Source organism: Pseudomonas sp. RIT778, assembly GCF_019718735.1.
Lineage (GTDB): Bacteria > Pseudomonadota > Gammaproteobacteria > Pseudomonadales > Pseudomonadaceae > Aquipseudomonas > Aquipseudomonas aphyarum.
In genome coordinates this window covers 1-56,538 of the sequence record NZ_JAIHBA010000034.1, presented here as the reverse complement: position 1 = coordinate 56,538, position 56,538 = coordinate 1, and the positions used below count along the sequence as shown (strand labels likewise).

The 56,538-nt window shown below is 58.9% G+C and carries 55 protein-coding genes and 1 tRNA gene (1 of these 56 only partly in view); 36 read left to right on the top strand and 20 right to left on the bottom strand.

Translation table 11 applies throughout. The features are described from left to right. From K5E37_RS23050 to K5E37_RS23030, 5 genes are all read left to right on the top strand, one after another. A protein-coding gene (locus K5E37_RS23050; protein ID WP_221535256.1) for a hypothetical protein crosses the window boundary here: on the top strand, positions 1–62 show its 3' end. It extends 202 nt beyond the left edge of the window; the window shows 62 of its 264 coding nt (coding positions 203–264); the start codon falls outside the window, past its left edge; the stop codon is at positions 60–62. A gap of 178 nt (positions 63–240) precedes the next feature. After that, the gene (locus K5E37_RS23045; RefSeq protein ID WP_007957969.1) at positions 241–645 is read left to right on the top strand and encodes a hypothetical protein; all 405 of its coding nucleotides are present in this window, start codon (positions 241–243) and stop codon (positions 643–645) included. A 203-nt stretch (positions 646–848) separates the two neighbouring features. Then, positions 849–2,048, top strand: a complete 1,200-nt coding sequence (locus K5E37_RS23040; protein ID WP_221535255.1) for a glycosyltransferase family 4 protein — start codon at positions 849–851, stop codon at positions 2,046–2,048. A 46-nt stretch (positions 2,049–2,094) separates the two neighbouring features. Further along, positions 2,095–2,955 carry a hypothetical protein gene (locus tag K5E37_RS23035; RefSeq protein ID WP_085605520.1) on the top strand — a complete coding sequence of 287 codons (861 nt, stop codon included), beginning with the start codon at positions 2,095–2,097 and terminating at the stop codon, positions 2,953–2,955. A 2-nt stretch (positions 2,956–2,957) separates the two neighbouring features. After that, the gene (locus K5E37_RS23030) at positions 2,958–8,516 is read left to right on the top strand and encodes a calcium-binding protein (RefSeq protein ID WP_221535254.1); all 5,559 of its coding nucleotides are present in this window, start codon (positions 2,958–2,960) and stop codon (positions 8,514–8,516) included. A gap of 77 nt (positions 8,517–8,593) precedes the next feature. Here the strand turns inward: K5E37_RS23030 and K5E37_RS23025 are convergent, their stop codons facing one another. After that, a complete protein-coding gene (locus K5E37_RS23025) occupies positions 8,594–9,706 on the bottom strand; it encodes an enoyl-CoA hydratase/isomerase family protein (protein WP_221535253.1) in 1,113 nt (370 codons plus the stop codon). Positions 9,707–9,838: 132 nt separating this feature from the next. Here K5E37_RS23025 and ung point away from each other — a divergent pair, with 132 nt between their 5' ends. Next, on the top strand, positions 9,839–10,534 hold the full coding sequence (gene ung, locus K5E37_RS23020) for a uracil-DNA glycosylase (protein WP_085605867.1): 696 nt from the start codon (positions 9,839–9,841) through the stop codon (positions 10,532–10,534). A 136-nt stretch (positions 10,535–10,670) separates the two neighbouring features. On the opposite strand, the gene K5E37_RS23015 is transcribed toward ung, so the two are convergent. From K5E37_RS23015 to K5E37_RS23000, 4 genes are read right to left on the bottom strand one after another with little or no spacing between them, the layout of a single operon-like run. Next, entirely contained in the window at positions 10,671–11,708 is a 1,038-nt protein-coding gene (locus tag K5E37_RS23015) for an AbrB family transcriptional regulator (protein ID WP_221535252.1), read from the bottom strand. Beyond that, the gene (locus tag K5E37_RS23010) at positions 11,701–13,215 is read right to left on the bottom strand and encodes a tripartite tricarboxylate transporter permease (protein ID WP_007957974.1); all 1,515 of its coding nucleotides are present in this window, start codon (positions 13,213–13,215) and stop codon (positions 11,701–11,703) included. Before K5E37_RS23010 ends, K5E37_RS23015 begins: the two co-directional genes overlap by 8 nt. Before the next feature lies 1 nt (position 13,216). Then, positions 13,217–13,675 carry a tripartite tricarboxylate transporter TctB family protein gene (locus K5E37_RS23005; protein ID WP_007957976.1) on the bottom strand — a complete coding sequence of 153 codons (459 nt, stop codon included), beginning with the start codon at positions 13,673–13,675 and terminating at the stop codon, positions 13,217–13,219. 58 nt (positions 13,676–13,733) lie between these two features. Then, positions 13,734–14,711 (bottom strand): tripartite tricarboxylate transporter substrate binding protein, encoded by a 978-nt coding sequence (locus tag K5E37_RS23000; protein ID WP_221535251.1) that lies wholly within the window; start codon positions 14,709–14,711, stop codon positions 13,734–13,736. A 450-nt stretch (positions 14,712–15,161) separates the two neighbouring features. Between K5E37_RS23000 and K5E37_RS22995 the strand changes: the two genes are divergently transcribed. Both K5E37_RS22995 and K5E37_RS22990 read left to right on the top strand, forming a co-directional pair. Beyond that, entirely contained in the window at positions 15,162–15,833 is a 672-nt protein-coding gene (locus K5E37_RS22995) for a response regulator (protein ID WP_007957980.1), read from the top strand. After that, entirely contained in the window at positions 15,826–17,211 is a 1,386-nt protein-coding gene (locus K5E37_RS22990) for a sensor histidine kinase (RefSeq protein WP_011332897.1), read from the top strand. The genes K5E37_RS22995 and K5E37_RS22990 overlap by 8 nt, the downstream gene beginning before the upstream one ends. Here the strand turns inward: K5E37_RS22990 and K5E37_RS22985 are convergent, their stop codons facing one another. Both K5E37_RS22985 and K5E37_RS22980 read right to left on the bottom strand, forming a co-directional pair. Beyond that, positions 17,212–18,033 carry an HDOD domain-containing protein gene (locus K5E37_RS22985; protein ID WP_085605533.1) on the bottom strand — a complete coding sequence of 274 codons (822 nt, stop codon included), beginning with the start codon at positions 18,031–18,033 and terminating at the stop codon, positions 17,212–17,214. It lies immediately after the preceding gene. 35 nt (positions 18,034–18,068) lie between these two features. Next, positions 18,069–19,010 (bottom strand): folate-binding protein YgfZ, encoded by a 942-nt coding sequence (locus K5E37_RS22980; RefSeq protein WP_085605535.1) that lies wholly within the window; start codon positions 19,008–19,010, stop codon positions 18,069–18,071. A gap of 149 nt (positions 19,011–19,159) precedes the next feature. Between K5E37_RS22980 and K5E37_RS22975 the strand changes: the two genes are divergently transcribed. Continuing rightward, positions 19,160–19,414, top strand: coding sequence for a succinate dehydrogenase assembly factor 2 (locus K5E37_RS22975; RefSeq protein WP_007957989.1), 255 nt, complete (start codon positions 19,160–19,162; stop codon positions 19,412–19,414). After that, entirely contained in the window at positions 19,398–19,850 is a 453-nt protein-coding gene (locus K5E37_RS22970) for a protein YgfX (protein WP_085605537.1), read from the top strand. The genes K5E37_RS22975 and K5E37_RS22970 overlap by 17 nt, the downstream gene beginning before the upstream one ends. On the opposite strand, the gene nadB is transcribed toward K5E37_RS22970, so the two are convergent. Beyond that, positions 19,819–21,435 carry an L-aspartate oxidase gene (gene nadB, locus K5E37_RS22965; RefSeq protein ID WP_221535250.1) on the bottom strand — a complete coding sequence of 539 codons (1,617 nt, stop codon included), beginning with the start codon at positions 21,433–21,435 and terminating at the stop codon, positions 19,819–19,821. The genes K5E37_RS22970 and nadB overlap by 32 nt on opposite strands. Before the next feature lie 558 nt (positions 21,436–21,993). Here nadB and rpoE point away from each other — a divergent pair. The 4 genes from rpoE to K5E37_RS22945 all read left to right on the top strand — a co-directional run bounded on the left by rpoE (position 21,994) and on the right by K5E37_RS22945 (position 25,820). Next, positions 21,994–22,575: an RNA polymerase sigma factor RpoE gene (gene rpoE / locus K5E37_RS22960; RefSeq protein ID WP_003172477.1), complete on the top strand. Its 582-nt coding sequence runs from the start codon at positions 21,994–21,996 to the stop codon at positions 22,573–22,575. Positions 22,576–22,606: 31 nt separating this feature from the next. Beyond that, positions 22,607–23,194, top strand: a complete 588-nt coding sequence (locus tag K5E37_RS22955; RefSeq protein ID WP_011332903.1) for a sigma-E factor negative regulatory protein — start codon at positions 22,607–22,609, stop codon at positions 23,192–23,194. An 8-nt stretch (positions 23,195–23,202) separates the two neighbouring features. Further along, positions 23,203–24,165, top strand: coding sequence for a MucB/RseB C-terminal domain-containing protein (locus K5E37_RS22950; RefSeq protein ID WP_007958001.1), 963 nt, complete (start codon positions 23,203–23,205; stop codon positions 24,163–24,165). A gap of 206 nt (positions 24,166–24,371) precedes the next feature. Beyond that, a complete protein-coding gene (locus K5E37_RS22945; RefSeq protein ID WP_221535249.1) occupies positions 24,372–25,820 on the top strand; it encodes a DegQ family serine endoprotease in 1,449 nt (482 codons plus the stop codon). Positions 25,821–25,896: 76 nt separating this feature from the next. Here K5E37_RS22945 and K5E37_RS22940 read toward each other — a convergent pair whose 3' ends face one another. Continuing rightward, positions 25,897–27,330: a M48 family metalloprotease gene (locus K5E37_RS22940; protein WP_007958006.1), complete on the bottom strand. Its 1,434-nt coding sequence runs from the start codon at positions 27,328–27,330 to the stop codon at positions 25,897–25,899. Between the two features lie 97 nt (positions 27,331–27,427). Here K5E37_RS22940 and K5E37_RS22935 point away from each other — a divergent pair, with 97 nt between their 5' ends. Further along, the gene (locus tag K5E37_RS22935) at positions 27,428–27,667 is read left to right on the top strand and encodes a sulfurtransferase TusA family protein (protein ID WP_007958011.1); all 240 of its coding nucleotides are present in this window, start codon (positions 27,428–27,430) and stop codon (positions 27,665–27,667) included. A 32-nt stretch (positions 27,668–27,699) separates the two neighbouring features. Further along, a complete protein-coding gene (locus K5E37_RS22930; RefSeq protein WP_007958012.1) occupies positions 27,700–28,770 on the top strand; it encodes an AI-2E family transporter in 1,071 nt (356 codons plus the stop codon). Between the two features lie 123 nt (positions 28,771–28,893). Here the strand turns inward: K5E37_RS22930 and K5E37_RS22925 are convergent, their stop codons facing one another. Both K5E37_RS22925 and K5E37_RS22920 read right to left on the bottom strand, forming a co-directional pair. After that, positions 28,894–29,367: a peroxiredoxin gene (locus K5E37_RS22925; protein WP_064594118.1), complete on the bottom strand. Its 474-nt coding sequence runs from the start codon at positions 29,365–29,367 to the stop codon at positions 28,894–28,896. 10 nt (positions 29,368–29,377) lie between these two features. Then, positions 29,378–29,938, bottom strand: coding sequence for a glycine cleavage system protein R (locus K5E37_RS22920; RefSeq protein WP_007958014.1), 561 nt, complete (start codon positions 29,936–29,938; stop codon positions 29,378–29,380). A gap of 313 nt (positions 29,939–30,251) precedes the next feature. Between K5E37_RS22920 and dapA the strand changes: the two genes are divergently transcribed. The 7 genes from dapA to K5E37_RS22885 all read left to right on the top strand — a co-directional run bounded on the left by dapA (position 30,252) and on the right by K5E37_RS22885 (position 35,295). Beyond that, positions 30,252–31,130 (top strand): 4-hydroxy-tetrahydrodipicolinate synthase, encoded by an 879-nt coding sequence (gene dapA / locus K5E37_RS22915; protein ID WP_007958015.1) that lies wholly within the window; start codon positions 30,252–30,254, stop codon positions 31,128–31,130. A 17-nt stretch (positions 31,131–31,147) separates the two neighbouring features. Continuing rightward, on the top strand, positions 31,148–32,263 hold the full coding sequence (gene bamC, locus K5E37_RS22910; RefSeq protein WP_011332910.1) for an outer membrane protein assembly factor BamC: 1,116 nt from the start codon (positions 31,148–31,150) through the stop codon (positions 32,261–32,263). A gap of 4 nt (positions 32,264–32,267) precedes the next feature. Further along, the gene (locus tag K5E37_RS22905) at positions 32,268–33,026 is read left to right on the top strand and encodes an MBL fold metallo-hydrolase (protein ID WP_007958017.1); all 759 of its coding nucleotides are present in this window, start codon (positions 32,268–32,270) and stop codon (positions 33,024–33,026) included. A 28-nt stretch (positions 33,027–33,054) separates the two neighbouring features. Next, positions 33,055–33,768, top strand: a complete 714-nt coding sequence (purC, locus tag K5E37_RS22900) for a phosphoribosylaminoimidazolesuccinocarboxamide synthase (RefSeq protein WP_007958019.1) — start codon at positions 33,055–33,057, stop codon at positions 33,766–33,768. An 83-nt stretch (positions 33,769–33,851) separates the two neighbouring features. Continuing rightward, a tRNA-Ser gene (locus tag K5E37_RS22895) sits at positions 33,852–33,941 on the top strand. Positions 33,942–34,090: 149 nt separating this feature from the next. Continuing rightward, the gene (locus tag K5E37_RS22890) at positions 34,091–34,699 is read left to right on the top strand and encodes a hypothetical protein (RefSeq protein ID WP_221535248.1); all 609 of its coding nucleotides are present in this window, start codon (positions 34,091–34,093) and stop codon (positions 34,697–34,699) included. A gap of 20 nt (positions 34,700–34,719) precedes the next feature. After that, complete coding sequence (locus K5E37_RS22885; RefSeq protein ID WP_221535247.1) at positions 34,720–35,295, top strand: hypothetical protein; 576 nt, start codon at positions 34,720–34,722, stop codon at positions 35,293–35,295. A 94-nt stretch (positions 35,296–35,389) separates the two neighbouring features. On the opposite strand, the gene K5E37_RS22880 is transcribed toward K5E37_RS22885, so the two are convergent. Both K5E37_RS22880 and K5E37_RS22875 read right to left on the bottom strand, forming a co-directional pair. Continuing rightward, positions 35,390–36,286, bottom strand: coding sequence for a DUF2950 domain-containing protein (locus K5E37_RS22880; protein WP_221535246.1), 897 nt, complete (start codon positions 36,284–36,286; stop codon positions 35,390–35,392). Further along, positions 36,283–37,683, bottom strand: coding sequence for a DUF3300 domain-containing protein (locus K5E37_RS22875; protein WP_221535245.1), 1,401 nt, complete (start codon positions 37,681–37,683; stop codon positions 36,283–36,285). The genes K5E37_RS22880 and K5E37_RS22875 overlap by 4 nt, the downstream gene beginning before the upstream one ends. A 257-nt stretch (positions 37,684–37,940) precedes the next feature. On the opposite strand from K5E37_RS22875, the gene ppk2 reads away from it, so the two are divergent. Further along, positions 37,941–38,765, top strand: a complete 825-nt coding sequence (ppk2, locus tag K5E37_RS22870; protein WP_039772662.1) for a polyphosphate kinase 2 — start codon at positions 37,941–37,943, stop codon at positions 38,763–38,765. A 170-nt stretch (positions 38,766–38,935) separates the two neighbouring features. On the opposite strand, the gene K5E37_RS22865 is transcribed toward ppk2, so the two are convergent. Together K5E37_RS22865 and K5E37_RS22860 are read right to left on the bottom strand one after the other, a co-directional pair. After that, positions 38,936–39,697 carry a hypothetical protein gene (locus K5E37_RS22865; RefSeq protein WP_085605572.1) on the bottom strand — a complete coding sequence of 254 codons (762 nt, stop codon included), beginning with the start codon at positions 39,695–39,697 and terminating at the stop codon, positions 38,936–38,938. 241 nt (positions 39,698–39,938) lie between these two features. Continuing rightward, entirely contained in the window at positions 39,939–40,130 is a 192-nt protein-coding gene (locus tag K5E37_RS22860) for a DUF1508 domain-containing protein (RefSeq protein ID WP_007958030.1), read from the bottom strand. A gap of 277 nt (positions 40,131–40,407) precedes the next feature. Here K5E37_RS22860 and K5E37_RS22855 point away from each other — a divergent pair, with 277 nt between their 5' ends. From K5E37_RS22855 to K5E37_RS22830, 6 genes are all read left to right on the top strand, one after another. Then, entirely contained in the window at positions 40,408–41,376 is a 969-nt protein-coding gene (locus tag K5E37_RS22855; protein WP_221535244.1) for a glycosyltransferase family 2 protein, read from the top strand. A gap of 3 nt (positions 41,377–41,379) precedes the next feature. Next, a complete protein-coding gene (locus K5E37_RS22850; RefSeq protein WP_221535243.1) occupies positions 41,380–42,090 on the top strand; it encodes a bifunctional 2-polyprenyl-6-hydroxyphenol methylase/3-demethylubiquinol 3-O-methyltransferase UbiG in 711 nt (236 codons plus the stop codon). Next, the gene (locus K5E37_RS22845; protein ID WP_221535242.1) at positions 42,087–42,473 is read left to right on the top strand and encodes a GtrA family protein; all 387 of its coding nucleotides are present in this window, start codon (positions 42,087–42,089) and stop codon (positions 42,471–42,473) included. The genes K5E37_RS22850 and K5E37_RS22845 overlap by 4 nt, the downstream gene beginning before the upstream one ends. After that, a complete protein-coding gene (locus K5E37_RS22840; RefSeq protein WP_221535241.1) occupies positions 42,470–44,566 on the top strand; it encodes a DUF6311 domain-containing protein in 2,097 nt (698 codons plus the stop codon). The genes K5E37_RS22845 and K5E37_RS22840 overlap by 4 nt, the downstream gene beginning before the upstream one ends. 72 nt (positions 44,567–44,638) lie before the next feature. After that, on the top strand, positions 44,639–45,565 hold the full coding sequence (locus tag K5E37_RS22835) for a LysR substrate-binding domain-containing protein (RefSeq protein ID WP_045121852.1): 927 nt from the start codon (positions 44,639–44,641) through the stop codon (positions 45,563–45,565). 57 nt (positions 45,566–45,622) lie between these two features. Next, positions 45,623–45,988: a 5-carboxymethyl-2-hydroxymuconate Delta-isomerase gene (locus tag K5E37_RS22830; RefSeq protein ID WP_221535240.1), complete on the top strand. Its 366-nt coding sequence runs from the start codon at positions 45,623–45,625 to the stop codon at positions 45,986–45,988. Between the two features lie 3 nt (positions 45,989–45,991). On the opposite strand, the gene K5E37_RS22825 is transcribed toward K5E37_RS22830, so the two are convergent. Together K5E37_RS22825 and K5E37_RS22820 are read right to left on the bottom strand one after the other, a co-directional pair. Next, on the bottom strand, positions 45,992–46,927 hold the full coding sequence (locus K5E37_RS22825) for a LysR family transcriptional regulator (protein ID WP_221535239.1): 936 nt from the start codon (positions 46,925–46,927) through the stop codon (positions 45,992–45,994). Positions 46,928–47,136: 209 nt separating this feature from the next. Beyond that, positions 47,137–48,321, bottom strand: coding sequence for a cyanate transporter (locus K5E37_RS22820; protein WP_221535238.1), 1,185 nt, complete (start codon positions 48,319–48,321; stop codon positions 47,137–47,139). 298 nt (positions 48,322–48,619) lie between these two features. On the opposite strand from K5E37_RS22820, the gene K5E37_RS22815 reads away from it, so the two are divergent. The 4 genes from K5E37_RS22815 (at position 48,620) to K5E37_RS22800 (ending at position 52,862) form a co-directional block, all read left to right on the top strand. Further along, the gene (locus tag K5E37_RS22815; protein WP_221535237.1) at positions 48,620–50,269 is read left to right on the top strand and encodes a phosphoethanolamine transferase; all 1,650 of its coding nucleotides are present in this window, start codon (positions 48,620–48,622) and stop codon (positions 50,267–50,269) included. A gap of 130 nt (positions 50,270–50,399) precedes the next feature. Next, positions 50,400–51,533, top strand: a complete 1,134-nt coding sequence (gene rnd, locus K5E37_RS22810; RefSeq protein ID WP_007958043.1) for a ribonuclease D — start codon at positions 50,400–50,402, stop codon at positions 51,531–51,533. Then, entirely contained in the window at positions 51,530–51,823 is a 294-nt protein-coding gene (locus K5E37_RS22805; RefSeq protein ID WP_007958052.1) for a YcgL domain-containing protein, read from the top strand. Before rnd ends, K5E37_RS22805 begins: the two co-directional genes overlap by 4 nt. Positions 51,824–51,929: 106 nt before the next feature. After that, complete coding sequence (locus K5E37_RS22800; RefSeq protein ID WP_085605590.1) at positions 51,930–52,862, top strand: D-2-hydroxyacid dehydrogenase; 933 nt, start codon at positions 51,930–51,932, stop codon at positions 52,860–52,862. Between the two features lie 120 nt (positions 52,863–52,982). Here the strand turns inward: K5E37_RS22800 and K5E37_RS22795 are convergent, their stop codons facing one another. After that, complete coding sequence (locus tag K5E37_RS22795) at positions 52,983–53,576, bottom strand: nitroreductase family protein (RefSeq protein ID WP_085605592.1); 594 nt, start codon at positions 53,574–53,576, stop codon at positions 52,983–52,985. A 280-nt stretch (positions 53,577–53,856) separates the two neighbouring features. Here K5E37_RS22795 and K5E37_RS22790 point away from each other — a divergent pair, with 280 nt between their 5' ends. After that, positions 53,857–54,306 carry a YcgN family cysteine cluster protein gene (locus K5E37_RS22790; protein WP_007958058.1) on the top strand — a complete coding sequence of 150 codons (450 nt, stop codon included), beginning with the start codon at positions 53,857–53,859 and terminating at the stop codon, positions 54,304–54,306. Between the two features lie 20 nt (positions 54,307–54,326). Next, positions 54,327–55,556: a hypothetical protein gene (locus K5E37_RS22785; RefSeq protein WP_221535236.1), complete on the top strand. Its 1,230-nt coding sequence runs from the start codon at positions 54,327–54,329 to the stop codon at positions 55,554–55,556. Positions 55,557–55,559: 3 nt separating this feature from the next. Here the strand turns inward: K5E37_RS22785 and K5E37_RS22780 are convergent, their stop codons facing one another. After that, on the bottom strand, positions 55,560–55,937 hold the full coding sequence (locus K5E37_RS22780; RefSeq protein ID WP_007958064.1) for a DUF2892 domain-containing protein: 378 nt from the start codon (positions 55,935–55,937) through the stop codon (positions 55,560–55,562). A gap of 81 nt (positions 55,938–56,018) precedes the next feature. Beyond that, positions 56,019–56,489 carry an RNA methyltransferase gene (locus K5E37_RS22775; protein WP_007958066.1) on the bottom strand — a complete coding sequence of 157 codons (471 nt, stop codon included), beginning with the start codon at positions 56,487–56,489 and terminating at the stop codon, positions 56,019–56,021. Positions 56,490–56,538 lie beyond the last annotated feature (49 nt).

The following is a 56,538-nucleotide window of genomic DNA, read 5'->3' as shown; positions in this document are numbered from 1 at the left end:
GCTATCGCGGTGGCTACGGACGGGGTTATCACGGCGGCGGATACCACGGTGGGCACCACTAATCAGCGGCTGAATGACGGCATTTCTGCATGAACAAGGTTTCATGAATCACTTGTTTCAAGTTGTTGCAGAAACGCACCGGATGCCGAAATCGCTGTCAGATATTTCGTCAGTCGCCGAATGAAAGACTGACGCCTGCCAGCGTCGCTGGTGTGGCTACCCGCGGTCCAGGAGGCCGCCATGTATCGCCGAATTCTTCTGTTTACCGTGATGCTTTTTTCCCTTGGCGGATGCGTCCCTTATTCCTACGGAGATGGCTACTACAGCTCAGAGGTCTACACATCGCAGGCACCTTCGTACTACAACAGCGGTGGCACTTATTACAGCGGCGGCAGCACGTATTATTCGGCGCCGCGTTACTACCAGCCAGCGCCACGTTATTACCAACCGGCTCCACGCTATTACTCGGCGCCTCGTTACTACCAACCGGCTCCGCGCTACTACGAGAACCGTCGCTGGCACGGTCATGATCGCGGACGCTGGGACGACCACCGTCGCGGTGGCTGGGATGACCGCCGGGGTCGTGGCAACTACGACCGTCACAGTGGACGCGGCGACTACAACCGACACGGCAACCGCTGGTAACCCCCCGCAAAAAAGCGGCGCATTGAGCGCCGCTTTTTTTGTGCCTGTTTTTTGTGTTGGTGTGGATTGCACCATCTCCTAGGAGGTTCTCGGAACCCTCCTACAGTTTTATTTCTGACCATTTGTTAGCGTTTGTATGCACATGTTGACGTTGAAAAACTTCAATTTCATGGAGGTGTATAAGCGCGGGTTATTGCTCAGATATGAATCTTCTTATCATTCATCAGAATTTTCCCGGTCAGTTTCGTCATGTGGCGTTGGAAGCATTGCACAGGCGTCTGGGCGTCATTGCAATTGGACGCGATACAGCGCCAGGTATTGCAGGGGTAAAATTATTTCGTTATCGACCCTCAAGGAAGATGATTAATGGCGTTCATAACTATTTGTACAGATATGAAGAGGCTGTTGCGGACGGGCAACAAGTTCAACGAATATTGAAGAGACTCAGCCAGGCAGGCTTTCGGCCTGATGTAGTTCTCGCTCATCCTGGGTGGGGTGAATCGCTATTCGTCAAAGATGTGTATCCCGACGTGCCTCTGGTTCATTTCTGTGAGTACTATTACCGAGCGCGTGAGGCGGACTCTGGTTTCGATCCTGAGTTTCCCTGTGCGATGGATACGTCCTCAAGGCTTAGAATCTTGAATTCGATGCATCTCCTGAATATTGAGCAGTGCGATGCCGGGATTGCACCTACACAATGGCAGCGCGGTCTTTTTCCGAAAATATATCAGTCTAAAATTCGCGTCATTCATGAAGGCATTGTTCAATTTGCCGAATCAGAAAAGGTCGAGTCTGTAACGCTGCCGAGTGGGCGCGTGTTAAGAGCAGGTCAGCCTATCGTGACTTATGTCGCCAGAAACCTCGAGCCGTACCGAGGCTTTCATAGTTTTATGAGATCCATTCCCTATATTCAGGAAAAGTGCCCGAGTGCGCAGGTCATTGTAGTGGGTGGGGATGATGTCAGTTATGGGCGGATGCCCATTGGATACCCGAACTGGCGAAGCAAGATGGTCGCGGAGGTGGATGTTGATATTTCCAATGTTCACTTTATTGGGAGGTTGCCTTATCAAACATACAGGTCTGTTCTGAGTCTTTCAAAGGCTCACGTGTATTTGACATATCCGTTTGTACTGTCATGGTCTTTATTGGAAGCAATGGCATCTGGCTGTGTTGTCGTAGGTTCAAATACCGCTCCCGTGCAGGAAGTTATCGAAGATGGGATCAGCGGGATACTTGTTGATTTTTTTGACGCTGAAGAAATCGCCACGGCAGTGTGCAGGGTTTTAACGTCTTTCGGTGGTTTTGAGTCTATGAAAGATGCGGCGAGGTTGAAGGCAAGCGAATTCGATGTGGTTAAAGGAGTAAGCGGTTACTTTGAAGTGTTTAAGGGGTTGATGAGGTGAGTTGTTTCGAGTGATGTGATTGGTCATTTTAAAATGGAGATTTGAAATGCTTAAGATGTCTCGCAAGGAGGTTTTTCGCCAGTGCAGAAGGGGAGTTAAATATGGCGTGTTATTAGCGATCTGTTATTGGGTCGTTGATTTCTGTATTCGATGGGAGGAGGCCGCAGTAGCGCGCGAGATTTATCAGAAGAAACAAGGGGCGTGCAGCAGGAAGCTGGCGGGTATGGAGCAGGTCCCGATACTTGGCGGCAGCCTGCTGGACCGGACAAAGATTCCCGGGTTCCATTTTGGATCGACATTAAGGAGCGACGGGTCCTGTATTGCCGATCTTCTTTCAGGATCATTCTGGTGGACGGGAGAAGAACTGTTTCCTGTGTATGAAACTCTTGGGGTAGAACCACCCACCAGCTGGACGCATTTCCGGGTTTCCGCCAGGCTTTACACCAGAAGGGATACCACGGAACCGCACAATATGGGCGGGCGGCATGTGGATTGGCCGGATGAGCTGGTTGTAAAGCTGAAGAACTATCCAGGCCTGGAACTTTGGCTTACCGCGCCTCCACCCAGTATCAAAAATGAATTCTCTGTTCGAACTTTTGTTATGCACGACTGGCGCCGGCGTGATGGAACACCACGGAGGATAAATTGTGATGGTTTGAATTCGCCAGAATCTAAAGCTTCTGCAAGAGGTTTGAGTAAAGCATATCTTTTGAAAATGAATAAGGAGCAGCTGGAGAATTTGGAGTTTGGTAGTTTGCGTACGTATTGCACGGTCGGGTTGCACCATTTCGACTTTGCAGGTGGGGATGCTCGTATACATTTGGGTACCGAGGGTTTGCGGGGTGCTCCAGAAGCGCTTAAGGCTGTCAGTGACTATCTTTCACATTCAATTATTACAGGGAAGTAGATATGAGCTACATATTCAGTGATTTGGAAAAGTCGGAAATTTTGCAGGCTGCAAATGTTTGTGAGGGAATGGAATTCAATGTCGAGGAGGAAGAGTATTTTGCGATGGCAGTGGAGGGGCGAAGCTGTGCTGTACTTTACCGCACATTGTCAAATATCCTGGATGAGAAAATTTTAGACGGTTCTGCGTTCGACGAGAACGTAAAGGGCATTTTAAAAGATGCCAAACTCTGGCTCGATGTAGCAATTGATGCAAATGGCGGGGTGGGCGCTTACTCTGCGTTGATCCGAGCCTACACTATGCGGCAGGGGGAGTTGAGGCTAAATAAAAAATTTAGCGATTTCAAGATGCAAAAGTCATCTAATCAGGTGGCTGTCAATTTCATGAATACGCTGATAAAAGGCTCCGTTGAACATGATTTGGCGCCATGGACTGTGCCCTCCATAAGCCAAATTGCAGAAATCGATGCGAGCGCGATTGGTGAAGTACTATTTCGTGATGATATGGGCAACGTTGATACAGCGACCAGTCATAATGCCGGATGGTCTGGAACAATCGGCTTCAGCCTGTTGGGTGGAGAAAAACCATATGAAACTTGGAGGTTGATCTCCGCCGGTGATCCGGACTCCCACATCAAAGGTAATCATGATCTTGCTAAGGTCAATAGGCTGGACGATCTAAAGAATATTCTGTTTGCCGTGGACTCATACAGTGTTGCATTGCAGGCAGTGATTAAAAACTTCGGGTCGAATATGGTTGAAAGCCTGTTTTCAGTCCTGCCCGAACAAATAAATATCGCTCTCGCCAGTGGCAGCATCAATCCGCTGATTCAGCATGTGGTGAAAGGTACGCCTATCTCACCTATTGTCAGCCTGATATTGCGATATAACCTGAATGATTTCTTTGACATGTTCAGGCGAAGCTACGACGGGAACTCGGCTGCCACACCGACCACCGATGAAACCTTCGCCTCCAACGCCTACACATTTTTCTCCGCACTTTCTCCGTCTCAATCGCAAAGCATCGTTACCAGAACCATTGGCGAGTATGGCAGTGCCAAGGACTGGGCAACGTTGGCCAGTCAGGCAACGCCAATCGGCGCCGCGTTACGCAATTCCCTCAAGCAGCTAAGTGAAATCGTGATTGAGCGGGCCGACGGTTTTTCCGGACGCGGCCTGGAGCTTTACGACCCCGAAACGGGCGAGGGCTTCATCACTGAACAGTGGCTTGCCGATCGCTCTGAAATGCTGGCCCGGCTGATTTCCCGAACCAATGGATCGTTCGGTCGAAATACTGTCCAGACCTTTTCCTATTCGGATCTGGCTTCTGGCAAACAGGCCCCGATGAATACAGGTGTCTTGAACCCTCTGGTCATGTTTGGTGATGACGGCGGTCGATCATTTGGTGGCGGAACGAATACCGATCATCTTTACGGCGGTGGCGGCAACGATTCCATCAGCGGACTGTCCGGTAATGACTTTATCCAAGGGGCTCGCGGCAATGACTCTTTAACAGGAGGCGATGGCAATGATGCGTTGTACGGTATGGCCGGTGATGATGTGTTGGTGGGTGGCAAGGGCAACGACTCTCTGACTGGCGGGCCGGGTAACGATCGGTATGAGTTCTCCAGCGGAGATGGAATAGACGAAATTTTTGATGCGGACGTTGAGGGCGCGTTGCTGATAAATGGACTTCCGATCCCACCTCTCGAACGCAGTGCTCCGCTCAGCAATATCTGGCTTACGGAGGATCGAGCCATCAGCTTGACGCTCATTGAAGATCAGGCTGAAAACACGCTGAACATTCAATACGGACTGAGTGATCTCATCGTCGTAAAGAACTTCAAGCCGGGGATGCTCGGCATTGATCTTCCTGATTACCAGGACCAGGTGTTCCCCGCTCCCGATCTGGTCCTTCAAGGCGACTGGAAAATTAAAGATAACGACCCCAATGTTCGCGGAGATCAGCCTTCTTACGATGAGTTGGGCAACGCCTTGCTTTTGCCCAATGTTAAACAGAGGAACAAAGCCGACCTGCTTTACGGATCACCGAAAGATGACCTCATCGTTGGTCTTGGCGGGTCTGATCGACTGTTCGGCAAGGACGGCAATGACCGTTTATTCGGTGACAAGCAGTCGACGCTGGAAAATGCCTTTTCCGATGCAACAAAGGGAAAGGCCAGCCGTGGCGACTGGCTGGATGGTGGGCAGGGTGATGACCTGCTTGTCGGCACTGCCTCGCGAGACGTGCTGCTCGGCGGCAACGGTCGAGACACGCTGATTGGGGGAGCAGGTGATGACAATTTGTCCGGTGATCAAACAACCGGTGCACATGAGCAAAATTGGACAGTCAAGCGCATCGACGTTCCACTCAGTGATGGCGTTATCAGCATGCGTAGCGTCTTTGACAAATTTTCATTGAATAGTCCCACCGAGGGCGGTGACGACATCCTCTATGGGCAGGGTGGCCGGGATTTTATCAATGGCGGCAGGGGAGGTGACCTGCTCGATGGCGGAAGTGACGACGACACACTGTACGGCGAAGAGGGTAATGACACGCTGGCTGGCGGGAGTGGCGATGACACATTATCGGGAGACAACCTGGATTGGGGTGGCGGTCTCGACAGTCGCCATCATGGCAACGATTTGTTGGCGGGTGGCAGTGGCGATGACTTCCTTGCCGGAAACGGTGGTAGCGACGTGTTGTACGGAGGCAGCGGCAATGATGTGCTGAAAGGTGATGACGAGGTGCTGCGAGGCGTTTCGGGTGATGCCGCAGACTTTTTCGGAAGTGATTTTCTGGATGGCGGTGAGGGAAATGACACCCTTTGGGGCGGCGGTGCCGATGACTCACTTTTTGGTGGCAGCGGCAACGACGAGTTAGTTGGTGATTACCATGAACACCCGATTCGTTATCACGGTGATGATTATCTCGATGGCGGTGCGGGTGACGACACACTCCGTGGCTTGGGTGGCTCCGACACACTGATAGGCGGATCAGGCGCCGACGCTCTGGATGGCGATGAGCCCAACTTGAAAGCGGGCGGAACCAACGATGACCACATTCAAGGTAATTCAGGAAACGATACGCTCTGGGGAGGTTTGGGCGCCGATACGCTTTTGGGCGGTGCCGATGATGACTTTTTGGTGGGGGACTACGAGCAAACATCCGAAGCAGAACATGGCGCCGATTATCTTGACGGCGGCTCAGGCAACGACACTTTGCTGGGCAGTGGTGGAAACGACACGCTGGTTGGCGGGGAGGGAGTCGATTATTTGCGCGGCGGCCCTGGCGATAACGTGTTTGAGGGTGGCGCCGGCAACGATTATCTGGAAGGGATGCAGGGCAACGATGTTTTCTACTTCGGAGTGGGCGATGGACTGGATGTTGTTACCGATACAGGTGGCAACAATGTCGTAAGTTTTGGTGATGGATTTTCTGCGGAGAACTTGCAGGCCAAGATAGTCAATCTTGATGAGGGCACGGCGTTGCGGCTGTCGAATGGTATTGGTGACGCGCTTCTGATTCTTCACCATGAAAAGTGGGCAGGTTCGACGTTCAGGTTCAACGATGGCGTGATCCTGAATTTCCAGGATGTAATCAAATTAACGGTGCAACCGGTAGATGTAACGGGTCCGTCTGCGACATTTGCTGCGGTACCCGATCCCGAAAAAAAGCAGGACATTGAGAGTGAGAGCGAAGCAGTCGTCCAGACACTGCCCGATGACTTAGCCGCTTCTACTGAGAGGGAAGGCAGTGAAACGGGTCGTCACACCCGGTGGGATAGCCTTTTTCTTTCGGAACTGAACACAAAGCGCTCAGCGGCCCGGCAGGCATCAGGATTTGCACTGAACGATCAGGGTGTTTGGGTTAGAAGTCATATTGCTACCGACAAAAGTGGCTATGCCATCAGCGCCGAACTGATCCATGAGGACGTTGAAGCCGGAGTCTTTTCCAAAACACCGGAGTGGATGGGGGCGATTGCCGCTGACGCTGTGGTGACTGAAAGGCAGTCAAATTCTGCAACGAAAACCACGTTCAAGTTTGTAAAAGCTGAAACTGCGCAATTACCGAAACAAAAGCCAAAATATTACCCGTCTGGCTCCAGTTATTCGGGATTCTCGTTCAACGTGGGTGATGCTGTAGTCGAAGATATAGACCACTCGGGCGCTATTCTGGGGTGGTACGTGTACCCCGCTGGCAGTTTTGAAAATCATGAAACTGTTCGTAAAGCGTTTCGCTGGAGTTCTACTACCCAAACGATCAAACATAAAGTTGTTCATGGTAATGACGCTGGCGGCAGGGTAAATCTCGAAGTGGGTAATCTCTTTCATGGCGGTGCAGGAGATGACTTGGTGGTTACCTATGCTGGTTCAGTGCTTAAGTACGGCGGGGTGAGCGACAGGATCCCAGGCGCATTTTTATCAGCTGGCGCAGGCAACGACACACTGCTCGGCTCCGCGGGTGCCGATTATTTGATCAGTGGGCCGGGAGAAGATTGGCTTTACGGCGAAAACGGTCCCGACACTTACATAGTTGAAGCGCATGATGGCGCAACCACCATTATTGCCGACGTTCTTGACCCTGTTTTTTTGCGCCCCGAGGTTGGAGCCTCTGGGTGGCATGAAGAGTTTGCGGGGCTTGATGTTGATACCGTCGTTCTTCCGGAAGAGGCGAAACCAGATAAGTTGAAGCTAACCTGGGGCGCTGTGTTGGTTGAGACGGTAAATATTGAACTCTCACCGGCCCCACTGCGTGGCGCTCATCGTCAACCGCCTCGAGCCCAGATGCTGTACACGACACTCGATATCGAATGGGGCGGAACTCAAAAAGTACGAATCGTTTTGCCCAATCCGAATGACATCGGCGGTTCCGGAATTGAACGAGTGAGGTTTTCTGACGGATCGAGCATAAGTTTTAAAGACCTCGTTAGCCGATTAGGCAATGCCCCCGATATTTATCATCACGGCGTCACTGTTCCGTACGCTACTCAGGTTCTCTCCTTTCGAGAGAACCATTTTCTACCGCTCGTGGGCGGTCGCGGTAATGACACCCTCACAGGCGCTGGTGAAATAAGAGGGATGCAAGGAGATGATCTGCTCGGCGGTGGCTCAGGCGATGACGTGCTTTACGGTGGGCCGGGCAATGACACCTTGTCCGGTGGCGGGGGCAATGATGTGTATAAATATGATGGGCTTGGGCGAGACCTGGTAATCAATGCCGGCGGCGGAACTGACGGTATAGATTTTTCGGAGGTCGGACTGTCGATTGGTCAACTCAAGTTCCACCGTGAACGGAATGATCTCGTCATCGTAGTGAGTTATGGCATGTCTCCAAAGGTTCGTGTCTCCGAACACTTTTCAGGAGGCGATGCCGCCATCAGTTTCATCAGCGTTCAAGGAGAAGAGGGCGCTGTTAAAAATTACACGGCGAACCAGCTCGCTGAGCTTTTGCACCCTCTACCTCCCTTACGGGATGTAGAGGATATCTTGCCGAGAAATGATGAAGAGGCGTTGCGGGCAATGAAGGAAATAATCGCGTTTTACGAGTTGAATGTTTGATCGCAGATAGTTTCGCAACTGGCTCAAACTTCCCGCGACAGAGCTCAAGAAAGTGCCATCGCGGGCAATGATCAGTTTTAGTATTGCGACAGATCCGCCAACGGATGCCGCCCCTCCCAGACCTTGTGAAAGTGCGCCTCGACCACCGCGTCCGGTACCCGGGCGATGTCCGGCCAGTGCCAGTGCGGTTTGTGATCCTTGTCGATCAGCCGCGCCCGGACCCCTTCGCTGAACTCCGGATGTCGGCAGCAATTGAGGCTCAGGGTGTATTCCATCTGAAAGACTTCGGCCAGCGACAAGTGGCGGGCACGGATGATCTGTTCCCAGACCAGATGCGCCGTCAGTGGCGAACCTTCATTCATGGTTTTCGCCGCACGGGCAATCAACAGGTCGCTGCTGTCCCGATGCAGGCTGATGGCTTTCCAGGCGCAGGTTACGTCGCTGACATCCAGCCATTCATCGATCTGCTGCCGACGCGGCAGCCATTGCGCCTCAGGCATTTGCGCCACGGCTTCCTGCTGCAGCGCCTTGAGCAGGCTGTTGAGCTGCATGGCGGTCTGTTCCTGCCAGTTCAACTGCAACAAGCCGTCGATCAGTTCCTGCTGCTGTTCGTCGAGCAGGAAGCGGTCGGCCAGATCCAGATCGATCGCATCGCGGCCGTTCATGTGTGCGCCGGTCAGGCCGAGGAACAAACCGAGCTTGCCCGGCAGTCGTGACAGGAACCAACTGGCGCCGACATCCGGGTACAGGCCGATGCTGATTTCCGGCATCGCCAGTCGACTGCTCGGCGTGACGATCCGGATGCTCGCGCCTTGCAGCAGGCCCATGCCGCCGCCGAGCACATAGCCATGGCCCCAGCAGATCAACGGTTTCGGGTAAGTATGCAGGCTGTAATCCAGACGGTATTCAGCGTTGAAAAACTGTGCGGCCAGCGGCGGTACTTCACCGGGATGGGCGCGACAGGCTTCCACCAGGCTGCGCACTTCGCCGCCGGCGCAGAACGCCTTGGCGCCGTTGCCGCGCAGCAGCACGCAGACGATTTGCGGATCCTTGGCCCAGGCGTTCAGTTTGTCGCTCAGGGCGTGGATCATCGGCAGGGACAGCGCATTGAGCGACTTTTCGGCATCCAGCGTGGCCACGCCGATGCGCGCGCCGTCGGTGCCGGTGAGTTCTTCGAAGTGCAGATTCATCGTGACCTCGATCGGGAATTTGAACGATCAGTATGATCGCTGTGTGGGAAAGTGCCGGATCTGCGTCAGATCAATTGACAAGCGTGGTCGGCTTTCCTAGGGTTCGCCCCATTGTTTTTGCCGGGTATGACCATGACTGCTGACGACCGTATCAAACTCGAACCGAGCTGGAAGGAGGCACTGCGTGCCGAATTCGACCAGCCTTACATGGCAGAGTTGCGCACTTTTCTGCAGCAGGAGCGGGCGGCCGGCAAGGAAATCTATCCGCCGGGCCCGATGATCTTCAACGCGTTGAATTCGACGCCGCTGGACAAGGTGAAAGTGGTCATCCTAGGCCAGGACCCGTACCACGGCCCGGGCCAGGCCCACGGCTTGTGCTTCTCGGTGCAACCGGGCGTGCCGGCGCCGCCGTCGCTGGTCAACATCTATAAAGAGCTGAAGCGCGACCTGAACATCGACATCCCCAACCACGGCTATCTGCAGAGCTGGGCCGATCAGGGCGTGTTGATGCTCAACACCACCATGACCGTCGAACGCGCCAACGCCAATGCGCACAAGGACAAGGGCTGGCAGTTCTTTACGGACCGGATCATCGAAGTGGTCAGCCAGCAGCAACCGCATCTGGTGTTCATGCTCTGGGGCGCTCATGCGCAGAGCAAGCAGAAGCTGATCGACGCCACCAAACATCTGGTGCTGACGTCGGTGCATCCGTCACCGCTGTCGGCCTATCGCGGCTTTCTCGGTTGCGGACACTTCAGTCGCACCAACAAATTCCTCGAGCAGAACGGCGAAGCGCCGATCGAGTGGCGCCTGCCGTCGGTGGTCTGAAACTCAGGGCTGGCAGCTAATCTCGTTCCCATGCTTTGCGTGGGAACGCCTCAATGGACGCTCTGCGTCCGCTTTGGGACGCGGAGCGTCCCAGGCTGCATTCCCACGCAGAGCGTGGGAACGATCAGTAACCGGATCAGGCTTCGGAATTACGGTTCCAGTATTTGAACAACGGTTCCGCCAGAAACAGCACGAACAACAGCCGCATCACCTGCATCGCCGTCACCAGCGGCACCGACAGTTGCAGGGTTTCTGCGGTCAGGCTCATCTCGGCGATCCCGCCGGGCATCATGCCCAAGGTCAGCGAACGCAGATCCAGGTGGGTCAGTGCACTCAGCCCCAACGCCGCCAGTGTCGCGATCAACATGGTCAGCGCCGTGCCGATCAGCGTGCGGCCCATGAACGACGGTGCGCGGCGGAAGAACTGCCGGTTGAAGTGACAACCCAGCCCGCTGCCGATCAGCCACTGGCCGATCTGACTGCCACCGTTGGGCAAACCGATGTGCAGATCCCAGCCGATGCTCACTGCCGCGCTGACCAGCAGCGGGCCGAACAGCCAAGGGTTGGGTTGACGCAGACGTTGCCAGAGCCAGGCGAGCAGGCCACCCGCCGGAAAAAGAATCGCCAGCCAGCGCCAGTCGACGCTGCCAGCGTGTGAAATCGGAGTGCCGTCACCCAGCAGATATTTGAACGCCGCCGGAACACACAACACCACCACCAACACCCGCAGACTCTGCCCGGCCGCGACATGGCTGAGCATCGCGCCGTTGCGGGCGCCGAGGTTGACCATCTCGCCGGAGCCGCCAGGCATGCTGGAGAAAAACGCCGTGGCGCGATCTTCGCCGGTGCGGCGCATCAGCCACACGCCGACCACCGCCGACAGGCTGGTGACCAGCGCGCCGAAGAAGATCAGGCCGAAGTGGCTGAGCACCTGCTCCATCACCAGTGGGGTGAAGTGCAGGCCGATGCCGATACCGACGATCCATTGGCCGCACTTGCGGCCGCCAGGGATTTCAGCCAATTGCCATGGGGTCAGGCAGCGCACCAGGATGATCGCCAGCAACGAGCCGACCATCCACGGCAGCGGCCAGCCGATCTGGCTGGCGATGTAACCGCCAAGCAGACCGACCAGCGGGGTTCCCCACCACTGTTTCAACGAGGAGCGATCAAACATCGGCAATCGCGTTCCGGGCAGCGGAGCGACGGCGCCAGATGCGCAGCAGCGGGAACGCCAGCATCAGCGCGGTCAGCACCCAGACACCGAAGGTGATCGGGCTCGACCAGAGGATGTCCAGCGCACCGTTGGAAATCGACAGCGCCCGGCGCAGGTTCTGCTCCATCAGGCCGCCGAGGATGAAGCCCAGCAGGACTGGCGACAGCGGGAAATCCAGTTTGCGCAGGATGTAGCCGAAGATGCCGATGCCGACCATCAGGAACAGGTCGAACGTGGTCGCGTGCACGGCGTAGACGCCGATCCCGGTAATGATCGCGATCACCGGCACCAATGCCCAGTTCGGCACGGCGAGGATGCGGGTGAAGATGCGGATCATCGGGATGTTCAGGATCACCAGCATGATGTTGGCGATGAACAGCGAGGCGATCAGGCCCCAGACGATGTCCGGCTGTTGCTGGAACAGCAGCGGGCCGGGGGTGATGTTGTACAGCGACAGGGCGCCGATCATCACCGCCGTGGTGCCCGAACCCGGAACACCGAGAGTCAGCATCGGCACCAGCGCGCCGCAAGCGGAGGCGCCGATGGCGGTTTCTGGCGCAGCGAGGCCGCGGGCGTCGCCTTGACCAAACTTGCCGCTGGCACCGGCGATGCGCTTCTCGGTCATGTAGGCCACGGCGCTGGCGAGGGTCGCACCGGCACCCGGCAACACGCCCATGATGAAGCCGAGCAGGCCGCAACGGATGTTCACCACGAACACCGACGCCGCTTCCTTGAAGTTGAACATCATCCGCCCAGTGGCTTTCACCGCTTCCTGGCCACGATGGGTTTTCTCCAGCAGCAGAAGGATTTCGCTGATCGAGAACAGGCCCAGCACCAGCACCACGAACTGAATGCCGTCAGTCAGATGAATGTTGTCGCCGGTGAAGCGGTAGACACCGCTGTTGGCGTCGATGCCGACGCTGGACAGGAACAGACCGATCAACGCCGCGATGAAGGTTTTCAACGGTCGGTCACCGGCCATGCCGCCCAGGCAGACAATCGCGAACACCATCAATACGAAGTATTCCGCCGGCCCGAAGGCTATCGCCCATTTCGCCAGCAGCGGCGCGAACAGCACCATGCCACAGGTGGCGATGAAGGCGCCGATGAACGAGCTCCACGCCGACAACGATAGCGCCACGCCAGCCAGGCCTTTGCGGGCCATCGGGTAACCGTCGAGGGTGGTCATCACGGTGGAGGCTTCGCCCGGAATGTTCAGCAGGATCGAGCTGATCCGGCCGCCGTATTCGCAACCCAGATAAACCGCCGCCAGCAGGATCAGTGCCGACTCCGGCGGCAGGCCGAGGGCGAATGCAATCGGGATCAGCAACGCCACGCCATTGATCGGGCCCAGGCCCGGCAACAACCCGACCACGGTGCCGATCAGCGTGCCGGTCAGGGCTGTGACCAGGTTGTACGGACTCAGCGCGACGCCGAAGCCCTGACCCAAATAACCGAGAGTATCCATATCAGTTCTCCAGAACGTCGAGCAGGCCGAGGGGCAGCGGTACGTCCATCACGCGGTCGAACAGCACGTACAAACCGATCGCCATCAGCGTCGTGACAATGACGCTGGGCACCCAGCGCCCGCCATACAGGCGCGCCATCGGGATGCCGATCAGAATGCTGCTGAGGATGAAGCCCAGCGGTTCGAACAAGCCGGCGAACACCAGCAGCAGGGCGACGCAGATCGAGATCTTGGTCAGGGTTTCGCGATCCAGCGGCGGCTCGTCCTCACTGTGTTTGATGGGCGCCGGACGAAACACCATGTACAGCAGCGCCAGGCCCATCAGGCCCAGCATCAGCAGGGGGAATGCCCGAGGGCCGACCGGTTCGTAGGAAAAAGCCGCCTGATACGGCCAGGCCATCAGTGCCAGGCTGGCGCAGACCAGCAACAGCACCGAGGCAAAAATGCGTTGAATAAGCATGGGGAGCTCCTGGGCCACGACCCTGCGAGGCAGGGCCGTGAGCACTAGACAGAGACGATCACTGAATCAGGCCGAACTCTTTGGCCAGCACCTTGTAGTCCGCCACTTGTTTCTTGACGTAGGTGTCCAGCTCGGGACCGGTCATGGCGAACGGGAAGAGTTCACGCTGATCGCGCAGCTTGGCGAAGTCTTCCGAGGCCAGCAGTTTGTCGAAGGAGTCTTTCCACCAGGCGTAGTCTTCGTCGCTGACTTTTGGCCCGAGGTAGAAACCGCGTACCACTGGCCAGACGATGTCGTAGCCCTGTTCGCGGGCGGTCGGGATGTCCTTCATTTCCGGCTCGTCCAGGCGTTTCTCGGCAAACACGGCCAGCAGGCGCATGTCACCGCTCTGGATATGCGGCATGGAGTCGGAGATGTCGGTACTGCCGACCTGGATGTGGCCGCCGAGCAGCGCGGTGGCGATCTCGCCGCCACCTTCGAGGGCGACGTAACGCAGGTCGCGCGGGTTGATCCCGGCGGCTTTGGCGATCAGTGCGGTCTGCATCCAGTCCTGGCTGCCGACGGTGCCGCCGGAACCGATCACCACAGCGCTCGGATCTTTCTTCAGCGCCTGCACGAGATCGTCGAGCGTTTTGTAGGGCGAATCGCTTTTCACGGCGATGGCGCCATAGCTGGTGCCGACCGCTGCCAGCCAGCGCACGTTGGTTTCATCGAACCGACCGAACTTGCCCTGGGCCAGGTTCAGCAACGAACCGCTGGACCACGCCACCAGAGTGCCCGCATCGGCGGGACGCTGCGCCACAACGGCGTTGTACGCCACCGCGCCGACGCCGCCAGGCATATAGGTCACGCGCATCGGTTTGGTCAGCAGTTTTTCGTTGACCAGCGCGCTTTGCGCCAGTTTGCAGGTCAGGTCGAAACCGCCGCCGGGGGAGGCGGGGGCGATGCATTCCGGACGTTTCGGTTCGGCCATCAGTTGGCCGGCGAACAGCACGCAACCGGCGGCGAGGGCGAAACGGCGCAGGGATCGGTTCATGAGTGTCTCCACGGGAGTTGTTGTTTTTGGGGATGTTTCAGGTGCGGCAGTTTCGCGCGCGCAGGCTAACAGGCTCAGACCCGGACGGGTTGAACGCCGTGCAGCCGACGATCGCGCTGACAAGCGAAAACGGGGAAATTCGAGAGGAAGAATGAAACGGGTCAACCTGAAGCTGTGTGGACAGCATGGTGCAGTACCTCGTTATTGTTCTTATTGGCGAAAACGCATCGAGGCGTTTTTCGAGAGCTACGTTTTGAAGCTACGGTGTAAGGACAGACAAAACGGCGAAGGTCGGCAGTCGGGACCCTCGGTGAAGCGACTCTAACGGCCCAACCTTTCGCTAACCTTTCAGTATTCTTTCGCGTGTTTTCGGGCTTCACAGTGGCGGTTGCGGCTGTAAACTCCGCCGCAAAGAATGGCGTCGGCCATCCCTGAATGAGGTAGAGATCCATGCGTGTCCTGCTCGTCGAAGACCATTTGCCGCTGGCCGAAAGCGTCGCCCAGGCGCTCAAGAGCACCGGTCTGACCGTGGACGTCTTGCACGATGGCGTGGCTGCCGATCTGGCCCTGGGCAGCGAGGAATACGCGGTGGCGATCCTCGATGTCGGCCTGCCGCGCATGGACGGTTTCGAAGTGCTGGCGCGCCTGCGGGCCCGGGGCAAGAACCTTCCGGTGCTGATGCTGACCGCTCGCAGCGACGTCAAGGATCGGGTCCATGGGCTCAATCTTGGGGCCGACGATTATCTGGCCAAACCGTTCGAACTCACCGAACTCGAAGCGCGGGTCAAAGCCCTGTTGCGCCGTAGCGTGCTCGGCGGCGAACGCCAGCAGCGTTGCGGTGTGCTGGCCTATGACCTCGACACCCGACGCTTCACACTCGGCGATGAATTGCTGACGCTGACCTCTCGCGAACAGGCAGTGCTCGAAGCGCTGATTGCCCGTCCGGGTCGGGTGATGAGCAAGGAGCAACTGGCTGCGCAGGTGTTCGGCCTAGACGAAGAGGCCAGCCCCGACGCCATCGAAATCTACGTGCATCGCCTGCGCAAGAAACTCGACGGCCATTCAGTGGCCATCGTGACCTTCCGAGGCCTGGGCTATCTGCTGGAAAGCCGCGATGCATAAGCCCAGCAGCCTGCGCTGGCGGTTGCTGTGGAACCTCGCGCTGCTGCTGGTGGTGTTGATGCTCGCCAGCGGATTGAGCGCGTACTGGAACGGTCGCGAAGCTGCCGACACCGCCTACGACCGCACGCTGCTGGCCTCGGCGCGGACCATTGCTGCCGGTCTGTCGCAGCGTGATGGCAGTCTCAGTGCCGACGTGCCGTATGTGGCGCTCGATACCTTTGCCTACGACAGTGCGGGTCGCATCTATTACCAGGTCAACGACATCAACCAGAAGTTGATTTCCGGCTATGAAAATCTGCCCGGCCCACCACCGGGCACCCCGAGAACCGACAGCTATCCCGCCCTGGCGCGCTTTTACGATGCGAAATATCAGGGGCAGAACGTGCGTGTGGTGAGTCTGCTAAAAGCGGTCAGCGAGCCGAACATGAACGGCATGGCGGAAATCCGTGTTGCCGAAACCGACGAGGCGCGCGTCAGCATGGCCCGCAGTCTGGCGGCCGATACCTTGCTGCGACTGGGCATGCTGGCAATTGGCGCGTTGTTGCTGGTGTGGTTTGCGGTGAGTGCGGCGCTGCGGCCGATCGAGCGTTTGCGCACGGCAGTGGAAGAGCGTCAGCCCGATGACCTGCGGCCGTTGCCGCTGGTGGAAGTGCAACACGAGTTGTGGCCGCTGGTGCGGGCGCTCAATCACTTTACCGAACGCCTGCGCGGGCAATTCGAGCGGCAGGCGCAATTCATCGCCGATGCGGCCCATGAACTGCGTACGCCACTGGCGGCGCTCAAGGCGCGACTTGAACTGGGCTTGCGCTCGAACGAACCGCAGACCTGGCGCGACACCTTGGAATCCTCGGCGCAAAGCACGGATCGCCTGACCCATCTGGCCAACCAGTTGCTGTCGCTTGCCCGGGTGGAAAACGGCGCCCGGGCGATCGCCGAGGGCGGTGCGCAGTTGCTCGATCTGAGTCAGTTGGCCCGGGAGCTGGGGATGGCCATGGCGCCGCTGGCCCACGCGCGTGGAGTCGCGCTGGCGCTGGAAGCGGACGAACCGGTGTGGCTGCGCGGCGAGCCGACGTTGCTCAACGAGTTGCTGAGCAATCTGGTGGACAACGCGCTGGCGCACACGCCGCCGGGCGGCAACGTGATTCTGCGGGTCACGGCGCCGGCGGTGCTGGAGGTTGAAGATGATGGGCCGGGCATTCCGCTGGAAGAGCGGGATCGGGTGTTCGAGCGCTTTTACCGGCGCAACCAGCAGGTGGCCGGTTCCGGGCTGGGGCTGGCGATTGTCGGGGAAATCTGCCGCGCGCATCTGGCGCAGATCAGTCTGCACGATGGCGAGCAGGCGGGTTTGAAGGTGCGGGTGAGTTTTGTCGCCGGTTGATCAGTAGAACATCGACCGGGATTCTTCCAGATCGGCGCACAGCGCCTTGTTTTCCGGATCGATGCCGAGCTTGCGGAATGCCGGCACGCTGAACGGATCGATGCGAGCCATCGGGTGATCGGTGTCCTTGTGGCAATACAGGCTGGCCACTTGCACGATGTCGACGTAATCGATCTGCTGCGATTCGCGCTTGAGATCCTGATACAGCCCCGGCAACTCCACCAATCGCTCGGGAAATTCCCAGACCCGCAGCAGCTTGTCGCCGAGCAACGGGTGAATGTGGTCGATCACGTGGTTGAGGCTCACCGGATCGGACAGCAATTCGTAGTGGTCTTCGGCGTAGGTCAGGATCGGCAGCACGCCGATCTGATGAACCAGCCCACCGAGCGCAGCCTGATCGGGTTTGAGCTGGGTGTAGCGGCGGCACAGCGCGTAGCTGACGCCGGCGATCTCCAGGCTCTTGCGCCAGACTTCGCGCATCTTCTGTTCGACCACGTCGGAGCGGGCGTGGAAGATCTGCTCCATCACCAGACCGATCGCCAGGTTGCTGCTGTAATTGACGCCGAGCCGGGTGATGGCGGTGTGCAGGTCGGTGACTTCCTGAGTGGCGCGCAGCAGCGGGCTGTTGACCACTTTGATCAGGCGCGCCGACAGCGCCGTGTCGCGGCCGATCACTTTGCTCAGGTCGCTGACGCTGATATCCGGGTCTTCAGCGGCCTTGCGAATCTGCAGGGCCACTTCCGGTAACGTTGGCAGAACCAGGTCATCGTTATCGATGGCCTCAACCAAATCCTGTTGGACCTTATCCGCCAGCTCACTCATGTCGTTTCTCTAGGGTGTTGCAACAAATGCTGCGATCAACGCTGGATTTCGCGGTCGCGATCCAGTTCGTAAGGCAGGTCGAGCAAGTGCAGCGCCGGACCTTCGGCCGTGCCCAGATGCAAATCGCCTGCGTCGGCAGCTTCGGCCTGCAACACCGCCAGCAGTTCAATATTCTTTTCGGTACGGGCGGCCAGCACCACTTCGCCGATGGAGCTGCCGTGGCTCGGGGCGAACAGCGGGGTTCCCGGCTCCGGCAATTCACTGGCGTCCAGTTGCACGCGGTACAGGCGACGCTTGAGTTTGCCCAGGTACTGCATGCGCGCGACGATTTCCTGGCCGGTGTAGCAGCCTTTCTTGAAGCTCACACCGCCGACAGCTTGCAGGTTGAGCATCTGCGGGATGAACAGCTCGCGGGTGCTCGGCATGACCTGGCCGATACCGGCGCGGATCTGTCCCAGCAGCCATTGATTGAGTTCGCCTTCGGTCAATTGCGCGGACAGCTTGCCTTTGACTGTGTCGGCCTGATCGGCGGGCACCCAAAGTTCGGCACGGTTAGGGGAGACGCGAATCGCGATCAGCCCTTCGTGGCGAACCACGCTGTCGGTGTCTGCCGGAAGTTCCAGACTCAGGCTGCTCAGGGCAGCATCGCCATGATCCAGACCGAAGCGCACCCAGGAGGCGCTTTCGTCGGTCAGTTTCGATTTGGAGAACACTGCGTACTTCTTCAGATCCGCCAGTTGCGGCTCCAGCAGCTCGCCGGCCATCGCCAGCAGCACGCCGTCGCCATCAAGCACGATGCGGAAACTCGACTGCATCCGGCCTTTCTGCGTGCAACGGGCACCAAGGCTGGCCTGGGTTTCACTCAGGTAATTGATGTTGCAGGTCAGCTGGCCTTGCAGGAATTTGCCGGCATCCGCGCCGCGAACCGCGAGAACGCCTTCATGAGAGAGGGTGCAGAAAAAAGCAGAATCGGCCATGGGTCATCGCAGGGTAAATAGACTGGGGCACATCATAAGGGGGTGGTGTTGAAATGGGTAGTTGATAAAGGATCGGTGGTGCCCGACCAAAGCCGACTGTTCGACCCGCTTCGGGCCTGTATACTTGCGGCCTATTTGAGGAGGGCTCCATGGTCGAACAAGTTGAACTGAATCGCCTCTTTTGGCACAGCCGTCGCGGCATGCTGGAACTCGACGTGTTGCTGGTGCCGTTCGTGAAAGAGGTCTACGCCAATCTGAACGAGGTGGATCGCGCGCTGTATGTCCGCCTGCTCGAGTGCGAGGATCAGGACATGTTCGGCTGGTTCATGGAGCGCAGCGAATCGGAAGATCCCGAGCTGCAACGCATGGTTCGCATGATTCTGGATCGTGTCCAGCCCAAGTAACACGTTCGAATGCCGCTGGCATGCCTCACGGCAGTTGCTGGCGGCGTATCTTCTGGCCCAGGCATTCGCGCTGGGTTCTTTGTTTCTGTTATCGATTCCATTCTGGGCCGGGTTGCTCGGGGCATTCGCGTGTCTCGCCCATGCTGCCTGGGTGTTGCCGCGGCAGATCCTGCTGAGTCATCCCGAGGCATTTTGCGGATTGCGTCGGGACGCCGATGGCTGGCAGCTGTGGAACAAGGCCGATGGTTGGCAAGCGGTGCAATTGCGCCCGGACAGCCTGGCGCTGCCACTGATCGTGGTGCTGCGCTTTCGATTGTGCGGTGAACGGCGGGTCAGGTCGTTCTGTATGCCCCGAGACTCGCAGGCGGCGGATCTGCACCGACGCCTGCGGGTACGCCTCAAGTTCAGCCGACGTAGGTGGGCGGCACCAGAATAGTGTCGAGCGCTTCGGGCAGCAGGTCCGGGTAGTCGAGGGTGTAATGCAGGCCTCGGCTCTCCTTGCGCTCCATGGCCGAGCGGATCATCAGTTCCGCTACCTGCGCCAGGTTGCGCAACTCGATCAGATCACGGCTGACTTTATAGTTGCTGTAGAACTCGTCGATTTCGTCCAGCAGCAGGCGCACGCGATGCTGTGCCCGTTGCAGGCGCTTGTTGGTGCGCACGATGCCCACGTAGTCCCACATGAACCGCCGCAATTCGTCCCAGTTGTGGGCGATGATCACGTCTTCATCGGAGTCGGTCACCTGGCTGGCGTCCCAGGCGGGCAGGGCGCGCGGGATCGCGACCTCAGGCAGTTGCTCGAGAATGTCCGCCGCTGCCGAACGGGCGTAGACGAAGCATTCGAGCAGCGAGTTGCTGGCCATGCGGTTGGCGCCGTGCAGGCCGGTGAAGCTGGTTTCGCCGATGGCGTACAGGCCGGGCACGTCGGTGCGGCCCTGTTGATCGACCATCACGCCGCCGCAGGTGTAGTGTGCGGCCGGTACGACCGGGATCGGCTGTTTGGTGATGTCGATGCCGAAGCCGAGGCAGCGCTCGTAGACGGTCGGGAAGTGCGATTGGATGAAGGCTTCGGGCTTGTGGCTGATGTCGAGGTAGACGCAATCGACACCCAGGCGCTTCATTTCGTGGTCGATGGCTCGGGCGACGATGTCCCGTGGCGCCAGTTCTGCACGTGAGTCGAAGCGCTGCATGAAGCGTTCGCCGTTCGGCAGCTTCAAATGGGCGCCTTCGCCGCGCAGGGCTTCGGTTACCAGAAAGCTCTTGGCTTGCGGGTGATAGAGGCAGGTGGGGTGGAACTGGTTGAACTCCAGGTTCGCCACCCGGCAACCCGAACGCCAGGCCATGGCGATGCCATCACCGCAGGCACCGTCAGGGTTGCTTGTATATAGATAGACTTTGGCAGCGCCGCCGGACGCCAGGATCACGAAGCGTGCGCCGAAGGTATCGACTTCCCCGGTTTTGCGGTTGAGCACGTAGGCGCCGAGGCAACGTTCGCCTTCCAGACCCAGCCGGCGCTCGGTGATCAGATCGACCGCTACCCGCTGTTCGAGCAATTCGATGTTCGGGCGTTCTTTGGCCTGGGCCAGCAGGGTGGTGAAAATGGCAGCGCCAGTGGCATCGGCTGCGTGGATGATCCGTCGATGGCTGTGGCCGCCTTCGCGGGTCAGGTGGAATTCGAAACCGCCGTCTTCCGTGCCGGACTGTTCGTCACGAGTGAACGGCACGCCCTGGTCGATCAGCCACTGGATCGCTTCCTTGCTGTGCTCGACGGTGAAACGCACGGCGTCTTCATGGCACAGGCCGCCGCCGGCATTGAGGGTGTCATCGACATGGGACTCGACGGTGTCGGTATCATCCAGCACGGCCGCGACGCCACCTTGTGCCCAATAGGTCGAGCCGTTGGCGAGGTCGCCTTTGCTCAGTACGGCGATGCGCAAGTGACCGGGCAGGGTCAGCGCGAGACTCAAACCGGCAGCGCCGCTGCCAATCACCAGAACATCGTGTTGAAACTGTTGGCTCATTTCAGGATTCCGCTCAAAGCGACCCGGGTCGGGGTTGGCGCAGGACAGGCGGATGGGCGAGTCGAGACAGCCACACAGCCCACTAGTATATAGAGGGGTGGGGCGGCACAATAGCCGGGCCGATATGGCATTGTGAAACTACCGTGACGAAAAAATACCGACGCTTTGTCGGATGTTTTTTTCAGCGGTTTTGGGAAAAAGCGACTGTATCGCAGATGAAACACGCTTTTTCCGCTCACGGTTGCACAATGTCGGCGCGGCACGTCTATAAATATTTGGAACTTTTGCCAGAGGCCCAAGATCAATAGACAGTTGCCCGAAACAAGGGACAGTGTCGGCTTCAATGCGGAACCTGCGGTTGGGTTCTTGCCGGCGAGCCGATGACAAGATTATTCGCGCAGCCGGTTCATCCCGCGCTGCGTTTTTCGTGCGTGCCAAATCAGAGCCCGCAGGAAACTTGCTTGGAGGGGGAGAACTTTTGCGAAAAGCCCGAGTCTATGTTTGCAAGTCCGGTCGTTTGGTCATGCAAGCCTCCTCCGAGTTTATCGAGGAGTGTTCATGCTAACCCAGGAAGAGGATCAGCAGCTGGTCGAACGCGTTCAGCGTGGCGACAAGCGAGCTTTCGATCTGCTGGTGCTGAAGTATCAGCACAAAATTCTCGGGTTGATCGTGCGTTTTGTGCACGACACCCATGAAGCCCAGGACGTCGCACAAGAAGCCTTTATCAAGGCGTATCGAGCGCTTGGAAATTTCCGCGGCGACAGTGCGTTTTATACGTGGCTGTACCGCATCGCCATTAACACGGCGAAGAACTATCTGGTTTCACGCGGCCGTCGGCCGCCGGATAGCGATGTAAGTTCCGAGGATGCAGAGTTCTATGACGGCGATCACGGCCTGAAAGATCTCGAGTCACCTGAACGTGCATTGCTGCGGGATGAGATCGAAGGCACCGTCCATCGAACCATTCAGCAACTGCCAGAGGATTTGCGCACGGCGTTAACTTTGCGCGAATTCGATGGTCTGAGTTACGAGGACATCGCGAGCGTCATGCAATGTCCGGTTGGTACCGTGCGCTCCCGGATTTTCCGCGCCCGGGAGGCCATCGATAAAGCCCTGCAGCCGTTGTTGCAGGAAAACTAAAGACAGCGGCGACAGCCAAGAGAGGAACGCCATGAGTCGTGAAGCCCTGCAGGAATCGCTGTCCGCAGTGATGGATAACGAAGCGGACGAACTGGAATTGCGTCGAGTGCTCAACGCACTGGACGATGTTGAAACCCGTGAAACCTGGGCTCGTTATCAGATCGCTCGGGCAGCCATGCACAAGGATCTGTTGCTTCCACGTCTGGATCTTGCTGCGGCCGTTTCTGCTGCGCTGGAAGACGAAGCGACCCCTGCCAAAGTGTCCCGCGGCCCATGGCGCAGTCTCGGTCGTCTGGCCGTAGCTGCCTCGGTGACCGTTGCCGTACTGGCGGGTGTTCGCCTGTACAACCAGGACGAAATCGCCGGCGTCGAACTCGCTCAGCAATCCAATCAGCCAGTGCTGGCTACCCCTCAGGTCAAAGGCCCGGCGGTATTGGCAGGCTATAATGAGAGTTCGGAAGCTACTGGCCCAATGGCCAATGGCGTACTGCAAGGTCAGCCAGGCTGGCACGATCAGCGTCTGCCAGGTTACCTGCGTCAACATGCTCAACAGGCTGCCTTGAAAGGCACCGAGAGCGCGCTGCCATATGCACGTGCAGCAAGCCTGGAAAACCGTTAAGGGGGATCATGCGCGCCATACCTCTACTTTCGCTTCTGCTCAGCGGCTGGTTCATTGTCCCAGCCCACGCCGACGAGGCTCAGGACTGGTTGACCCGCCTGGGCCAGGCCGAGCAGCAGCAAAGCTTTCACGGCACATTCGTTTACGAGCGTAACGGTAGCTTTTCTACCCACAACATCTGGCATCGCGTCCAGAATGGCCAGGTCCGCGAGCGCTTGCTTCAGCTCGACGGTTCGGCTCAGGAAGTCGTGCGCATTGATGGGCATACTCAATGCGTCAGCGGCACCTTGATTGCGGGGCTGGGAGACTCTCCCAATTCCGCCGCTCGCCCTCTCGATCCTCAAAAGCTGAAGAACTGGTATGAGCTTGCCGTCATTGGTAAGTCGCGCGTGGCTGGGCGTGAAGCGGTGATCGTATCGCTGACGCCGCGGGATCAGCACCGCTACGGTTTCGAACTGCATCTGGATAAGGAAACGGGCCTGCCGCTCAAGTCGCTGCTGCTGAACGACAAGGGGCAGTTGCTTGAGAGATTCCAGTTTACGCGGCTGGATACCTCTGAAGTCCCATCCGATAAAGACCTTCAAGCCAACTCCGATTGCAAGACAGTCACCCTCGACAGCGACAAGGCGTCTGCGGTCAAGACCGCACAGGTCTGGCGTTCCGACTGGCTGCCTCCTGGCTTCGAGCTCACCAGCAGCTCCTCGCACAAGGATCCGGAAACCAAGACCCAGGTCAACAGCCTGATGTATGACGATGGTCTTGCCCGTTTCTCTGTCTTCCTGGAACCGCTGAACGGCGCAACCGTCACCGATACCCGGACTCAACTGGGCCCGACCGTTGCCGTATCCCGCCGTCTGACAACGCCTCAAGGCGAAATGATGGTGACGGTGGTTGGCGAGATTCCAATCGGGACCGCCGAACGGATTGCCCTGTCGATGCGCAATGATGGCGCTGCAACCAGCAAGCAGTGAGTTGATTCCAGCTATCTCCACTTCGTCGTCGAGACGTGAAATGTTTGCTGAGCATTTTCATTTGCAAAACACCCGAAAATTTTTTATAGGTCAGAGCCTCTCGGCTCTGGCCTTGTTTGTTGTTCCCGGAACAAAAATGCCGGCCTGTGGTTTCCGGTGTTCCTTGCTCCATATCGCTTAACCCTGCTCGTCGTAACGGGAGCTGTATGTCGATACCAAGCTTGAAGTCTTATCTCTCCATTTTCGCCACTGTGCTGGTGCTCGGTCAGGCTGTCCCTGCAGTCCAGGCGGCTGATGCAGCCAGTCCGGCCAACTTGCCGGATTTCACCCAGTTGGTCGAACAGGCCTCGCCTGCGGTGGTGAACATCAGTACCACGCAAAAGCTGCCGGATCGCAAAGTGAACCAGCAGATGCCTGACCTGGAAGGCTTGCCGCCGATGTTGCGCGAGTTCTTCGAACGCGGCATGCCGCCGCAACAGCGTTCTCCGCGTGGTGATCGCCAGCGTGAAGCGCAGTCGTTGGGTTCGGGCTTCATCATTTCGCCAGATGGCTACATCCTGACCAACAACCACGTGATCGCCGATGCCGATGAAATTCTCGTTCGTCTGGCTGATCGCAGTGAAATGAAGGCCAAGTTGATCGGCACCGACCCACGCTCCGACGTGGCGCTGCTGAAAATCGAAGGCAAGGATCTGCCAGTGCTGAAACTCGGCAAATCCCAGGATCTGAAAGCCGGTCAGTGGGTCGTGGCAATCGGTTCGCCATTCGGCTTTGACCACACCGTGACCCAAGGCATCGTCAGTGCCGTCGGCCGCAGCCTGCCGAACGAAAACTACGTGCCATTCATCCAGACCGACGTGCCGATCAACCCGGGTAACTCCGGTGGCCCGCTGTTCAACCTGAACGGTGAAGTGGTCGGGATCAACTCGCAGATCTACACCCGTTCCGGTGGCTTCATGGGTGTGTCGTTCGCCATTCCGATCGACGTGGCGATGGACGTTTCCAACCAGCTGAAAAGCGGCGGTAAAGTCAGCCGTGGCTGGCTGGGCGTCGTCATCCAGGAAGTGAACAAGGATCTGGCCGAGTCGTTCGGTCTGGACAAGCCGGCTGGTGCGCTGGTTGCACAGATTCAGGATGACGGCCCGGCTGCCAAGGGCGGCCTGCAAGTGGGTGACGTGATCCTGAGCATGAACGGTCAATCGATCGTCATGTCCGCTGACCTGCCACATCTGGTGGGTGCGTTGAAGGCTGGCGCCAAAGCCAATCTCGAAGTGATTCGCGACGGCAAGCGCAAGAATGTCGAGCTGACTGTCGGCGCCATTCCGGATGAAGACAAGGAGCTGGATGCCCTGCCGAAATCCGGTGCCGAGACCAACAGCAATCGTCTGGGTGTTTCGGTTGCCGAGCTGAGCGCCGAGCAGAAGAAAACCTACGACCTGAAGGGCGGTGTGGTGATCAAGGAAGTGCAGGATGGTCCTGCAGCCCTGATCGGTCTGCAGCCGGGCGACATCATCACCCACCTGAACAATCAGGCCATTGGTTCTTCGAAGGAGTTTGCCGAGATCGCCAAGGCGCTGCCGAAGAACCGTTCGGTGTCGATGCGCGTTCTGCGTCAGGGCCGTGCCAGCTTCATCACCTTCAAACTGGCTGAATGATCCAGTTATCCAGGAAGTAAAAAAACCGCCTCGAAAGAGGCGGTTTTTTTGTGTCCGGAATTTGTCTCGGCGCGGGCTAACCCATCATGTCCTTGACCATGCGCTCTTGCTCCATCAGCTCGCGTTGGCGAGCGTCGATACGAGAGGATAACGGGAAGTTGCTGCCAGCCTTGCGTTTGGCGAAGTCCAGTTGCTGGATCGCCTGGCGGTAATCGCCGACCAGCGCGAAATATTCGGCACGGGCTTGATGCAGGCCGATGATGTTGCCGGACAGTCCGCGAGTTTCTGCGACCTGATACCAGACATCCGGATCGTCCGGACGCGATTTCAACAAGCCTTCCAGCGCCTTCTCTGCATCGGCGGTGCGGTTCTGCTTCAGCAACAGATCGACGCGCACCTGATTCAGCGGGTAGTTGCCTGGGTACTGACTGAGCATCCGGTCAACCCGGGACTGGGCATCAGCCAGCTTATTGTTGGTGATGTCCAGATCGACCTGCGCCAGGTTGTAAATGATCTCGTTCGGCGATTTGGCCAGCAGTTGCGTGAGATTCTCCCGTGCTTCATTCAACTGACCGCCCTTGATCTGAGCGATCGCCAGACCGTAACGGGCCACGTCGTTTTTCGGGTTCTCATCCAGTTGCGCGCGGAAACGCTTGGCGCCAAGGCCCGGCGTTTCTTCATAGGTCAACTGCACCCGCGCGCGGATCAGTTGATAGCGCTTGCTGTCTTCAATGCCACCGGGTTTAGCCTGTTCAGCGCGGTTACGGGTGTCGGCGATACGCGATTCGGTGACCGGGTGAGTCAGCAGGAATTCCGGCGGCTTGGCGTCGAAACGATACTGGCGCATCAAACGCTCGAACATGGTCGGCATCGAGCGCGGATCGTAGCCTGCCTTCTCCAGGTTGAGGATGCCGATGCGATCGGCCTCCTGCTCGTTCTGACGCGAGAAGCGCCGTTGCTCCTGGATGGCCGCCGCTTGGGTGCCGGCAATCGCCGCGATGCCAGCGTCGCCCGCGCCGGCAGCAGCGATTACGATACCGGCCAGCAGCGCCGCCATCATCGGCACCTGCATCCGCTGCGAGGCCTCGACGCCACGGGCGAAGTGGCGTTGGGACAAGTGAGCCAGTTCGTGAGCCAGTACCGAGGCATATTCGCCCTCGGTCTGCGCATTGAGGAACAGACCGCCGTTGACCCCGACAATCCCGCCCGGGGCCGCGAAGGCGTTGAGCTGCGGACTGTTGATCAGGATGAATTCAAGACGTCGGTCATTGACCTGGCTGGTTTCCACCAGCTTATAGACGCTGGACTCGACGTAGTCCTTGAGCTGTGGATCGTTGAGCTGCGAAACCTGGCTGCGCAGCAACGCCAGCCAGGCGCGACCCAATTGATATTCCTGTTGTGGCGAGACGATGGCAGAGCTGGCGTCACCGAGTGACGGCAGGTCGTCGGCGAAGCCCGGTGAGGCGAGCAGGCAAGCGAGCGTCAGCAGGGTAGGGCGCAGAAATGTCATGCACAAAGCCTTAGTCGACAAAGACCTTACTGTAGCCGGACACCGGGCTTGCGACCAGATATTCTAGGCAGCCTGACCACCTGAACCGGAGTGACGCATGACCGACGCTGTAGCCCATGACTGTGAACTGGACGCCAGTGGCCTGAATTGTCCGTTGCCGTTGCTCAAGGCCAAGATGGAGCTGAACAAGCTGCCCAGTGGCGCGGTACTCAAGGTGATTGCCACGGATGCCGGCTCGCAACGCGACTTTCGCACCTTTGCCAAGTTGGCCGGTCATACGCTGCTGCGTGAAGAAGACGAGGCGGGTGTCTACCGTTACTGGCTGAAAAAAGCCTGAAACCGACCGCGTAAATGACCTAAGGAAAATTGATGTTCAAAGTGTTGCGCGACTGGATTCAGCGCTACTTCTCCGATGAGGAAGCGGTGGTGCTGGCGGTTTTGCTGTTTCTCGCCTTCACCGCGGTGCTGACGCTGGGCGGAATGCTCGCGCCGGTGTTGGCCGGGATGGTGCTGGCGTACCTGATGCAGGGGCTGGTGGTCACGCTCGAACGTCTGCGCGTGCCCGGTGGGGCGGCGGTCGGTCTGGTGTTTGCGCTGTTCATGGGCGTGCTGATGGTGTTCATCGTCGTGGTGCTGCCGTTGCTCTGGCATCAGTTGATCACCCTGTTCAACGAATTGCCGGGGATGCTCGCCAAGTGGCAATCGCTGCTGTTGTTGCTGCCCGAGCGCTATCCGCACCTGGTCTCCGACGAGCAGGTGCTGCAAGCGATCGAAGCAGCGCGGGGCGAGATCGGCAAGTTCGGCCAGTGGGCGCTGACGTTCTCGTTGTCGAGCCTGCCGCTGCTGGTGAACATCATGATCTACCTGGTACTGGTGCCGATCCTGGTGTTCTTCTTCCTCAAGGATCGGGCAATGATCGGCGAGTGGGTGCGCGGCTATTTGCCGCGTGAGCGCGCGCTCATCACTCGAGTCGCCGAGGAAATGAACCGGCAGATCGCCAACTACATTCGCGGCAAGGTCATCGAGATCGTGATCTGTGGTGGCGTGACTTACATCGCATTTGTCGCGCTGGGACTGAACTACGCGGCGCTGCTGGCCCTGTTGGTCGGCGTGTCGGTGGTGGTGCCGTATGTCGGAGCGGTGGTGGTGACCGTGCCGGTATTGCTGATTGCGCTGTTCCAGTGGGGCTGGAGCGATCAGTTCATCTATCTGATGGCGGTCTACGGAATCATTCAGACTTTGGACGGCAACGTGCTGGTGCCGTTGCTGTTTTCCGAAGCGGTCAATCTGCACCCGGTGGCAATCATCTGCGCGGTGCTGTTGTTCGGCGGGTTGTGGGGGTTCTGGGGAGTGTTCTTCGCGATTCCGCTGGCGACACTGTTCAAGGCTGTGCTCGATGCGTGGCCACGCAAGGAGCCGGTGGTGGCGCCACTGCTCTAGAAACCGGATTATTTGTTGGCTCTTATGGCCCCTTCGCGAGCAAGCCCGCTCCCACATTAGACCTCGGTCAACTGTGGGAGCGGGCTTGCTCGCGAAGGCGTCAGTGAGATCGACGCAGAAATATCAGGCCTTGTTCAGCGCCTGAGCAGCAGCCAGCACTGCATCGACATGTCCTGGCACTTTCACGCCGCGCCATTCCTGACGCAATACACCGTTCTTGTCGATCAGGAACGTGCTGCGATCAACGCCCAGGTATTCCTTGCCGTAGAGCTTTTTCAGCTTGATCACGTCGAACAGCTGGCAGACGGCTTCGTCCTTGTCGCTGATCAGCTCGAACGGAAACTCCTGCTTGCACTTGAAGTTCTCGTGGGACTTCAGGCTGTCGCGGGAGATGCCGAAGATTTCCGTGTTGGCAGCCTTGAATGCTGCGTATTGATCGCGAAAGCCCTGGCCTTCGGTCGTGCAGCCCGGGGTGCTGTCCTTCGGGTAGAAGTAGATCACCACTTGCTTGCCCTTGAGGGCCGACAGGCTGACAGTCTGCCCGCTGGTGGCAGGTGCTTCGAAATCCGTAACCGGTTGGTCGATGACAACGGCCATGAAAGCTTCCTTACATTGGGTTCTGTGGGCGCCAGGGTTCGATCAGTGCATCCAGGTTCATGGCGTCGGCGAAATCCAGGAACTGGTCGCGCAGCCAACTGATCTGGGTGCCGGCGGGCAGGGTCACGGTAAACGTGGCGTTGAGCATGGTGCCGCCGGTCTGCGGTGCCTGATACGTATCGCACGTCAGGTTTTCCAGCTCGACATTGTGATCCATGAAGAACTGGCACAGCTCGTTGATGATGTCCGGGCGGTACGCCGAAGACACGTAAGCCACATACGGCAGGGCTTGCGGGCGATTTTCCAGGGCGGCGCTGCGCACCACGTTGACGGTGAACGCATGACGCTTGGCCAGCACCGGCAAGCTGCCTTCCAGGCGAGCCAGGGCGTCCCAGCTGCCGGAGACTTCGAGCACCAGCGCGCTGCACTCGCCGTGGCGAGTCAGGCGCGAAGTGACGACCGCACAGCGGTTTTCATGGCTGGCGCGGCACAGGACGTTGGTCAGCTCCATGGGATTGGCGCCGAGGGCACTGATGACAAGGAATTGTTCGCGAACTGTGGGGGTGGACATGCAGCATTCCTAAAGCGATGAGCGGTCGGTAGGGAGAGGGCGTTGATTGCCGGGGCAATGACTGTCCGGAAGGCCCGATTCGTGTGGCGCTACGGCTCCATCAACAAGGAAGCGTACGGCAACGACACTGGAACGGGGCCCGGGAGGCCGAAACGGGAGACTGGAACCCGGCGTACAAGCTGATCAGTACCGATCAAAGTCTGAAGGGTAGCGAAAAGCGGCGCCAAGGGGAATGGCGGCACAGTACTTCGCTTGTGCAAGCATCTTGGCGCCAGTACCATTACCGCTCTCTTTTTCCGGCAGGAGCGGTTTCATGATTGCGGGCAGTATGGTGGCACTGGTCACACCCATGGATGCACAAGGGCGTCTTGACTGGGACAGCCTCAGCAAACTCGTGGACTTCCATCTCAAGAACGGCACCCATGCCATTGTCGCGGTCGGCACCACCGGCGAGTCGGCAACCCTTGATGTTGAAGAACACATCGCCGTCATCAAAGCCGTGGTCAAACAGGTTGCCGGTCGCATTCCGGTGATCGCCGGTACCGGCGCCAACTCGACCCGCGAAGCGGTCGAGCTGACCCGCAATGCCAAGGAAGCCGGCGCCGATGCCTGCCTGCTGGTAGTCCCGTACTACAACAAGCCGACCCAGGAAGGCCTGTACCAGCACTTCAAGCACATCGCCGAAGCGGTCGACATCCCACAGATTCTCTACAACGTTCCCGGCCGCACCTCCTGCGACATGCAGGCCGAGACCGTGATCCGCCTGTCCACCGTGCCGAACATCATCGGCATCAAGGAAGCGACCGGCGACCTGAAGCGCGCCAAGGCGATCATCGACGGCGTGAGCAAGGACTTCATCGTGCTGTCCGGCGATGATCCGACCGCCGTCGAGCTGATCCTGCTGGGCGGCAAGGGCAACATCTCCGTCACCGCCAACGTCGCGCCACGCGAAATGGCCGACCTGTGCGAGGCCGCGCTCAAGGGCGACGCCGAGACCGCACGGGCCATCAACGAAAAACTGATGCCGCTGCACAAGGACCTGTTCATCGAAGCCAACCCGATTCCGGTGAAGTGGGCTTTGGTCGAAATGGGCCTGATGCACCAAGGCATCCGCCTGCCGCTGACCTGGCTGAGCGCTCCTTGTCATGAAACGCTGCGCTCGGCCCTGCGCCAGTGCAACGTCCTGGTTTAATTGAGGAAGTACAACGCATGAAGCGAATGGCCGGACTTTCCGCACTTGCCTTGATTATCTCCAGCACCAGTGGCTGCGGATGGATCTGGGGCCCGGAAGGTTATTTCCGTGACCGTGGTAGCGATTACCTGGAAGCGCAACAGACTGCACCGATGCAACTGCCACCGGACGTCAGCACCTCCAAGCGCCTGGATCCGCTGCTGCCGATCCCGCGCAACGTGGCCGACGACACCGCCAAGGGTGAATACATCGTTCCGCGTCCTCAACCGCTGTCGACCGTTGCCGATGCCAGCGATTACTCGCTGCAGAAGAGCGGTGATTCGCGTTGGGTCATGGCCCAGCACCCACCGGCCGAAGTCTGGCCAGTGGCGGTGCAGTACTTCCAGGACAACGGTTTCCGTCTGGATGAACAGCGCCCGCAAACCGGCGAATTCACCACCACCTGGCAGCATTCCGACGAACTGTCCGCCGCGATGGCCAAGCGCCTGAGCGCCGCCGGCGTCAGCACCGACAGCGAAACCCGCGTGCGGGTGCGCATCGAGCCGGGCGTGCAGCGCAACACCAGTGAAGTCTATGTGGTCAGCGCCGAGCGTCCTGCCGGCAGCACCGCCAATGTCGATTTCACCAACCGTTCGGTCAACACTGGCCTGGACGCTGCGCTGGTCGACGACATGCTCGCAAGCATGAGCCGCACCTCCGAGAAGGGTGGTTCGGTATCGATGCTGGCTTCGCGTGATTTCGATACCCCGAGCCGTGTCAGCCTGAGCGAAGACGGCAGCGGCAACCCGGTACTGAACGTCGGTACGGACCTGGATCGTGCCTGGTCGAGCGTCGGTCGTGCGCTGGAACAGGGCGAATGGCGCGTTGAAGACATCAACCGCAGCCTGGGCCTCTACTACATCAACTTGTCCGAGAAGGCCGAGAAGAAAGACGAGAAGCCTGGTTTCTTCAGCAGCCTGTTCGGCAGCGCGCCGACCAAGGAAGAAGTTGAAGCCCGCGCCGAGCGCTATCAGGTTCGCCTGAGCAAGGTCGGCGAGAACGTGCAAGTCACCGTCGAGAAAAACATCAACACCGTTGCGCCGGCCGATGTGGCCCGCAAAGTGTTGAGCGTGATTCAGGACAACCTGGGCTGATCCAATGCGTTTTGCCGTTCTCGGCAGCGGTAGCCAAGGGAACGGCACGCTGATCGCCAGTGCTGATACGTATGTGCTGGTGGATTGTGGTTTTTCCCTGCGGGAAACCGAAAAACGCCTGTTGCGCCTGGGTGTGAACCCGGCGCAACTGAGCGCGATACTCGTAACCCACGAACATGCCGACCACGTGCATGGCGTGGGTTTGCTGTCTCGGCGCTACAATCTGCCTGTCTACCTCAGTCGCGGCACACTGCGCGGGATGCGCAAACCGATTGAACCTGCCGGTTTCGTGACCGGTGGCGAGCAGTTGCAGATCGGTGCTCTGAACATCGGGGTCATTGCCGTGGCCCATGATGCGCAGGAACCGACCCAGTACGTGTTCAGTGACGGTGAGCGGCGCTTCGGCCTGCTGACTGACCTGGGCTCTTACTGCGAGCGGGTGCTGGACGGCTATCGGGACCTCGATGCGTTGATGATCGAGTCAAACCATTGTCGCGACATGCTGGCCCGTGGTCATTACCCGTACTTTCTCAAGCAGCGGGTGGGCGGCGAGCTGGGACATTTGAACAACCATCAGGCGGCATTCCTGGTGGCCGAGTTGGGCTGGCAAGGCCTGCAACACCTGGTCCTGGCCCATCTGAGCAGCAAGAACAACCTGCCGCAGCTGGCCCGGCAATGTTTTGTCGACACCCTCGGGTGCGACCCGGACTGGCTGCAACTGGCCGATCAAGATTCAGGGCTCGACTGGCGCCACATCGCCTAGCCCATCTACTTAGCAAGCGGAGCCCATCATGGAAAAACGTGAAGAACTCTACCGCGGCAAAGCCAAATCGGTTTACAAGACCGACGACGCTGACCGCTTGATCCTGCTGTTTCGCAACGACACTTCGGCGTTCGACGGCAAGCGCATCGAGCAGCTCGACCGCAAAGGAATGGTGAACAACAAGTTCAACGCCTTCATCATGCAGAAACTCGAAGCGGCCGGCATTCCGACCCAATTCGACAAACTGCTGGCCGACAACGAAGTGCTGGTGAAAAAACTCGACATGATCCCGGTCGAGTGCGTCGTGCGTAACTACGCCGCCGGCAGCCTGGTCAAGCGTCTGGGCGTCGAGGAGGGCATGAAGCTCAACCCGTACACCTTCGAACTGTTCCTGAAGGATGACGCCAAGGGCGACCCTTTCATCAACGAATCCCACGTCGTGGCATTCGGTTGGGGCACCGCCGAGCAACTGGCGCGCATGAAAGAACTGTCGCTCAAGGTCAACGAAGTCCTGAGCAAACTGTTCGACGACGCCGGCCTGCTGCTGGTGGACTTCAAGCTTGAATTCGGCGTGTTCAGCGACGGCTCCATCGTCCTGGGCGACGAGTTCAGCCCGGACGGCTGCCGTCTGTGGGACAAGGACACCAAGAAGAAGATGGACAAGGACCGCTTCCGCCAGGGCCTCGGTGACGTCATCGAAGCCTACGAAGAAGTCGCCAACCGTCTGGGCGTACCGCTTTAATCGACGCAAGCATCTGATAGCACGGAGAAATTTTCGAAAGAGGGTTTGCTTTCGGTAAAAGTGTTGTTATGATGCGCGCCGTTGGAGAGATGCCAGAGTGGCCGAATGGGACGGATTCGAAATCCGTTGTACCTTCACCGGTACCTAGGGTTCGAATCCCTATCTCTCCGCCATTATTGAACAAGACAAAGCCCCTGAAATGGTTGAACATTTCAGGGGCTTTTTCGTTTCTTAGATTTGTCCTAATACAATCAGCGCTAGCGTTCAATAGATTTGCTGACGTAATACGCGATTACCTTACAATCATTCAAAGGATCTGATGATGCGGCTTACTGTATTTGCTATCGCCCCGGTGTTGATATTTTTTGCTGCTACTGTCAGTCAGGCGTCTTCACCCGGAGAGGGAAGCGCAGGTGTGATTCGCTCAGCCGAAGCCCTAACGTATAGACAGCTTCTAGCTCAAGGAGCCGAGTCGATGAGGTATCCGGAGAGCTGCTGCTCGCTCCTTTACAGTCCAGGTACTCCCAAAAGCGAATACCACTTTGAATTGAGTGCTGCGTACTTCGTTCGCGTAGAAGTTGATGCTAAGAAGTTCGCCCCCATCCTGTTTCGTATGTCCTGCCAGAATCGAGGTTTTTTCAACCCGACGACGGAGTGTTCCTCCGACGAGCTGAAAAATAAAGTCGAGGGTGCGCTCAAGGTGAATTACTCACCGTCGCTATATGGTAAGTACAGGGCGAAATGGGTGGCGAAGCAGAATGGACAGATGCTACCAGAGACTACCAAATGGATTGGTCAGGATATCTACAGCTTCAAGCGCGAGAACGGAATAGATACGATAGTGATCGGACCGATAAAAGGGCTTCCGACGTCAATCGGGCTTATGGGATTTGATGAGTTCGTTGTAACCCCGCTTGGCAGAGATCAGTAAGGTAGATAAGGATTCTGATTATGGCGACCGCGAGTCAGCAGACCCCTCCTCCAGAAGCGGTCAGAACATTTCAGATTAAAACCATCCGGCATGTCTTAGGAAAGCTTGAATGGGAGATTGAGCAGCTTCAAAATTCCCAATTCTCGCGAGATGCGAGAGCTGTCGATATCTCCAGCTACTTGGCCATCAATGCAGCAGTTACTGCTTTTCACGCGTGTGAATGGATATGGCATCTCGGCACCCAGAAGCAACGGGATACATTGATGCAAGCGGCACCAGCGACCTCAAAAGCTAAGGGAAAAGCTCGGTTTCAAGTAGGCCTGAAACAAAAGTGCCCTGAGTTTGGGGTTTGCAGGGAAATAGCAAATTCGTTCAAACACCTTACTGATGATGACTTCACTGATAAGACTGTGATGACGGATGTTCCATTGTTCGAGATGTCGATACCTGCTACGGCAGGGACGGCGAGGGCAGGCGATCCTCTTGTTCAATATGGAAAAATTTTGATGGTGCGCTGCCACGGTGTGATTACGCCCGTAGCGCATGTGCTAACTAAAGCGCATGCATTTCTTGAGGAGTTTTTAGCTAAGCCCTAAATCAACATTGCATAGTGCAAGTACAGAGAAGCCCCTGTAGCTGAGAAGCTACGGGGCTTTTTCGTTTCCAATCCGGCGGATTTCGATCCCCCAACTACTTCTGCCCCAAATCCACCACTTCCCAACTATCATCCGGATCAAACCGCTTCATCGCCTTCGCCACTTTCTCCCCATCCGGCCCGAGATCCTTCTGAAACACCTGGCCCTCATGGCTGATCATGAAGCTCATCACCCCGGTGTCGTCATATTTTGCTGGCCACGCGATCAAGGCGAACCCGCGACTCATTTTGTCTCCAATCAGATAGCTGTAAGCGCCGCCCGGTGCTGACGGGCCTTGGGCGTCGAGGATGCGGAAGTGGTAGCCGTGCCAGTCTTCGTCGTTGATGGCCTGGCCGAAGGCGGGGCCGAGGGGGCTGATCTGGTTGGTGTCGTCTTCTGGCCAATAGAGCCCGTCGTGTTTCCCGGGGGAGCTGAAGATTTTCTGTGCGTATTCGAGGGCGCCGTCGCCGTCGCGGTCTTCCGAGGCGTAGTCCATTTGGGCGTCGTGGTAGGCCAGCGCCGATTGCACTGCCGCCAGTTCGTTGCGACCGATGCGGCGGGCGCGAATTTCGACCTGGGCGGCTTTCATGTCGAAGCGCCAACCGGTTTTGTCTTTGATGAGCGGGATGGGCAGCGTCCAATGATCGGGTCCTACGGAGAGCACGGCCTTGCTGTCGCCGGTCTTTTCCAGGGTGTGCTGTTCGCGGTATTGCTGCAGGAAGGCATCGACATCGCTGCGTTGCACGCCTTCACGGGGAATGAAGCTGTGCCATTCCTCGCCCAGCAGTTCGGTCAGGCGTTTTTGGTCGGCGTGTTGCGTACCGAGGGCTTCGACGAAGGCATCAGCGGCTTTTTCCGGGGTTGGAAATACTTGCTGGGCCGAGGCGAAGCTCGACAATGCGAGGCCGGCCGTGAGGGCTAGACAGCCTTTGACAAGAGAATGAATGTTCATCGACGGCCACCTCCTCTCTGACGCATGCCCCCGCCGGATGGCCGGCTGATCTGATGTCCGGCGGCGCGTGAGGTGTTGGGACGTTGCGCGGAAATCTGGCTGGCCCGGCCGCGATCAGCCTGGACGCGGGTCTGTGACGGAGAGCGCGCGCCGGCAAAGGCGTTGTTTCGCGCACTGCCCGCGGCGGGTCGGGCCTGCGACGCACGGTTGTCACGTTGATTGGCGCCCGGCTGGCGTGCCTCCCGGGTGTTGGCTTGAGCGCGGTCGGCGGCTCTGGGTCTGTCCGCGCCGCCTTGCATGCGATTGCCGACATTGGCGGATTGCGCTTCGCGGACTTGATTGCGGGCTTCCCGATTGCTGGTGGCGGGGCGTTCGAAACCGGCCCTGTCCATCGAACTGCGTGCCCGTTCCCGGGCCTGCGCGCGCTGCGCGTTGTCCCCGCGATAGGCGTCACGCTGAGCCGCACCGTCCAGCTGCCGGCCATACTGCGCGCGGCTGCGGTTGTCACGATAGGGCACGCCATCGCGATGCACGGTGTTGTGCTGCCATTTGTTCTGGTTGTTGGTGATCCGGTTGTTGGCGTTGATGTTGTTGTAACGGTTCACATCGATGTCGATGTCGTTATTACCCCAGTCGCAGTTACCCCACAACGACGCAACGACCGCCACGCCCGTACCGAAGGCCAGCCCGGCCACCAGTGCCTGACCCGGATAGTAAGCGGGTGGCGGCGGGTAATACACCGGCGGCGAGGCCGGATAAGGCCAGGTGCCGTAAGTGGTGGTCGGGTTATAGGTCGGGACGTAGACCACCTGCGGATCGGCGGGCTGAATGATGATGGTCGTGTTGTCGGCCGGCTTGGTTGTCCCGGCAGAGATGGGCGGCGTTACGTTTTGCACCGTCACATTCTGATATTGATTGCTCTGCAGATTGCCCGCCGTCTGGGCCTGACGCCGCAAGCGCTGAACGCCGGCCATGAGTTCGTCAGGCTGAGCCAGAAAGGCATCCCCCAGACGTTGCACCCAGACCGGATCCTGCCCCAGTGTCGCCAAAACCTGCGGAAACGCCACCAACGCCTGCACACTCGGATCCCACGTCTGGCTGGCCACTTGCTTGACTGCGTCATCGCCCTTGGCGTCCGGATGCGCCTTGGACCAGGCCGCGGCTTCGGCGACTTCTCCCGGATAAGTGGCGGCCATCAGCACTTGTGCGAGCAGGGGATCGGGATACAGGGCAATCGACGCGAGCATCTGGTCGAGCTGCTCCGTGGTAAACACGGCATCTTTGGCCGGAGCGGTGGCCGCCGCCGGGGCTGCAGGCGCATCGGCGGCCTGCAACAAGAGCGGTGCAGCGCTCAAGGCGAGCATGAGCGACGCGGCACGCAAGAGCGAACTGTGCATGACCTCTTCCCCACATCCAGATGGCAGGTTTGCAACACGCGAGGCATCAACGGCCGACATTGGACGCTACGCCGTGATGGAGAATGGTTGGCGATTGGCGATCCGTCAAAAACTGCACAGGTTTTTTCGCAATAAGCACGTTGCCTGAGCGTTACCGCCCGTTTGCTTGCGTTTTGCGATAAATGACTAAACTTTCCGGTTCCAGGTCATGCAGTGCCAACGAGCCTGGCTGTCGCTCCAACCCGAGAGGTCTGGTCATGGCAAAGGGAAAGAAGAAAGACTCGCCCAGAGAAAAACCTGACGAACATACAAAACTGTCAAACAAGGACTACCTTGCCGAGCTGCGCCGTTTGCATATCGAACTGGTGAAAATGCAGGAATGGGTGAAGGCCGAAGGCATCAAGATCTGCATCATCTTCGAAGGCCGTGACGGTGCGGGCAAGGGCGGCACCATCAAGGCGCTCACCGAACGGGTCAGCCCGCGAGTCTTTCGCGTCATCGCGTTGCCGGCCCCGACCGATCGCGAGAAGAGCCAGATGTACATGCAGCGCTATCTGCCCCATTTGCCGGCGGCCGGCGAAGTGGTGATCTTCGATCGCAGTTGGTACAACCGCGCCGGCGTCGAGCGGGTGATGGGTTTTTGCACGGACAAACAGGTCGACAAGTTTCTCAAGACCGTGCCGCTTGTGGAGCGCGCAGTCGTCGGTTCGGGAGTGATCCTGCTCAAGTACTGGCTGAATGTCAGCCAGGAAGAACAGACCCGGCGCCTGGAGGCGCGCATTGTCGACGGGCGCAAGATCTGGAAACTGTCGCCGATGGATCTCAAGTCCTACAGTCGCTGGTATGACTACTCCCGGGCACGGGACGACATGATCGAAGCGACCGACACCGATTACGCACCGTGGCTTGTGGCCAACTCGAACGACAAGCGTCGGGCGCGGCTCAATATCATCTCTGACCTGCTCAGTCGCATCCCCTATAAAGAGGTGCCGCGAGAGAAGGTGACATTGCCCAAGCGGCAGAAACCTGGGGGGTACAAGGAGTCGGATTATCCGTTCCGGCATATACCTGAGAGATTCTGAGGGGGTACTAGCTCACGCCATTTCCGCTGGCAGTTAAAAGCCTCGTCGTTGAAAAACTACGAGGCTTTTACGTAAATCGGTGCAGGTATCTGGAAAGTTGTTTTAGGCAAAAGAGATAGGGTGGGGGCGAAATCTCGTTTGGTATCGTTTTGGAGCGACGTCAGGCCAGGCTAGCGCATGTCAACTTCACTGAACTTCAGTGTGAGGGATTCATCATTCGAATCATTGAAGACGAGCTTGATAGCAGGTGTTTTGTTCAGCTTGCTATTGCTCTGCTGGAAAATCAGCGTGACCCGAGTAGGGACATTGCGGATTAACTGAAATCTCAGCCAGTAGCGATCTTCCACCTGACCAACCCGAATCGATTCAAACTTTAGTGGGCCTCCTGATTCGTCGAACAGGCGCGTGCTGTCATCAAAGCGGAAGCTGCGGTCCACATTCAAGTTCGTCAAATCGAAGGTGCATGTGGGCAATCTGCCGATATTTTCGCAACCAACAAGCTCAAAACGAACATTGTCCAAAACTTCCATGCGCTTGCCGAGCAGGTTGCTACCTTCGTTCTCTACGATTTTTGCCTGTAGTTTTGCAAACTCGAATGAGGGTTTTGCGTACTCGGTTCCCAAGATGAAGAACCCAAATGACACGCCGGAAATTATGACGAACTGCAAGCAGCCTCTCAGCAGCGGTGTGTAGTTGCGAATTTGCCATCCAATGGAAACTGCACCCAAGAACATGAAGGTGCTGACAAGCAATACCACGTTCTTCCAGCTGATGAAGCTGAACCCGAATACGCTTGGATCTGGCACTACGTAGGTAATCAGTGCCCACATGGCACCTAACAAAACACCGAGCCCGGCCATGCCTCGCGTGATCAGAGATGTGAGCTTCTGGGTACGAGAGAGAGGAACCGGTAAATCCTGATGGGAGAGCAAAGTTACGAACTCCTTGTTTCGTAGCCTGATCATGTGTCCGTGATGGTGAATGTCGGGCCGATTGGAGAAGAATCCCTCGTATCAGGGAATCATGGATTGTGGCAGCTTGCCATTATCCATCTGCAGTGATCCGGGTAAAGCCTGATTCCGCTTGAATTGATCGTAACCGGGATCAACTGATTGCTTTGCGGACGGGCATTTCAATTGAATGCTGCCTATGGGCATAGGCAGCATTTTTACCTCAGATCTCCTTGACCGGGGTCTCTCCCTGCACACCTTTGATCAGCTCGATCACATGCAGACAATCCGCCTTGTTCACATACGATTCGCCACTGGCGACCGTCTCGTGATTCCCCGCCCTTAATCTCCAGCGCCATTGGCCCTTGCCGGTGCTCGGGGTGCCTTTGGATTGCCTGTAAATCTCGAAATACATTCAGTTCGCTCCATGCGATTTATGTGCGACAACCTGTGTGACGCCTCGACGCAAGCCTAGCGGAGCGCGGATTTTTGGCTATCGGGGATTTGTTTCCAATCGTTCGTGGATGTTTCTGAAAGGCGCGGGCCAGAGCGCAGGAATCGGCCTTTGGATTGGCCGGAACGCCGTCGTTTCACCCTTGCATGACATTTCGGGCTGCTGCTTAATACGGTGCGGCTCATGGCGTCGAACAGCGTTCGGCGACCGACAATCACTATAAAAAAAGAGCAGTCCATTGACCCATCCGAATGGAACGCAGCACGCGGGCCCGGTGAAGTTGTCGCTGGTGGTTCCCGTGTTCAACGAAGAGGACAGCCTCGACGGTTTTCTCCTGCGCATTCGTCAGGTGTTCGAGGGTGATTCCCGGATCAGCCTCGAACTGGTGTTCGTCAACGACGGCAGTTCCGATACGACGCTGGAACGTCTCCTGAACTGCCAGCAGAGCGACTCAAGCATCCGCATCGTTGATCTGAGCCGCAATTTCGGCAAGGAAGCGGCGCTGTCCGCCGGTTTGCAGATCGCCACCGGGCAGATCGTGGTGCCGATCGACGTTGATCTGCAGGATCCGCCCGAGGTCATTCTGCAAATGATCGAGCGCTGGCGCGAAGGTTTTGAAGTGGTGCTTGGCCACCGCATCAGCCGGCGCAGCGACTCCTGGGCCAAGCAGACTTCCGCCAGCTGGTTCTATCGCCTGCACAACAGAATTGCCGAACAGTCATTGCCGGAAAACGTCGGTGATTTCCGGCTGATGGATCGCTGCGTGGTCGACGCGCTGCTGACGCTGCCCGAATCCCGACGCTTCATGAAAGGCCTGTTCGCCTGGGTCGGATTTCGCACCACGCAAGTCGAATACGAGCGCCCGGAGCGGGCAGCGGGGCAGACTAAATTCAATGGCTGGCGACTGTGGAATTTTGCGCTGGAAGGCATCACCAGTTTCAGCACTGAACCGCTACGGATCTGGACGTATCTGGGGGCGATGGTGTCGCTGGTGTCGTTTGCCTTTGCCATGTTCATCGTGGTGCGCACGCTGCTGTACGGTGTCGATCTGCCCGGTTATGCGTCGCTGATGGTGGCCGTGACATTCCTCGGTGGCCTGCAACTGATCGGCATTGGCGTACTCGGTGAATACCTGGGGCGCACTTACATTGAAGCCAAGCGCCGACCGGTCTTTCTGGTGCGCCGCGTTTACGATCCCAAGGACTGACCGATGGACCTCAAGGAAACCGACATCCTCGGCGACAGCATCGGCGAGCATTGGTATTACTGCTCCAAAGCGGCCGCCACCGGGCGCTTGCTGGGTGACGCGCCGATCAAGCGAATTCTCGATGTCGGTGCCGGCTCAGGCTTTTTTTCCCACCATTTATTGACCCACACGGCGGCACGCGAAGCGTGGTGCGTGGACATCAGTTACCCGGCCGAATCCAGCGCCACCACCGCCGGAAAACCGGTGCACTATCGTCGCTCTATCGACAGCGTGGACGCGGATCTGGTGTTGCTGATGGATGTGCTGGAACACGTTGATGACGACCTCGGCCTGCTCAAGTCCTACGTCGATAAAGTGCCGTCCGGCAGTCGCTTCCTGATGACCGTACCGGCGTTCCAGTTCATGTGGAGCGGGCACGATGATTTTCTCGAACACAAACGTCGCTACACGCTGGGGCAATTCGAGGCTCTGGCGGGTAACGCCGGGTTGGCGGTAGAGCGGGGCGCCTATTATTTCGGAGCGGTTTTCCCGATTGCGCTGGCATCGCGCCTGATACCCGGCGGTGCTCGGGGTTCGGCACCGCGTTCGCAGCTGAAAAAACATCATCCGCTGGTCAATACGCTGCTGAAAACCCTGTGCAGCCTCGAGCTGCCGTTGATGGGCATGAATCGCCTCGCCGGTTTGAGCGTGTTCGTGCTGGCGCGCAAACCGTGACGTCCGCCGAAAAGTCCGCATTGATCCAGCGCGGTCTGCGTTTCGCCGTGACCGGATTGTTCGTCACCGCGCTGCATGCGCTGGTGGCGGTGCTGTTCATCAACTTCGTCAGCCACCAGCCACCCCTGGCCAACGGCGTGGCCTTTATCGTGGCGACGGTGGTGTCTTACGTGATCAACACCACCTGGAGCTTTTCAGCCCGACTGCACGGTAAAACCTTGCTGCGTTTCATGCTGGTTTCGGTGGGGGGCTTTCTGTTGGCGATGTTCGTGGCCTGGGCGGCACAGATGGCCGGGCTGCACTATCTCGCCGGAATCGTTGCCGTGGCGCTGACGATTCCGGCATTCACTTTTGTACTGCACAACTTCTGGACATATCGATGACGGATTCACGGGAGCATCCGGAACTTTCCCTGCTGCCATTGTTCTTGGGTGTTCTGGTGTTTTTTCTGGTGGTCGGACCGCAAGCGCTGAACCCGCAGAACATCGCCTGGCTGGAACAGGGCGATCCGGCCACGCATTATCTGGGGTGGGCGTTTTTTCGGCATGGGCCCTGGACATTCCCGCTCGGGCTCAATCCGTCCTACGGCCTGGAGCTGGGCAGCGCGATCATTTTTTCCGACTCCAATCCACTGCTCGCGCTGTTGTTCAAGCCGTTCAGTGCCTGGTTACCCGACACCTTCCAGTATTTCGGTTTGTGGCTGCTGGCCTGTTGTGTCCTGCAAGCCTGGTTCGGCTGGAAACTGCTGGGGTTGATGACGCCTCATCCCGTGATTCGCCTTCTGGGCGCAGGGTTGCTGGCGTTTTCGCCGGTGATGTTTTTTCGCCTTGTGGGGCACCTTTCCCTGGCGGGCCATTTCCTGGTTCTGGCGGCGCTGTACCTGGCGTTGCTGCAGGATCTGCAACGTCGTCGCCTGGCGTGGGGCACGTTGCTGGCGGTGACGGCCGGGGTGCATGCCTACTTATTGGCAATGGTTGCGCTGATCTGGCTGGCTGACCTGTTGGGCAAGACATTCAGTCGGTCATTGACCCGGGGTCAGGGGCTGATCGAGGGCGGCGCGATTTTCGCGCTGGTGAGCGTGTGTAGCTGGCAGGCCGGTTACTTCAGCATTGCCGATGGCGCGGCATCCGGTGGTTTCGGTTTGTACCGGATGAATCTGCTGTCGCCCGCCGATCCGGCAGGCTGGTCCCGTCTCCTTCCCGGTCTGCCGAAAGAAGAGGGGGATTACGAAGGTTTCAACTACTTTGGCCTGGGTGTTCTGTTGCTGGTGCCGCCGGCTTTTCTGGCCTGGCTGCGAAACCGGCGACTTTTGAAGGATGAATGGCGTGCTCGTCCATGGCTGCTGGTGGCCATGCTCGGTTTATGGCTGTTCGCGCTGTCGAACCGAATAGGCATAGGCACGTTGACGTTCGAGTATCCGCTACCCGATCGAATCATCGCCCTGGCCAGTATTTTTCGCGCCTCGGGGCGGATGTTCTGGCCGGTGTTGTACGCCTGCGTCCTGACCATGATTTTTCTGGTGGTACGCGGTTATCGGCCACGCATCGCCATCGGTCTGCTGGCCGTCGCATTGTTGATCCAGGTGGCCGACACCCGCGATGGCTGGATGGCCATCAGGCAGGGGAAAACGCTGACGCCGTCATCGTCCTGGAGCAGTCCGATGACGCATCCCTTCTGGGCCAGTGCTGCTGCCCGTTATGTCAATGTGCGCAGCCTGATGCCGCAGAATCAGAGCGATCGCTGGCAGATGATCGCCGGTTTCGCAGCGACCCACGGGATGAAAACCGATGCGGTGTATCTGGGACGCATGAGCACTTCGGCGCTGGCGCAAGCACAGCAGAAAGCACGCGCGATGCTCGAGTCGGGGCAGTACGACGCGGACTCTTTGTACCTTCTTGATGACGATGCTCTGGTCGATGCCGCACGGAGCATCAACAGTGAAACCGATCTGCTGACGCGCGTGGACGGGGTGGCGGTGCTGGCGCCGGGCTGGAAACGCTGCCGTGAGTGCCTGCAGGTGCCCGATGAAGGGCGGCAGATTTTGCTCGCGCCCCTTACTCGTCCAGGGCAAACACTGACCTTCAATTATCGTAATCGGCAACTGGTCAGCGGCTGGTCGAAGCCGGAAAGCTGGGGGACGTGGACAGAGGGGCGACAGCCGAAAATCCAATTGCGGGTGCAGCCGCCGGTGCGTTCGATCGTGATCGACGCGCTGGCTTTCATCTCGCCCGGGCACCCCGACCAGCGGGTGATCGTCAGTCTGAATGGCCAACAGGTACTGGAGACCCGTTTGACGCAGTTTCAAGGCAATCGCCTGGAAATCCCGATCAGCGCCGCGCTCAACCAGCGCCTCGGTAACGATGACCGGCTCGATATCGAATTGCAGTTGCCGGACGCCGTCAGCCCTCGGCAGCTGGGTATCAACGATGATTCGCGGATCATGGGTCTGGGGCTGAAGACGCTGACGGTGCAATGACGCACCGTTTCGATGGACGCCGCCCCCACGGCCTTTCTACACTGCCGCAATCTGGGGATCGGGGGGCAATGGATGAACCGCAATGAACTACGCAAGGCCGACATCAACCTGATGGTGGTGTTCGAGACCTTGATGCTCGAACGCAACGTGACCCGTGCTGCCGAGAAACTGTTTCTCGGCCAGCCGACCATCAGCTCGGCGCTCAACCGTCTGCGCACCATGCTTAACGATCCGTTGTTCATCCGCGTCGGCCATCGCATGGAGCCGACCGCCCGCGCCGAAGATATTTATCGCCATCTGAAGCCCGCGCTCGACTCGCTGTCGGTGGCGCTCAGCCTGACCCGGGATTTCGATCCTGCCGTCAGCACCATGACCTTCCGAATCGGTCTGTCGGATGACGTCGAATTCGGCCTGCTGCCACCGTTGTTGCGTGCCTTGCGCCAGGAAGCGCCGAGCGTGGTGTTCGTGGTGCAGCACGTCGATTACTGGCGGATTCCCGATCTGCTGGCGGCGGGCGACATTACCGTCGGCATCAGCCAGACCCGCGGCCTGCCGGCCAACGCCAAACGCAAACTGCTGCGGCACATCCAGCCGAGCATCCTGCGCGCCGACAAGTCCGACACGCCGCTGACCCTCGATGAATATTGCGCACGCCCTCACGTGCTGGTTTCCCACACCGCCAATGTCAGTGGCTACGCCGATGAGTGGCTGGCGGACATCGGTCGGACCCGTCAGGTGGTGTTGTCGGTGCCGCAATACAGTTCGTTGCCGGCGCTGCTGGCCGGCACCGACCTGATCGCCAGCCTGCCGGATTACACCGCCGACGCCATGGCCGCTTCCGGGTTCTTGTTCAAGGAGCCGTTTCCGTTCAAGACCCCGACCCTCGACCTGTCGATGGTCTGGCTCAGCCACGTCGACAGTGACCCGGCCGAGCGCTGGTTGCGTTCGCGGCTGGAGCAGTTCATGAGTGAGCGGCCGGTGATGTCGTCGTTGGCGTGAGTCAGGCGTCGCTGTGTTATATGTACGACCTTTCCGCCGAACCACTGGAGCACCGAGATGCCACACCTGCACCTGGAATACACCGCCAACCTGCCGCAACTGAACGCCGACGTGGCGTTGATCCGGCTCAATAACACGCTGGTGGGTTCCGGTCAGTTCGCGGCGGAATTCGACATCAAGAGCCGTGCGATCAAGGTTGAAACCTTCAAGGTCGGCACCGCCATGAACGAGCGCGCCTTTGTCGCGGTGAGGCTGGCGCTGCTCAGCGGGCGTTCTCCGGAGATCAAGAAGCAGCTCTCGCAGAGTCTGTTGGCGGTGTTGCAGGATCTGTGCGAATGGCCGGCCGGGGTCGAGGTGCAGTTGAGTGTGGAACTGCTCGACATCGACCGCGAGTCCTACAACAAGACCGCCATCGGCGTGTAAGACTCAGGCTGCCTCAAGCTCCGCGCAGGTCTTGATGACCTGCTCGCGCAGCCAGAGGTTGGCGCTGTCCTGATCGACGTTGTGGCTCCATTGCATGTCGAGGGTGAACCCCGGCAGACCGTTCGGCGCCTCGCAGTGATTGAACACGGCGTCGTTGGTCAGCAAACGCTGGATCCGCCGGGGCAGGGTCAGGATGAAATCGGTGCCGGTGATCATCTTCAACGCCGCGCTGTAACTGTTGGAGCGGGCGACGATCTGGCGTTTCTGCGCCTGCCGCGCCAGCCAGCCATCGACCATGTTGGTGGTCGATGTCCACGGTGTCGGGAACACATACCGGCGTTCGGTGAAAGCTTGCAGACTCAGGCGCGGCTCCAGCGGCGTGGCGCGTTTGTCGAAGACGCAGACCAGGTCATCTTCCAGCAGCATGCGTGATTTCAGGTCGGCGTGGCTGCGATGGAAGTGCGGGCCGAAGCAGATCACCAGATCGAGGCTGCCGTCGCGCAATTCTTCGACCGGCACGTCGGTTTCGAACTTGTGCATGTTGACCATCACCGGCAAGTCATCGAAGTCAAAGCGCTTCAACATCCGTGGCAGGATCAGTTGCTCGAAGTATTCCGGGGCGCAGATGTTGAAGGTCACCGGTTGCGCCATCGGATCGAAAGTCGGGGCGCCGGCGTGGCAGAGGTTGATGCTTTCGAGGATTTTCTGCACATGGCCGTACATGCTGCTGGCCTTGTAGGTCGGGCGCATGCCGGTGCGGGTGTTGACGAACAAATCGTCTTCGAAGCTGGTGCGCAGTTTTTTCAGGCAGTAACTGACGGTGGACTGGCTGACGAACAGCGCCTCCGACACGTCGGTGACGCTGCTTTGCTCATACACGGCGACAAACACCATGAGATCCTGCATGTCGAGCTTTCTAAGCAAGTTACTGTTCAGCATCCGTTCTGTCTCGCTGTGCTCCTTGCGCCGAATCCGCGCAAACGTGTGCGCATGATCGTAACGGAACGATGGTGCCAGGAGAAAGCCCTGTAGGACTTTTCACGGTCAGTTGTGGGACAGAAAGTTTTAGTAACACGACGTACACAATCAAACCCGGAAAAGGTGGCCAGAAGCCTTTATCCAGACGCGTCGGCCTGCCATTCGCCCGATCAGCCCATGTGTCGGGCGTAATGCCGTGGGTTGAAACGCAGCACCATCAGCAGCATGAGCGCCATCACTGCCGTCAGGGACCACCAGGCCCACTCGAAGCTGCCCAGTCGATCACGAACCATGCCGGCCATCAGGGGCGAAAGCCCGGCAATCAGGTAACCGATGCCTTGTACGAAGGCTGTGAGCCCGCCGGCACGTTGCGGTTCGTCGAGATGATCTAGGGACACGATCAGGCTCATCGGGAACAGTCCGCCAATGCCCAGTCCGAGCAGGCAGGGCCACAGCAGGCTCAGGTGCTGAGGGCTGAGGATCAGACCCAGAAATCCGGCGATGATCAGGCCGAGCAGGGTGCCGAGCACCAGGCGTCGGTCACGGCTGCGATTGGCGATGGCGGGCACCACCAGCCCGGAAATAACCTCCATGGCCGTCAGAAAACCCAACATCAGGCCGGCGTTTTGTTCGCTCCAGCCCTTTTCCACGTAGTACGGCGCCAGCCAGGCGAGCACGCAGGTGTAGGACGCAGTGCCGAGACCGAAGAAGATCGCAAGCAGCCATGCGCGGAAATTCGTGAAGAAGGATTCTTTTCTGATAACAGATCGGGTGACGTCCGGTGACGTAGTTCGGGTTGCCCACCACACAGGAATGGCGAGCAATGCCAAAACTGCCCAGACGGCCAGTCCCGCCCGCCAGTTGCCGGTCTGCATCAGCACCCACGGAGCGAACGAAGCGGCCAGCGCCGCGCCGCCCATGATCGAAGTGACGTAAAGGCCCATGCACAGCGCCACGTTGTCGGGAAACCGCGATTTGATCAGCGCGGGCATCAAGGCTTGGATCAGTGCAATGCCGATCCCGGCCAGCACGGCGCTGGCGATCAATCCGCCCGCCGAATCGAGAAACAGCCGCGACAGCGTCGCCCCGCCAATGATCAACAACGACAGCAGCACCGTGCGCTGTTCACCGAGGCGCTGACTGACCGCCATACCGAAAAACATCGCCAGCCCCATCGCCATCACCGGCAGCAGGGTCAGCAACGCTGCGAGACTGAAACTCAGCGCCATATCGCCGCGAATGGCCGAGAGCAAGGGCCCGACCGCCGCCATCGACGGGCGCAGGTTGAGGGCGACCAGGATGATGCCGAGCATCAGCCAGGCAGCGGGGCGGGCAGTGGCGCGAACGTTTTCCATCTTCAGACCTTTGAACCAGAGGCGGTCGATTAGGCGGGCAGGCGAGCGGGGCGGCAAATCAGAAAGTCGGGAGCGCTATCGAGAAATTCGATACGGCGACCTCGTCGCCCGCGACTGAACCACAGCTGAACCATTCTCAAATACTCCGAAAGTTTCATGGTTATTTCATGGGCCAACTAATCGTTGGCTTCTTTTTCACAAAAAATTGATGGTTGCCTGCTTAAAGTTTGTGTTGTCTGAGTCAATGAAATTTTCACAATTGACGACGGCACTTCTTTCAAGGAAATAGCCCCTCGCCATGTTCAAGTTAAAAGCCGTGCGCCCGGAATGGGTGACGTTGTTTGCCAGCGCCTTTCTTTTGACCGGATTCAATTTCGTTCTCTGGCAGCACCTGTTCGACATCACCACTGCGGACGGCAAAGGCATTGCCATGCGCATTGCGTTCGGGGTGATGATCTTCGCGGCGTATAACATCGTGCTGACGTTGCTGGCGTTTCGACCCGTGTTGAAACCCGTGTTGACGTTGTTGTTTCTGGTCAGCGCCGGCGTGGCTTATTTCATGAGCCAATACGGTGTAATGATCGATGCCGGCATGTTTAGAAACTTTGCCGAAACCAATGCCACTGAAGTGCGGGATCTGCTGTCTTTGAAGTTGCTGGCTTATATCGTTTTTCTGGGTGTCTTGCCGTCCTGGTTGTTGTGGAAAGTTCCAGTCAACTATCGTCGCTGGCATCGCGAGTTATTAAGTAAAGTTGTGGTAAGTGTCGCGTCGGTCGCGGTCATTGGCGGCGTCGCGCTGGCCAATTATCAAGGGCTGTCGTCGCTGTTTCGCAATCACCACGAAATTCGCCTGATGCTGGTGCCGAGCAACTACATCGGCGCCTCGGCCGGTTATCTGCGTGAGCAGGTGGCTTCAGCGCAGCAACCGTTCGTCACGATCGGCGAAGACGCCCAGCGCAATGCCGCCGTGCAGAACCATCCGCGCAAATCCCTGACGGTGCTGGTGGTGGGGGAAAGTGCCCGGGCGGAAAACTTCGGCATCCTCGGCTATGACCGCGACACCACGCCGAAACTGGACAAGGAAGCCGGCCTGATCGCCTTCACCGATGTGCATTCCTGTGGCACGGAAACCGCCGTGTCGGTGCCGTGCATGTTCTCCAACATGGGGCGCAAGGATTACGACGCCAGCAAGGCGAAGAATGAAGAAGGGCTGCTGGACGTGCTCAAGCGTGCCGGGATCGATGTGATCTGGCGCGACAACCAGTCCGGCTGCAAGGGCACCTGCGATCGCGTCACCTTGCAGGACGTCAGCAATCTGAAAGACCCGGCGCTGTGCGCCAACAGCGAATGCCGCGACGAAATCCTGTTGCAAGGCCTGCAAAGCTTCATCGATCACCTGGACAAGGACACCGTGCTGGTCCTGCATCAGATGGGCAGCCACGGCCCGGAATACTTCAAACGCTATCCGAAGGAATACGAACGCTTCACCCCGGTGTGTGAAAGCAACGCGCTGAACAATTGCAGCCGCGAAAGCATCGTCAACGGCTACGACAACACGCTGGTGTACACCGACCATGTGCTGTCGAGCCTGATCGATGTGCTGCGCAGCAATCAGGACAAGGTCGATACCGCCATGCTGTACCTGTCCGACCACGGCGAATCCCTGGGCGAGTACAACCTGTTCCTCCACGGCACGCCGTACATGCTGGCGCCGGAGCAGCAGAAACACGTGGCGATGCTGGCGTGGTTCTCCGATAGCTATCAGAAGTCCTACTCGGTCGACACCCATTGCCTGCAAATGAGCCGCGACAAGCCGCTGAGCCAGGACAACCTGTTTCACTCGATGCTTGGTCTGCTGGAAGTGCAGAGCAAGGTCTACCAGCCGGATCTGGACATGTTTGCCGGCTGCCGGGGGGCGGTGATCGACGGGGTGCTGGCCAAGGACTGAGCCGGCAGACTCACTCTGTAAGACTATTCTTTCCCTCAGGCAGGAGATTTCATCAAGCTCTTGCCCTGTAAAGGCGCGGAAAGCGCCGGTGGCGATATATACTGCGCGCCATTCTTGAAGGGAGAGCCGTGTGGCCATCGATATTCACTGGATTCGCGACAACGATAGCCTCGCGCAGTTTTGCGCCGAGTGGCAGCAGCTGCCGTTCGTTGCCCTCGACACCGAATTCATGCGGGTCGACACCTTCTACCCGATTGCCGGCCTGTTGCAGGTCGGCGACGGCAAACGCGCCTACCTGATCGACCCGCTGACCATCAACGCCTGGCAACCCTTGGCCGCGTTGCTGGAAAACCCGGCGGTGCTCAAAGTCCTGCACGCCTGCAGCGAAGACCTCGAAGTCCTGCTGCGCCTGACCGGCAGCCTGCCGGCGCCGCTGTTCGACACCCAACTGGCCGCTGCCTACCTGAACCTCGGGTTCTCGATGGGCTATTCGCGTCTGGTGCAGGAAGTGCTCGGCATCGAACTGCCGAAGGGCGAAACCCGTTCCGACTGGTTGCAGCGTCCGTTGTCCGACACGCAAATCAGCTATGCCGCCGAAGACGCCGTGCATCTGGCGGAGGTTTTCGTACAACTTCGTCCGAAGCTGTCTGACGACAAATTCGCCTGGGTACTGGAGGATGGCGCCGAACTGGTCGCCAACCTGCGCCGCGAGACCGATCCGTACGAGGTGTATCGCGAGGCCAAACTGGCGTGGAAACTGTCCCGCGCCCAACTGGCCGTGCTGCGTGAGCTGTGCGCCTGGCGTGAACGCGAGGCCCGCGCCCGCGACCTGCCGCGCAACCGCATCGTGCGTGAGCACTCGCTGTGGCCGCTGGCCCGGACCCAACCGGACAACCTGAGCGCGCTGGGCAAGATCGAAGACATGCACCCGCGTACCGTGCGTCAGGACGGCGAGTTTCTGCTTGATCTGATCAAGCGCTCTGGCAGTGTGGGGCCTGATCAATGGCCGCCAGCCGTGCCGGAGCCGTTGCCGATCGAAGCCGCTGCGCTGATCAAACAGCTGCGGGCGCTCGGTCAGGCCGAAGCTGAACGTCTGGGCATCGCGCCGGAACTGATGCTGCGCAAGAAAACCCTCGAAGCGCTGGTCAAAAGCGGCTTCCCCGAGGGCCCTTACCAATTGCCTGATTCGCTGCGTGGCTGGCGCCGCGAATTGATGGGCCAGAAGCTGCTCGACAGCCTGGCCACCGCCGGAGAACAGCCTTGAAACGTATTTGTTCCATTTATCAAAGTTCGAAGAAAAGCGGCATGTACCTTTACGTGCTCAAGAGCGATGCGCTGGAGCGCGTGCCGGAAGGTCTGATGGCGGCGTTCGGCAAGGCCAAGCATTCCTTCGATCTGGTGCTGACCCCCGAGCGCAAGCTGGCCAGCGAAGACATCGCCGTGGTCCTGGAAAACCTCGAAAAGCAGGGCTATCACCTGCAAATGCCACCGGCCGAGGAAGAGTACATCGAGCACTTGCCCGAAGAGTTGCTGCGACGCAACGACCCGGTCTGATCCGCGAGGCCCTGTCCTGGGCCTCTTGTAACCCCTGGAACGGTTTTTACGGCGACGGCTGCCACGAAGTGGACGGCCGCCTGCACGGTTTGCGAAAGGTTTGAAGATGCGCGTTCTGATTGCTGAACACGACCACGCGATATACGCCCGACTGCTGCGTCAGGCGGCTCCGGAGCTTGAAGTGCTGACCAGCGGCGACTCCGCCGAACTGGCGCGCCAGGCCGTCGATTGCCCGGTGTGGCTGGGCCAGCCGGATCTGCTGGCGACCCTGTTGCGTCAGGGCCATCAGCCACAATGGCTGCAATCGACCTGGGCCGGGATCACGCCGCTACTGGCCGACGGCCTGCGCCGGGATTACCGCCTGACTCGGGCGGTCGGCATTTTCGGCCAAGTCATGGCCGAGTACGTGCTGACTTACATGCTCGGCCACGAGCGTGAAGTGCTGGCGCGGCTGGTCAGCCAGGTCGAGCGCAAGTGGGACAACCGCACCGGTCAGAGTCTGGTCGGGCGCAAGGTGCTGATCGTCGGCACCGGTGACATTGGCCAAAGCGTGGCGCAGTTCCTGCTGCCGTTCGGTGTCGAGTTGTACGGCATCGCCAGCAGCGCCCGCGAGCAAGCGCCGTTTGTCGAAGTCGGTTCGATGGCGGATCTGCCACGGCTGGTGGGCGAGGTGGATTATGTGGTCAATCTGCTGCCCAACACCGAGCACACCCACGATATCTACGACGCTGCGCTGTTCAAGCAATTCAAGCCGACCGGTTTGTTCATCAACGCCGGGCGCGGTGTGGCGGTGGTCGATGCTGATCTGGTCGAAGCGTTGAAGGAAGGCCATCTGGCGGGCGCGGTGATCGACGTCTGCCGCCAGGAGCCGCTGCCGCAACGGCATCCATTCTGGACCGCATGGGGCTTGCTGCTGACCGGGCACAGCTCGGCGCCGACCTCGCCGCCGATGATGGTGCAGTTGTTTCTGGATAACTTGCGGGCGTATCAGGCGGGAGAGGCGTTGCGTGGGGAAGTGGATTTCGCACGCGGTTACTGAGTCCAGAGAGATCGTTCCCACGCTCCGCGTGGGAACGCCTCAAGGGACGCTCCGCGTCCAGTGACGCGGAGCGTCACGGGCTGCATTCCCACGCGGAGCGTGGGAACGATCAAGCGGGGCTTAGAGGGTGAAGTCGCCTTCAGCCGCCAGTTCGCTCAGCGGACGACGCGGGCTCGGCGTTTCCCGTGCTTGCAGGTAATCCGCCAGGGTTGCCTTGTCACCCAGCTTGCCCACCGCAACGGCGGCGTGCAGCGCATAACCCTCCGGAATGTTCAGCTCCTTGCGGGTCAGCTCCTGATCGAAGCCGGCCATGCCGTGGGTGTGCCAGCCGCTCAGGCTCGCTTGCAGCGCCAGATGACCCCACGCGGAACCGGTGTCGAAGGTGTGCCACAGCGCTGGCGTTTCCTCGGTCGCGCCCGGTGCGGTGAAGGTGGTTTTCGAAATCACGATCACCAGTGCCGAAGCGTGTTGTGCCCAGCTGCGGTTGAATTCATTGAGCAGGCCCAGGTAACGCTCCCAGTTCGGGGTGTCGCGACGGGCGTAGAGAAAACGCCACGGCTGCGAGTTGTACGCCGACGGCGCCCAGCGTGCGGCTTCGAAGAAGCTCAGCAGGGTTTCTTCGGAAATCGCTTCGCCGGTGAAGGCGCGGGGCGACCAGCGATCGGTGAACTGAGGGTGAATGGCGTATTCGGCAACGCGAGGGTTGGCACTCATCGAGAGATTCCTTGCTACGTTTGAGGACAGGTTGGAAGCGAAACCCGGCGGGATCAGTTGGGCTGAACGATGGGGGTTATGTCGCAAGCCTGCAGTTCACCGGAGGCAACGCGGTCGAGCGTTAATGGCATCCGGTAAAGGCCTGGTGAGACCGGCAAAGCTACTTGGCCGCGCAAAAACTGACAAGCCCTGCACAACCGGCAGTCGCCAGCGCTTGGATCACGGGGCCTTGGGCACTAGACTGGCGGCCTTTTCACCACCTGATGTTGATGCTTGAGCCATGGCCGCCAAAGTCGAACCGTTCTGGATACGCAAAACCCTCGATCAACTCGATCACGAGGAGTGGGAATCGCTGTGCGACGGATGCGGTCTGTGCTGCCTGCAAAAGCTCGAGGATGAAGAAGACAACAGCGTCTATTACACGCGTATCGCCTGCAAACTGCTGGACCTGAAAACCTGCCAGTGCAGCGATTACCCGAACCGCATGAAGTTTGTCCCGGACTGCATCCAGCTCACCCCGGGCCAGGCCGAAGAATTCAAATGGCTGCCGCCGACCTGCGGTTATCGACTGGTCAGCGAAGGCAAGGATCTGCCGCTGTGGCATCACCTGGTCTGCGGTGATCGCGACGCGGTGCACCACGAACGGATTTCCCAGTCCGGGCGCATGCTCGCCGAAGGCAGCGTGCCGGAAGACGACTGGGAAGATCACCTGATTTTCCGCGCAGGTTAACGATTGACCAAGGAGCAGGTATGGCGACGGGATTGCGCCGGGCGCTGATCGTCACGTTGCTGGCGCTGAGTGCGCCGGTGTGGGCGGCAAAGAAAGTAGATCTGGATTATCAGGTACGCCTGCTGCCGCAGAGCGATCAGGCCGAAGTGCGCCTGACCCTCGCCAAGGGCGAAGCGGTGCGCAGTCTGGATTTCGATCTGGGCGATGGCAGCCATTACAGCGACTTCAAGGCCGACGGCCAATGGCAACTGACGCCGGGCCAACACGCACGCGGCGTATGGCGCCCGACGGCGGACAAGGCCAGCCTGACCTACCGCGTACGCATCAGCCACGGCCGCAAGAACGGCAGCTTCGACACGCGCATGACCCCGACCTGGGCGCTGATGCGCGGTGAAGAACTGGTACCGCCGGCCAGGCTCGATCAGCAGGACGGCATCGAGCTGGTCGCGCGCCTGCACTTCGAATTGCCCGACGGCTGGAAAAGCGTCGAAACCGCCTGGCCGCGCATCGGCAAGAACAAATTCCGCATCGACAATCCGTCACGCCTGTTCGACCGCCCGACCGGCTGGATGCTCGCCGGCCACCTCGGCAGCCGCCGCACCCGGCTGGGAGAGACCGAAGTCACCGTGGCCTCGCCGCAAGGGCAGGGCATGCGCCGGATGGACGTGCTGACGCTGCTGACGTTCGTCTGGCCGCAGGTGCAGGCGGTGTTTCCGCGCCATCCGAGCAAGCTGTTGATTGTCGGTGCCAACGACCCGATGTGGCGCGGCAGCCTGGCGGCACGGGAGTCGATCTACCTCAACACGCGGTTGCCACTGGTCAGCGAAAGCGGCAGCAGCGCCCTGGTGCGCGAGCTGGCGCAGGTGTTCGGACGGATCAACGACGAGCAGCGCAGCGACTGGATCAGCGAGGGTTTTGCCGAGTATTACGCAATCGAACTGGTGCGCCGTGCCGGCGGCATGAGCGACGAGCGTTATCAGGCGTTGCAGGCGAAACTGGTCAAGGACAGCCAGAAGGTCACGACCCTGCGCGGCGAGCAGATCAGCCCGGCGCAGCTGTCGAAAGCGGTGCTGTTGTTACAGGAACTGGACGGCGAGATTCGCCTGAAGACCCGCAACAAGCGCTCGCTGGATGACGTGCTGCGCGGGGCGATGCACCTGGGGACGGTGGACACCAAAGAGTTCGTGCAACTCGCCGAAAGCATTCTCGGCGAGTCGTCCAAAGTCCTTGATACCGGGTTGCTTCGGTAGCGGTCAAACCCCGGCTTTCGGCGATTTCACCGAGTCATTGCCGGTCACGGTGGCGGTTTTGGTTGCCGCTTCGGCATTGGCCTTGAGCTTGCTCAGCTCCTCACCGGCCCGCTCGATCTTCGCCCGCACGTTGTTCATGTCCTGACGGCTTTTCTCCAGCAGGCTTTTCACCGAGCTGTGGCCGGTGATGCCGCGGGCCATGGCCACGCCGCCAATCGCCACCTGAATCAGCCCGAATACGCCGCCACGGCGCAGGCCCTTGCCGACCATGATCACGCCGCCGGCCAGCGAGCCGATGCGCTCCCAGCCTTCGACGTTCTGCTCGGAACGGCTCTGGAACGGGGTGGATTCGATACGCTCGACGCGTTTGAGCTCGGTCATGATCTTTCTCCAGGCAATGAGTAATCGATAAACAAGCTGACTGCGCAGGCGGTCACCTCGTTCCATCGGATGTGCGGCGTTTCAGCGGAATTTCGGCCCGGAGCGGGTGTTCAGGCCTTTGGCCATGCGGTCGTAGAGCACGACGTTGACCGTGGCGGCGAGGTTCATGCAGCCGGTGGTCGGGATGTACACGACGTCTTCGCACCAGTCGCGGATCTCTTGATCCAGCGAGCCGTCTTCGGGGCCGAAGATGTACAGGGCGCGATCCGGGTGGGTGTATTCCGGCAGCGGGCGGGCGCCGTCGACCAGTTCCACGGCGACCGGAACGCAGTTGAGCGGCAGGATCTTTTTCAGGTCGTCGATGCCGATCAGCGGGATGTCGTAGTGCACGCGCTTGGTGTCGGTGACGAAATCGGCGGCGCGCTCATAGCGCTTGCCGGTATAGAACACGGTCGACACGCCGTAGCAGCCTGCGGCGCGCATCACCGAACCGACGTTTTCCGGTGATTTGGGGTTATACAAACCAATGCAGCTGTACCGTTTGTCTGCCACGAGCGGGGTGCCTTCGGGAAAAAGAGGGCGATTATACGGGGATTAGGGG

Coding starts and splice junctions, on each gene's coding strand:
- K5E37_RS23005 (WP_007957976.1), bottom strand. CDS start 13,675: ATGCTTATTCAACGCATTTTTGCCTCGGTGCTGTTGCTGGTCTGCGCC.
- K5E37_RS23040 (WP_221535255.1), top strand. CDS start 849: ATGAATCTTCTTATCATTCATCAGAATTTTCCCGGTCAGTTTCGTCAT.
- K5E37_RS22945 (WP_221535249.1), top strand. CDS start 24,372: ATGTCGATACCAAGCTTGAAGTCTTATCTCTCCATTTTCGCCACTGTG.
- K5E37_RS22795 (WP_085605592.1), bottom strand. CDS start 53,576: ATGAGTGCCAACCCTCGCGTTGCCGAATACGCCATTCACCCTCAGTTC.
- K5E37_RS22950 (WP_007958001.1), top strand. CDS start 23,203: ATGCGCGCCATACCTCTACTTTCGCTTCTGCTCAGCGGCTGGTTCATT.
- K5E37_RS22840 (WP_221535241.1), top strand. CDS start 42,470: ATGACGGATTCACGGGAGCATCCGGAACTTTCCCTGCTGCCATTGTTC.
- K5E37_RS22880 (WP_221535246.1), bottom strand. CDS start 36,286: ATGAACATTCATTCTCTTGTCAAAGGCTGTCTAGCCCTCACGGCCGGC.
- K5E37_RS22935 (WP_007958011.1), top strand. CDS start 27,428: ATGACCGACGCTGTAGCCCATGACTGTGAACTGGACGCCAGTGGCCTG.
- K5E37_RS22905 (WP_007958017.1), top strand. CDS start 32,268: ATGCGTTTTGCCGTTCTCGGCAGCGGTAGCCAAGGGAACGGCACGCTG.
- K5E37_RS22980 (WP_085605535.1), bottom strand. CDS start 19,010: ATGGCCGATTCTGCTTTTTTCTGCACCCTCTCTCATGAAGGCGTTCTC.
- K5E37_RS23015 (WP_221535252.1), bottom strand. CDS start 11,708: ATGTTTGATCGCTCCTCGTTGAAACAGTGGTGGGGAACCCCGCTGGTC.
- K5E37_RS22830 (WP_221535240.1), top strand. CDS start 45,623: ATGCCACACCTGCACCTGGAATACACCGCCAACCTGCCGCAACTGAAC.
- K5E37_RS22820 (WP_221535238.1), bottom strand. CDS start 48,321: ATGGAAAACGTTCGCGCCACTGCCCGCCCCGCTGCCTGGCTGATGCTC.
- K5E37_RS22785 (WP_221535236.1), top strand. CDS start 54,327: ATGGCGACGGGATTGCGCCGGGCGCTGATCGTCACGTTGCTGGCGCTG.
- K5E37_RS22875 (WP_221535245.1), bottom strand. CDS start 37,683: ATGCACAGTTCGCTCTTGCGTGCCGCGTCGCTCATGCTCGCCTTGAGC.
- K5E37_RS22790 (WP_007958058.1), top strand. CDS start 53,857: ATGGCCGCCAAAGTCGAACCGTTCTGGATACGCAAAACCCTCGATCAA.
- K5E37_RS22955 (WP_011332903.1), top strand. CDS start 22,607: ATGAGTCGTGAAGCCCTGCAGGAATCGCTGTCCGCAGTGATGGATAAC.
- K5E37_RS22850 (WP_221535243.1), top strand. CDS start 41,380: ATGGACCTCAAGGAAACCGACATCCTCGGCGACAGCATCGGCGAGCAT.
- K5E37_RS22835 (WP_045121852.1), top strand. CDS start 44,639: ATGAACCGCAATGAACTACGCAAGGCCGACATCAACCTGATGGTGGTG.
- K5E37_RS22940 (WP_007958006.1), bottom strand. CDS start 27,330: ATGACATTTCTGCGCCCTACCCTGCTGACGCTCGCTTGCCTGCTCGCC.
- K5E37_RS22825 (WP_221535239.1), bottom strand. CDS start 46,927: ATGCTGAACAGTAACTTGCTTAGAAAGCTCGACATGCAGGATCTCATG.
- K5E37_RS23000 (WP_221535251.1), bottom strand. CDS start 14,711: ATGAACCGATCCCTGCGCCGTTTCGCCCTCGCCGCCGGTTGCGTGCTG.
- ung (WP_085605867.1), top strand. CDS start 9,839: ATGACTGCTGACGACCGTATCAAACTCGAACCGAGCTGGAAGGAGGCA.
- K5E37_RS22930 (WP_007958012.1), top strand. CDS start 27,700: ATGTTCAAAGTGTTGCGCGACTGGATTCAGCGCTACTTCTCCGATGAG.
- K5E37_RS23025 (WP_221535253.1), bottom strand. CDS start 9,706: ATGAATCTGCACTTCGAAGAACTCACCGGCACCGACGGCGCGCGCATC.
- K5E37_RS22985 (WP_085605533.1), bottom strand. CDS start 18,033: ATGAGTGAGCTGGCGGATAAGGTCCAACAGGATTTGGTTGAGGCCATC.
- K5E37_RS22860 (WP_007958030.1), bottom strand. CDS start 40,130: ATGTATTTCGAGATTTACAGGCAATCCAAAGGCACCCCGAGCACCGGC.
- dapA (WP_007958015.1), top strand. CDS start 30,252: ATGATTGCGGGCAGTATGGTGGCACTGGTCACACCCATGGATGCACAA.
- K5E37_RS22975 (WP_007957989.1), top strand. CDS start 19,160: ATGGTCGAACAAGTTGAACTGAATCGCCTCTTTTGGCACAGCCGTCGC.
- K5E37_RS22990 (WP_011332897.1), top strand. CDS start 15,826: ATGCATAAGCCCAGCAGCCTGCGCTGGCGGTTGCTGTGGAACCTCGCG.
- nadB (WP_221535250.1), bottom strand. CDS start 21,435: ATGAGCCAACAGTTTCAACACGATGTTCTGGTGATTGGCAGCGGCGCT.
- K5E37_RS22925 (WP_064594118.1), bottom strand. CDS start 29,367: ATGGCCGTTGTCATCGACCAACCGGTTACGGATTTCGAAGCACCTGCC.
- K5E37_RS23045 (WP_007957969.1), top strand. CDS start 241: ATGTATCGCCGAATTCTTCTGTTTACCGTGATGCTTTTTTCCCTTGGC.
- K5E37_RS22815 (WP_221535237.1), top strand. CDS start 48,620: ATGTTCAAGTTAAAAGCCGTGCGCCCGGAATGGGTGACGTTGTTTGCC.
- K5E37_RS23010 (WP_007957974.1), bottom strand. CDS start 13,215: ATGGATACTCTCGGTTATTTGGGTCAGGGCTTCGGCGTCGCGCTGAGT.
- K5E37_RS23035 (WP_085605520.1), top strand. CDS start 2,095: ATGCTTAAGATGTCTCGCAAGGAGGTTTTTCGCCAGTGCAGAAGGGGA.
- K5E37_RS23030 (WP_221535254.1), top strand. CDS start 2,958: ATGAGCTACATATTCAGTGATTTGGAAAAGTCGGAAATTTTGCAGGCT.
- K5E37_RS22885 (WP_221535247.1), top strand. CDS start 34,720: ATGGCGACCGCGAGTCAGCAGACCCCTCCTCCAGAAGCGGTCAGAACA.
- K5E37_RS22920 (WP_007958014.1), bottom strand. CDS start 29,938: ATGTCCACCCCCACAGTTCGCGAACAATTCCTTGTCATCAGTGCCCTC.
- ppk2 (WP_039772662.1), top strand. CDS start 37,941: ATGGCAAAGGGAAAGAAGAAAGACTCGCCCAGAGAAAAACCTGACGAA.
- K5E37_RS22890 (WP_221535248.1), top strand. CDS start 34,091: ATGCGGCTTACTGTATTTGCTATCGCCCCGGTGTTGATATTTTTTGCT.
- bamC (WP_011332910.1), top strand. CDS start 31,148: ATGAAGCGAATGGCCGGACTTTCCGCACTTGCCTTGATTATCTCCAGC.
- K5E37_RS22995 (WP_007957980.1), top strand. CDS start 15,162: ATGCGTGTCCTGCTCGTCGAAGACCATTTGCCGCTGGCCGAAAGCGTC.
- rpoE (WP_003172477.1), top strand. CDS start 21,994: ATGCTAACCCAGGAAGAGGATCAGCAGCTGGTCGAACGCGTTCAGCGT.
- purC (WP_007958019.1), top strand. CDS start 33,055: ATGGAAAAACGTGAAGAACTCTACCGCGGCAAAGCCAAATCGGTTTAC.
- K5E37_RS22780 (WP_007958064.1), bottom strand. CDS start 55,937: ATGACCGAGCTCAAACGCGTCGAGCGTATCGAATCCACCCCGTTCCAG.
- K5E37_RS22800 (WP_085605590.1), top strand. CDS start 51,930: ATGCGCGTTCTGATTGCTGAACACGACCACGCGATATACGCCCGACTG.